Consider the following 45029-nt stretch of genomic DNA (forward strand, 5'->3'; position numbering starts at 1 on the left):
GCTCAAGGGCGGCGTCTTCCCGCCCGACGAGGAGATCGCCGCGATGAGGGCGCTCGCCGAGGCCTTTCCCGGCCGGCCCCTGCGCCTGGACCCCAACACGGCCTGGACGGTGGAGACATCGCTGTACGTGGCACGCGAACTGGAGGGGGTGCTGGAGTACCTGGAGGACCCCACGCCCACCATCCCCGGTATGGCCGAGGTCGCCAAGACCTCACCCATGCCGTTGGCCACCAACATGTGCGTGGTCGCGTGGGAGCATCTGCGGCCGGCCGTCGAGCAGAACGCGATCCAGGTCCTGCTCACTGACCACCATTACTGGGGCGGACTGCGCCGCACCCGAGAACTCGCCGCCGTCTGCGAGGCGTTCGGAATCGGCCTGTCCATGCACTCCAACTCGCACCTCGGCATCAGCCTGGCCGCCATGACCCAGGTGGCCGCCGCGATCCCCAACCTCGACACCTCCTGCGACACCCACTACCCGTGGAACCTCGCGGACGACGTGATCGTGCCCGGCGCCCTGGAACTGCGGGACGGCGCGGTCAGGGTCCCCACCGGCCCCGGTCTCGGCGTCGAACTCGACCACGACGCCCTGGAGCGCCTCCACCGGCTCTACCTCGACTCGGGCATGAAGGGCCGGGACGACACCGGTTACATGCGGCGCGTCCAGCCCGAGTACGAGCGCAGGCTCCCTCGCTGGTGAGGTGGGCCCGCGGGGAGTGTCTGTGGGTTGCGCGGGGCGTGTCTGTTGGGTCGGGCGGGGAGTGTCTGTGGGGTCGTGCGGGGCGTGCCTGCGAGGTCGCGCGGGGTGTGTCTGTGAGGTAGGGCTGACGCAGGCGTCCGCAAGCTATCGAAAGGGAAAGCGCTGTCATGCGTCTCGACAACCGTTTGTCGCCGCTCCATTCTTCAAGCAGGTTGTGGCATGAGCGTGACAGGAGACCTCATGATCAAGCGCAGATCGCTGCTGACGGCGGCCGGCGGCACGCTGCTGGGCAGCGCGCTGGCCACGGGAACCGCCCGGGCCGACGCGAGCATCGCGGTCAACCCAGCCGCCACTTACGGGCGTTGGGAGGGCTGGGGCACCTCCCTCGCGTGGTGGGCCAACGTGTTCGGCGCGCGCGACGACTTCGCCGACATCTTCTTCACCACCAAGTCCGTGGCGTACGGCGGCAGGACGCTGCCCGGACTCGGTATGAACACTGCCCGCTACAACCTGGGCGCGTGCAGCCCGAACAGCGTGGGCGGCCAGAGTATGGCCGCCTCGCCCAACATCCCGGCGTTCAAGCAGATCGAGGGCTACTGGCAGGACTGGAACAACGAGAGCCCCACGTCCTCCGCGTGGGACTGGACGGCCGACGCCAACCAGCGCGCCGCCCTGGTCAAGGCGGTTCAACGAGGTGCTGTCACCGAGCTGTTCGCCAACTCGCCCATGTGGTGGATGTGCCTCAACCACAACCCGTCCGGCGCGTCCGGCGGCGGCAACAACCTCCAGTCCTGGAACTACCGCCAGCACGCCTCCCACCTGGCCGCCGTCGCCCTGTACGCGAAGAACAACTGGGGCGTGAACTTCGCAACCGTCGACCCGTTCAACGAGCCCTCGTCCAGCTGGTGGACCGCCACGGGTACGCAGGAGGGCTGCCACATGGACGCTGCCGTCCAGGCGGCCGTCCTTCCGTACCTGCGCAGCGAGCTGGACACCCGCGGTCTGTCCGGCATCAGGCTCTCGGCGTCCGACGAGACGAGCTACGACCTGGCCCGTACGACCTGGAACTCCTTCGGGGCGTCGACGAAGGCCCTGGTCAGCCAGGTCAACGTGCACGGCTACCAGGGCTCCGGCGGTCGCCGCGACCTCCTCTACACGGACGTCGTGACGACGGCGGGCAAGAAGCTCTGGAACTCGGAGACCGGTGACAGCGACGGCACCGGCCTCACCCTGGCGAACAACCTGTGCACGGACTTCCGCTGGCTGCACCCGACCGCCTGGGTCTACTGGCAGGTGATGGATCCCTCCACCGGCTGGGCGATGATCGCGTACGACCAGAACACGCTGCAGCCGACCACCGTGCAGACCAAGTACTACGTGATGGCCCAGTTCAGCCGCCACATCCGGCCCGGGATGACCATCCTCGACACGGGCGTCGGATACGCGGTCGCCGCCCATGACGCGACGACGAAGCGCCTGGTCGTCGTGGCGGTCAACTCCGGTGCCGCGCAGACGCTCACCTTCGACCTGTCCCGCTTCGGCCAGGTCACCGGCGGCACGGGCGGCCTCGTACGACGCTGGAACACGCTGACCGCCGGCGGCGGAGACCTCTACACCGCCCGCTCGGACACGTACCTGAACGGCAAGAGCCTGAGCGTGCCGTTCGCCGCCGGCTCGGTGCAGACCTTCGAGATCGACGGGGTCACCGTGTGAGCGCCGGTCCGCCCGTGGGGTGACCGTCGGGCCGCTCACGGTGTGACCGTCGGGCCGCGATGACCAGGGCGGTGGTGCCGTCGCCCCGGAGGCGGGTGTCTCGTTTTGAGACACCCGCCTTCGCATGTCCTGGTTCAAGATCGTCATGAGCTCCGTGCCGTTTCGCCGGTTGCTCTGACGCAGGTGAAGAAAGGTGAACACCATGGCCCTCGCACTGCTTCGGCGACGGCGGCCCAAGCGAGCCTCCGGTGCCGGCGCGACGGGCGTCTCGCTCCCCCTCCCGCCGGGCGCGGGCGCTGTCAGCCGCGAGGTCGTCGACCCCATGAACCAGCCGATGGGCGGGGCCGAAGTGACGGTCACCGCGCTGGACTCGCACCGTGTCGCGGCCCGCGGCACCACCGACCCGTACGGCTACTTCCTCGCGGCGCTGCCGCCCGGTCGGTACAGCCTGATGGTCGCCGCAGAGGGCCTGCATCCCCACCGTGAGACGGTCGACGTGGTGGCCGGGCCCGCCGCTCCCGGGGCGCAGATCCGGCTGCAGCCCGCCCGCAGGCTGGAACTGCCGTCGCCGGGCACATGGCTCTTCGACCCGCCCCACACGGCGATCCGGTTCATCGCCAAGCACGTCGGCATGGCTCATGTGCACGGCCGCTTCGAGCGCTTCGAGGGCGGCATCCAGATCGCCCAGGACATGGCCGAATCCCGCGTCCACGTGCGTATCGACGCGTCGAGCATCACCACGGGCAACCGGACGCGCGACGACCACCTGCGGTCCGGGGACTTCCTGGACGTCGAGCGCTTCCCGTACATCGACTTCCACAGCAGGCGGTTCGCCTACCGCGGCGGCAGCAAGTGGACCCTGCAGGGTGGACTGACGATGCACGGGGTGAGCCGCTCGGTGGCCCTGGACACCACCTACCTCGGCATGGTGAACGGCGGCTACGGCGAGGAGCTGCGCTGCGCGGCCCTGGCGAAGGCGGAACTGCACCGGGAGGACTACACCCTGAACTGGCGTTCCATGCTGGCGCGTGGCATCGCGGTGGTCGGCCCGACGGTCCAGCTGGAGCTGGACGTACAGGCGATGTACCGCACGCACGACACACCCACCCCGCCGAAGTAACGCGGGAGCCGTCCGGCCGTCCTCCCTGGCGCGGTCAGTCCTTGCCGGTCAGCCTTCGCCGGTGAGCAGGCGCCGCGGATTGGCGATGCGGAAGGCGTACGCCGTGGCGCCGCCCAGCCCGAAGCCGGGGCTCTGCGGAGGTTCTGCGTAGGGGCGGTCCGAACCCTGGACGACCAGGCCGGTGCCGAGGACGCGGACGACCGCCTCGACCGCGCGCGGACCGTACGAGGAGGTCTCGACGAACGCGTTCGGATCGATCTCCTTGCGGCCCTCGGCCCCGCCACGGGCAGCGAAGCGTTCGCCGTGCAGCGGCGCAAGGCCGGCCAGCAGCGCGAAGCACACCCGCAGCCGCGGATGGCGTGGCCGCCCGAACGCCCGGAACGCGAACCAGGCCGCGTGCATCTGCTGCACGTACGGCACCATCGCGGGCCACCAGCCGGGCCGCGGGGCCGCGTCGGCGGCGGGACCCGGGTGGACGAACAGCGGAAGGCCGCGTGCTTCGAGCAGGTCGAGCAGCGGGGCGCACCGCACGTAGCCGGCCGCGTCGGCCAGGGCGTTCGCCGGGAGCTGGAGGCCGGCGAAACCCCGGTCGAGATACCCGGCCGTCACGTCGGCGTCGATGTCCCGGACACAGGCGGCGGCCCAGGCTCCGAAAGGCCGCGGCAGTGCGGCGGCGTCCTCGTGGTACGCGTCGAGCAGCGGCCGTGCCTCCCCGGCCGGCAGCCATTCCACGCCGAGCGGGGCGGACAGCGAGACCAGCGCCCGCCCGAGGCCGTCGGCGGCCGCCAGTTCGGCCCGCCGGGCGATGTCGTGATCGGCGCGAGCGACCTCGTAGGGCGGCTCACCGGCGGTGTGCAGGGTCCAGCTGTCCAGGAACGGCGGCTCGGCGCGCGCTCGCAGGGCCGCGACGAACGAGCCGGTCCACAGATGCTGGTGTACGTCGACGTTGGTCACGGACTTCCTTCGGTCAGGTCGCGTTCCGTCAGATCGCGTTCCGTCAGGTCGCGTCCATCAGGGCACGCAGGGCACTTCGTACCTCGTCGGACCCCAGGACATCCTCGCTCACCCGGTCCACGTCCACACCGCAGGGCCGGTCGTCGTCCAGGCGCGGGACGAGCTCGCGGACCGCCCGGTGAAGGAGGGCCGGTCCACGCCCGAGGGCGGCGGGCGCGGCCAGGTCGACCGCCTGTGCGGCCGCCACGGCCTCCACGGCGAGCAACTGCCGCAGCCGGACGAGCATCGTCGACAGCCGTCGCGCCCCGAGCGCCGCGTTGGTCGAGTCGTCCTCCACACCGTCCGCGCCGTGCCGGGGGTCGGTGCACACCGGTGCGGACAGCAGACTGATCTCGGCGACCAGTGCCTGTGCCGTCTTGGACAGGGGTGCGAAGCCCGAGTGCTCCGGGCCGTGCGGGGAGAGGTTGGCGGGCAGCCCGCTCAGAGCGGGGTTCAGCAGCCGCCGCATGCGCTCCGCGGACAGCGCCGCGGTCTGCGTCAGGGCCAGCGCGAGCGTGTCGAAGGCCAGAGCGAGAGCCGGGGTGTGGAAGTTGCCGGACGACAAAATCTCGCCGGAGACGCCGGAGATCCCGGATGCCTCACCGGCGATCTCACTGGTGGCTCCGATGGTGAGATCGCCGGTGATCCCGTCGGTGACTCCGTCGCTGATCCCGTTTATGGTCCCGTCGGTGGTCCCGTCGGTGGTCCCTTCGGTGTCGGCCAGGACCACCGGGTTGTCGCCGCTTCCGTTGAGCTCGGGATCCAGCGCCGCGCCGGCGAAGTCGAGCGCGGAGTGCAGCGCACCGTGCACCTGGGCCGCGCAGCGCAGGCTGATCGGGTCCTGGACCCGCCGGGCGTGCCGCGGGTCCGTGAGGTCGCCGCCGTCCAGGAGCGCGAGCAGTTCCGCCGCCGCCCGGGACTGTCCGGGCGCCGGACGCAGACCCAGCACCCGGGCGTCCAGCGGGCTGGTGTTGGCCCGGAAACCCTCGAAGGTGAGCGTCGTGACCGCCTGGGCCAGGGTCAGGACGGTGGCCGCCTCATGGAGGACGAGACCGCCGTGGCCGGCGGCCAGCGGACTGGCGCTGCACAGCACATGCCCGTCCTTCGGGCCCAGTTCGGCGGGGGCCAGCCCGGCCCGCCGCAGGGCCGCCGCGCCGTCGAGTACCTCGCCGAGGAGTTCGGCGCGGCCCTCGCCGATGACGACGAGGCCGACATGGGCCATCTGACACAGGTCCGAGGCGCCGATCGACCCCACCTCGGGGACCAGCGGATGGACACGTGAGTTGAGCATGTCGACGAGCAGCGGCAGGATTTCCGGGCTGACTCCGCTGCCGCCGCCCGCCAGGCCGTTGACGCGGGCGATCAGGGCGGCGCGTACGACGGGGACCGGCAGCGGGTCCCCGACCGCGTTGGCCCGGCCGCGCACCGTACGCACGCTGAACCGCGCGAGTTCCTCGCGGGGCAGCGCGTAGGACGACCGGCTGCCGAGTCCCGTCGTCAGGCCGTACGTCGGCACGTGGCGGTCGACCACGTCGTCGACCACCGCGCGGTCGCGCGTCAGCCGGGGGAGCACCTCGTCGGCGAGGACGACCCGGGCACCGTGCAGTGCGACGGCGGCGACGTCCTCGCAGGACAGGGAGCGCCCGTCGACCAGGACTGCTCCGGGGCCGGCGACTGCTCCGGGGCCGGCGGGGAAGGCGCCCGTCATGAGAACCGCAGCTTCTGCCCGAGTCCGCGTTCCCCGGCCTTGGTGAGCATGGCCGCGCCCAGAGCGATGTCCGACAGGGAGAGGCCGCGGTGCCAGAAGAGGGTCGTCTCGTCGTCCCGTTCCCGGCCGGGCTTGTCGCCGACGACGATCTCGCACAGTTCACCGTGCAGGGTCGACTCGCTGAGCCGGCCCGACTCGACGTGCGCGCGCAGCGCACCGAACGGCCCGGACCGGCACTGGCCCCAGTCGTCGACGACGATCTTGTCCATGATGTCGGTGAGGGTGAGTTCGACCGCGCTCATCGTTCCGTACGGTACGACGAGGGCGCCCGGCGCGATCCACTCCGTTTTGAGCAGCGGCTCGGGCCGTTCCAGCCGGGACGCCTCCACGACGATGTCCGCGCCCTCGACGCACGTCTTCCAGTCGTCGGTGACGATCACGGGCTTGCCGAGGTCGTGCTCCAGCCGCTCCGCGAAGGCCTCGCGGCTCTCCGGACGGCGCGAGTGGACGCGGATCTCGTCGAGGTCGAAGATGTGGTCGAGCAGGCGGACGTTCCAGTACGAGGTGGCGCGGGCACCGATGTGACCGAGCACCTTGGCACCGGGCCGGGCCAGATGCCGTGCCCCCAGCGCGGTGAGCGCGCCGGTGCGCATCTCGGTGATCGCGGTCGCGTCCAGGACGGCCAGCGGCATCCCTGTACGCGGGTCGAAGAGGTTCAGCAGGGCCATCTCGGAGGGCAGACCTGCCTTGTAATTGTCGACGTAGTCGCCCACGATCTTCACTCCGGCCATGCCGAGCGGGGCGACGTAACCGCGCAGGACGTTGAAGTGGCCGTTGAAGGCGGGGTCGGGCGTGAGATGCACCCGTGGTTCGATAACCGTCTCGCCGCGGCCCTGGGCGAGCAGTCCCTGTTCGACGGCGTCGAGCACCTCGGTGTCGTTCAGTTCCAGCTGTTCGATGTCCGAACCGTTCAGGAACGTGAACCAAACAGGGTCAAGAGCGGTCATTCCGGGCGTCCTCTCGCTTTCTTCGGACGAACGTAACGCCCCGTTTACAAAAGGGGATTGACTGTAATTCAGTCACGAACAACTCTGCATGACGATATGCAGTCAGGTAAGGGGCAGCTTTGATCAGATTCGACGCGGTGAGCAAAAACTATCCCAACGGCACCACAGCCGTGGACGGCCTGTCCTTGGAGCTGGCCGAGGGCGGCATCACGGTCCTGGTCGGTCCCTCAGGCTGCGGCAAGACCACGACCCTGCGCATGGTCAACCGCATGGTGGAGCCGACGGCCGGCACGGTCAGCCTGCGCGGCCAGGACATCCGGGAGGTGGCCGCTCCCGAACTGCGCAGGGGGATCGGCTACGTGATCCAGCACGCCGGACTCTTCCCGCACCGGACGGTGCTGGACAACGTCGCGACCGTGCCGCTGCTGCTCGGCTGGGGCAAGAAGAAGGCCCGGACGCGGGCGGCCGAGCTGCTCGAACTGGTGGGGTTGCCGGCCACGATGGCCAAGCGCTACCCGTACCAGCTCTCCGGCGGACAGCAGCAGCGCGTCGGAGTGGCCAGGGCGCTGGGCGCGGACCCGCCCGTGCTGCTCATGGACGAGCCGTTCAGCGCGGTCGACCCCATCGTCCGGGGGGAACTGCAGGCGGAGTTCCTCCGGCTGCAGAAGGAGCTGCACAAAACGATCGTGTTCGTCACCCATGACATCGACGAGGCGATCAAGCTGGGCGACAACATCGCGGTGTTCCGGACGGGCGGCAAGCTCGCGCAGTTCGACACCCCGGAGCGGTTGCTCGCGCACCCCGCCGACGACTTCGTGGCCGACTTCGTCGGGCAGGACCGAGGCATCCGCCGGCTCTCCTTCGTCCAGGCCTCCGGTCTGCCGTTGCGCGGGGGCCCGGTACTGCCGGTGACCGCTGCCGCCGCAGCGGCCCGCGCCCTGGACGAGCCCTGGGTGCTCGTCGTCGACGCCGCCCGGCGGCCGCTCGGCTGGGCCGCCGTCGCCGGGCTTCCGGACGGCGGGACGCTGGCGGACGCCACGCTCGCGCCGCTCGGCCACACGTTCAGCCTGGTCGGCGACTCGGCGCGGGCCGCCCTGGACGCGGCACTCCTGTCGCCCTCCCGGCTCGCGGTCGGAGTGGACGCCGAGGGCGCGGTCGCGGGAGTCGCGGACGCGTACGAGTTGTCCGCCGCGATGGCGTCGGGTGCCTCGGCGTCCGCCGACGTGACCGGCGCGACCGCCGACGTGACGGGCGAGGCGACCGAGGTGGTCGAAGCGGCCGAGGCGCCCGCAGAGGGCAAGGTGGCCAAGACGTCCGGGGCTCAGCTTGCGAAAGGTGACCCGGACGCGGGCGGCGCAAACGCTGACCCGGACGCGGGCGGCGCCCGCAGCGCCGACACCACGGGCGGTGAGGACCGATGAGGGACGGGGAGCCGCTCATACGGTGGGTGTGGATCGGCGACCATGTCGGTGAGCTGGCCCACTACACAGGGGTCCACCTGAGGCTGGGCCTCCTGCCGGTGCTGTTCGGACTGATCATCTCGGTGCCTCTGGGCATGCTCTGCCACCGTTGGCGATGGGTCTACCCGCCGACCCTGACCGCGGCCAACGTCCTGTACTCCATCCCGTCGCTGGCCCTGTTCATGATCTTCGTCCGCTATACGGGCCTGACCGAACGCACGGTCATGATCCCGCTGACCCTCTACACGCTGTCGGTCCTCATTCCCAACGTCGTGGACGGACTGGCCTCGGTACCTGATCCGGTACGGCAGGCGGCCACCGCGATGGGATTCAGTACGGTCCGACGGGTCATCCAGGTCGAACTGCCGATCGCCGTGCCCGTCGTCGTCGCCGGTGTACGGGTCGCCGCGGTCTCCTCCATCAGCCTCGTCGCGGTGGGACAGCTGATCGGACAGGGCGGCCTCGGCTACTACATCACCCGGGGCCTCCAGCTCGACTTCCCGACCCCGATCATCACCGCGACCGTACTGATCATGCTGCTGGCCCTGGTCACCGACGCGTTGCTCGTCCTGGCACAGCGGCTGCTCACACCATGGGCGCGCGGCAAGGGGGCGAAGGCGTGAACGATCTCCTGAACCAGATCCGGCTCGTGGGCGACTGGCTGACGTCGTCCCAGCAGTGGCACGGCGATGACGGCATCCCGCACCGGCTCCTGGAGCACGTGACCTACAGCGGCCTGTCCCTGCTGTTCGCGACGCTGATCGGGCTGGCGTTCGGACTGCTGGTCGGACACACCGGCCGCGGTGCGTTCGCCGTCGCCACCGTCGCGAACCTCGCGCGCGCGATCCCCACCTTCGGCCTGGTCGTACTGGTCGTGACCCTCGCCGGGCTCAGTACCACGCCCGTGCTGGTCGCCCTGGTGGCGCTCGCCGTCCCGCCGATCCTCATCAACACCTTCGAGGGAGTCCGAGGTGTCGATCCCGACGCCCGGGACGCTGCGAAGGGCATGGGCATGACCGGATGGGAGGTCCTGCTGAAGGTCGAGGTGCCGATGGCACTCCCGCTGATCCTGCTCGGCCTGCGGGTCGCCGCCATCCAGGTGGTGGCCACGGCGACCGTCGCCGCGTATCCCGGCCTCGGCGGTCTGGGCCGCTTCATCGTCGACGGGCTCTCCCGCAACGACTACGAACTGGTCATCGGCGGCTCCGCCGTCGTCGTGGCGCTGGCGCTCATCGTCCAGGCCGTCTTCACCGTGCTGCGGCGTGCCGTCGTCTCGCCGGGGCTGCGGCCCGCGGCGACCAAGTCATGAACCACCGGCGGCCCGCGCACCCGACACACACGACACACGCGACACACGCGCGAGTCGCACCTGAGCCCCACCCGAGACCTGAGTACTTGAGTACCTGAGAAAGGAAACACCCATGAACAAGGCCACGTACCGCGCCGCTGCCCTCAGCCTCGTCGCCGCACTCTCCCTGACCGCCACCGCCTGCGGAGCCAGCGACGACAGCGACGACAACCCGCTGACAGGCAGCAGCGGCGACAAGGGAAGCGGCAAGACCATCGTCGTCGGCTCGGCCAACTTCCCCGAGAACCAGCTGCTCGCCGAGATCTACGCCCAGGCCCTGGAGGACAAGGGCCTGAAGGTGACCCGCAAGTTCGACATCGGGGCCCGCGAGGTCTACTACGACCAGGTCGTCAAGGGTGGCATCAGCGTCTTCCCCGAGTACAACGGCGCCCTGCTGTCCGTGGCCGTCGACAAGAAGAGCACCGCCACCAGCACGGAAGAGATCAACACCGAGCTGAAGGCCAAACTCCCGAAGTCGGTGGAGATACTCGACTCCGCGGCGGCCGAGGACAAGGACTCCGTCACGGTCACCTCCGAGATCGCCAAGAAGTACAAGCTCAAGACCCTGGCCGACCTGAAGCCGGTCGCGAAGGACCTGGCCATCGGCGCCGGCTCCGAGTTCAAGACCCGCACCCAGGGCGGAGTCGGCCTGAAGTCCGTCTACGGCGTCGAGTTCGGGAAGTTCCAGCCGCTGGACGCGGGCGCCCAGAGCACCCTGCTGAAGCTGCTGAAGGACAACAAGGTTCAGGCCGCCAACCTCTACACGACCGACCCCGCCATCGTCGAGGACAAGCTGGTGGTCCTGGAGGACCCGAAGAACCTCTTCTCCTCGCAGAACATCACGCCCCTCGTCTACAAGTCCGCGGTCAACGACAAGGCCAAGGCGGCGCTCAACGCCATCTCGGCCAAGCTCACCACCGAGGATCTGCTGGAGATGATGAAGAAGATCAGCAACGACAAGGAGGACTCCTCCGACGTCGCCGAGGAGTGGCTGACGTCGGCCGGTCTCGCGAGCTGACCGGCACGGCTGTCCGGACACACGGACCGTACGTGGCAGGGGTGGGCGATTCCGTACGACGGACTTACGAGTGACGGACTTACGGCGGACTGGGGGGCCAAGGTGAGCGACACGGAAGGAGCCGGCGACGCTGTCGGCGACGGCGACGGCGCGCCACACGGGACCCCCGCGGCTCTCGGAGCCTCCGGGACCTCCGGGACCTCCGGGACCGTCCCTCCCACCCCGCTGCACCAGCTGTTCGAGGGGCGCCGGCTGACGCCCACCCAGCGCCGTATCGCGCACTGTCTGGTCCGGCAGACGGCGGCCGCGCCGTTCCTGTCGAGCGTGGAACTGGCCGAGCTGGCCGGGGTGAGCCAGCCGTCGGTGACCCGTTTCGCGGTCGCCCTCGGTTTCGACGGATATCCGGCGCTGCGCAGGCATCTGCGCGATGTCGTACCCGCCGGGCCGGCCGTGGACGCGCGGCCGGCCAACCCCTACCAGCAGGCGGTACGGGCCGAGATCAACAACCTGCTGCAGCTGGCGTCCCTGCTGGCCGACCCCGGGCCGGTGGAGAACGCGGGCCGGCTGCTCGCCGCCTCCCGGCCGCTGCCCGTGCTCGGGCTGCGTGTCTCGGCCGCCCAGGCGCGCGGTTTCGCCTACTTCGCCGCGAAGGTGCATCCCGACGTACGCCTGCTGGACGAGGGCGGCACGTTGCTCGCCGACCGGATCGACGGGGCCCGTCGCGCGGGAGCGAGCGCGCTCCTGTGCTTCGCGCTGCCGCGTCATCCGGCCGAGCTGCTCGCCGCGCTCGGCCACGCCCGGGACGCGGGGCTGACCGTGGTGACGATCGCCGACGGCTCGTTCGCCCCGGTGGCCGCCTACAGTGACCTGCTGCTCCCGGCCGCCGTGGGCACCGGCCTGGTCTTCGACACGGTGAGCGCCCCGATGCTCCTGGGCCAGGTCCTCCTGGAGGCGATGTGCGACAGCATGCCCGACGCCCAGTCGCACCTGGAGGAGTTCGACGCGAGGGCCGCGGCGCGGGGCCTGTTCGTCGACTGAACGGACCGGACGCCGAGTCGTCCCGGGCACCGAGCGTCACGGGCGCCGTCCCTCCGGTCGACGTGCGGTAGGGTTCACCTGCGTCTTCACACGGTTCACCGTGGCGAGGCGGATCGGGACGTGGCGCAGCTTGGTAGCGCACTTGACTGGGGGTCAAGGGGTCGCAGGTTCAAATCCTGTCGTCCCGACTGGAGACAGTCGCAGGTCAGGGCCGGTTTCGGAGATATCCGAAACCGGCCTTTGGCGTTCTTGGGGACCAGTTGGGGAGTGGTGTCCTTGACCGGCGGTAGCAGGTCATGAGGCGCTGTCACGTTGGCCGGCAGGGTGGGCTGGGCTGCTCCTGGGAGACCGTCGGCCGCTGGTGTTGCCGGATCGAGTCAGGTGGTCCGGATCGAGTCAGGTGGTGAAGAACGCGCGGCTGGCGGCTGCGTGACCTACTGGGCTGAGAGGCCGGGCCTCCGGTCCGCCGGGGAGAAGCGGACCGTCACGGTCATCCCCCCTGCGGGGTTGGCGGAAGCGTCGACCTGAGCGTGATGAGCGCGGCCGATGGCGGCGACGATGGACAGACCGAGGCCCGCTCCTTCCTTCGGGGTGTGCGTGCGTTGACCCAGGCGGCGGAAGGGTTCGAACAGTTGGGGCGCGATCGCGTCGGGTATGGGCGGACCGGTGTTGACGACGGTCAGAGTGCGGTCGGCGACGGTGACGTCGACGGTGCCGTTGTCGTGGTTGTAGCGCAGCGCGTTGTCGAGCAGGTTGCGGACCAGCAGGGCGAGGAGGAGCCCGTCACCGTCCACGGTGACGGGCTCACCGACCGTGGTGAGGGTGATACCGCGCAGCTCGGTCTCCTGCAGTCTGTCGGCGGCGGCCAGCGCCACTGTCTCGTCAAGTCGCACCGGCTCGACCCCCGTTGGCGTCAGCTCCTGGTCCGCGACGGCGAGGAGAAGCAGGGACTCGATGAGGTGCTCGCTCTTGTCGGCGACGTGCAGCAGCTCCTCGCGTATCCACGCGACGTGCTCGGGATCGGGGTCGGCGAGGCCGATCTCAGCCGCTGATCGCCAGATGGCCATGGGGGTGCGCAGTTCGTGTGCGGCGTTCGCGGCGAACTGCTGCTGGGCCAGGACCAGCCGCTCAACGCGGTCGAGCATGGCGTCGAAGGTGTCTGCGAGGTTTTTCAGTTCGCCAGGCGGGCCGGCGAGAGCGATGCGCTGGTGAAGGGTGTTCCCGGAGAGCCTGCGGGCGGTGGCGGCCATGATGCCGACCGGGCGCAGGACTCGGCCGGCCAGCCACCATGCCATGACCAGTGAGACGACGACGAAGATGCCGAACGCGATGGCGGAAACGGTCAGCAGACGGCGCAGGGTCGTGGAGGTGATGAGTTCCACCGTCTGCAAGGAGGGGTAATCGCCCAGTTGATCGCCTTGTTCGGCCGGAACCCGATTGCCGGGGCTTATCACGGCACCGGGCAGTTTCTCTGCGGGACGGGCGTCGGTGAAGGCACCGTCGATGAGGGCGTCGAGGCCGTTCTGTGTCATGAGGTAGATGACGGTGACCAGGAGCAGGCCCGCGGCCAGCAGAAGTCCCCCGTACAGAGCGGTCAGACGGGCCCGTTCGGAGGTGGGGAGGGGGAGTCCGATCACCGTGCTTGCCGCCAGGTCCGGTCTGCTTGGCCTGCCCCGTCCGCCCCGTCCGCTATCGCGGTATCGGGGGAGGAGACCTCGGTGGAGATGCGGTACCCGATGCCCGGCACGGTCTCGATCACCGGTGGACCGCCGAGTTTGGTGCGTAAGCGGCTGAGTGCGACACGAACGGGGTTCTGGTCGTAACCGGCGTTCTCGTCCCACACCTTCTCGATGAGGTCCTCCCCGCTGACGACACCGCCTCCGGCGCGCATGAGCGTTTCGAGGACCGCGAACTCCTTGCGCGTCAGGGCCAGTCGCTGTCCGGCACGTAAGGCCTGGCGTCCCGCGGTGTCGATCCTGATGCCGGCGTGTTCGAGCACGGGAGGGAGTGCCGGCTGGGTGCGCCGGCCGAGCGCCAGGACACGGGCCAGGAGTTCGTCGTGGGAGAACGGCTTGGTGAGGTAGTCGTCGGCGCCCATGCCCAGGCCGGCGACACGGTCGGGGACCGTGGTGGAAGCGGTCAGCATCAGGATCCTGGTCAGCAGTCCCGCGGCGACGGCTCGACGGCAGAGGTCGTCGCCGTGCAGGCCCGGCAGATCGCGGTCCAGGACGAGGATGTCGTAGTCGCCGAGTTGGAGCTTGCGCCAGCCGGCCGCCCCGTCGAGTGCCACATCGACCGTGATCGCCGCACGTCGCAGTCCTTCGGCGATCATCGCCGCGAGGAACGCTTCGTCTTCCACCACCAGTGCGCGCATGCGTCGGTTGTACAGGAGCACCGCCTTTCGCCGCTGTTACGGAGATCTCCCCTCGTGGTGGTGAGAGCGAGGCCGAGCGGAGCTGTAAGAGCGACGAAACAGGGCTGTCTGTGACTCTCTGCTCGTCCGTCGGCTGTGACGGGCGTAAATGAGGTTCACATCCCTTGGAGTGTCTCGTGACAACGAACAGGCTCACCCTGCTTCTGGCGGCCGGACTGACAGGCCTTGCCCTGCTCACCACCGGCTGCAGCTCCGCCGACGACACGAAGGAATCCAACAGTTCCGCCGACAGCGGCAGTGGTGGTGCCGGCGGTGGCTCGGAAGCGGAGGCCGCCGACAGCCTGCAGAAGCTGCGGACCTGTCTGCGGGAGGAGAAGGACATGGACGTACCCGACCTGAAGCCGGGCGCCGACCCGGCTTCGCAGACCTTGAGCCAGCCCGACGGGGTGACATCGGAGGCCTGGCAGAAGGCGATGAAGGAGTGCGGTGCCGGGGTACCGGGCGGCGAGGGCGGGTCCGACTCCGCCTCGCAGCAGAACCAGGACCAGCAGGTGAGGATCGCCGAGTGCATGCGCGGCAAGGGCTTCGAGATGCCCGATCCCAAGGGGGCCGCGGGCCCCGGTGTACCCGCGTTCAAGATCCCCGACGGAGCGGACCCGGACAAGTTCGGCAAGGCCCTGGACCAGTGCGCCGCATGAAGCCTCGTACCATCGCCATCTCTCTGACCGCACTGACCCTGGTGGCCGGCGGAGCGGTCGTCGCCACCGAATACACCGGGTCCGATTCCGCAGAGGCGAGTGACGGGCAGGACATTCAGCCGTCGGCCACAGCCGCCGTTGAGCAAGGTGACCTGGTCAGCAGCATCAGTGTGGACGGGACTCTCGGCTACACGAAGAAGAAGAAGATCAACGCCGGTACCGCAGGCACCCTCACCTGGGTGGCCGGAAACGGCGCGAAGATCAAGCAGGGCGGGAGGCTGTACGCGGTCGACGGCAAGGACGTGCGTCTCATGTACGGCACGGAGCCGATGTACCGGAAACTGAAGAAGGGGAACAAGGGCACCGATGTCCGGCAGCTCAAGGCCAACTTGATCGCGGCGGGTCTGGGAGGCGGCATCGTGGAGGACAAGGAGTTCACCGACGGCACGGTCTACGCGGTCAAACGCTGGCAGAAGAAGTACGGCCTGAGGCAGACCGGCGAGATGGGACCTGAGCACATCGCCTTCGCAACCGGCCCTGTGCGGGTGCAGGAGACCGTGGCCGCCGCGGGTGACCGGGCAACGCCCGGCGGGGCGGTCCTGACCGTCACCAGTTCCGAACGCGTCGTCCAGCTGCAGGTCAAAGTGTCCCAGGCCGCGCTGGTCAAGCAGGGTCGCAAGGTTCGGATCGACACCCCGGAGGGCTCGTCCACCAGCGGGACAGTGGCCTCGATCGCTGCCTCCGCGCAGACCGGGGACGACCCCAACGACAAGACCCCGCGGATCGGCGTCACCGTCGCCTTCGACGACCCGTCCAAGATCTCCGGTCTCGACAAGTCTTCCGCCACGGTCAGACTGACCGGCGAGACCCGCAAGAACGTCCTGAGCGTGCCTGTCTCGGCGCTGCTCGCCATGACGGACGGCTCGTTCGGTGTGCAGGTAGTCGAGAACGGCCGGACGCGGCAGACACCGGTCACTCTCGGTATGTTCGCGCAAGGCCGGGTGGAGATCTCGGGCAAGGGTCTGCGCGACGGCATGAAGGTCGGGGTGCCCAAGTCATGAGCGCTCCCCACTCGCCGGCATCCGTACCGGCACCCGCATCCGTACCGGCACCCGCACCCGTACCGGCACCCGCACCCGCACCCGCACCGGCACCGGTGGTGCGGCTGGCGAACATCACCAAGCACTATCCGGGCGGTGTCGCGGCCCTCCGACAGATCGACCTGACCATCGACTCGGGCGAACTCGTCGGGATCGTCGGCCCTTCGGGATCGGGAAAGTCGACCCTTCTGCACATCATCGGCACGCTCGACCCACCCACCTCGGGGAGTGTGTCGATCGCGGGCTGGGACACCGCCTCCCTGTCGGACCGGAATCTGTCCGCGCTGCGCGCCAGGCACATCGGGTTCGTCTTCCAGGCGTTCCACCTCGTGCCTGGCATCAGTGCCAAGGACAATGTCGCCGAGGGTCTGCTCTACTCCGGTCTCCCGCACGCGCAGCGCCGGCGGCGGGCCGCCGCGGCCCTGGAGCGCGTCGGACTCGGCGACCGCATGGGCCACAAGCCGCACGAGTTGTCCGGCGGGCAGAAACAGCGGGTCGCCATCGCGCGTGCCGTCGTCGGCGAGCCCGATCTGCTCCTCGCCGATGAGCCGACCGGCGCCCTCGACACGGCGTCCGGTGAGGCGGTAATGCAACTCATCCATGAGCTGAACAGGGAGGGCGCGACCATCGCGGTCATCACCCACGACAACGAGATAGCCGACGCCCTGCCGCGGCAGGTCAAGATCCGAGACGGTGTCGTCGTCACCGACACCCGCCCCGTCGACGGCGTGCGGTCCGCTCCCCTGAGGGAGCTGCGATGAGACAGCGCCGCCCTCCCAGCCTGAAGCCGGCGAGGCTCACACCGGGGGACATCCTGCGCGCCGGCTCTGCCGGAATGCGGAGCCGCCCCACGCGCGTCATCCTCTCCGCGCTGGGGATCGCCCTGGGGATCGCCACCATGGTCGCCGTCGTCGGGATCTCCGCCTCCAGCAAACAGCAACTCCTCAACGAACTCGACAAGTTGGGCACCAATATGCTCGTCGTGTCCCCCGGTACGGACCTGGCCACCGGGAAGAGCACCCCGCTCGCCACCGACGCCCACGGCCGTGTCGCGCGGATCGACGGAGTGGAGCACGTCGGTGCCACCGGCGTCCTCGCGCACTCGGTGCGGCGTTCGGAGAAGATCCCCGACATCGTCACCGGCGGCATCGCCGTACAGGCCGCCTCCGAAGACCTGCTCACCGCCCTGCGCGGCTCCCTGCGTGCCGGCACCTGGCTCAACGCGGCGACCGGCAAGTACCCCTCGGTCGTCCTCGGTGACGTCGCCGCCCAGCGGCTGGGCGTCACCACCGCCGGCCAGCAGGTCTACATCGACGGTCAGTACGCCACCGTCATCGGCATCCTGGACGAACTGCCCCTCGCGCCCGAGATAGCCCGCTCGGCCCTCCTTGGCTGGGAGGCCGCCGAGCGAATACTCGACTTCGACGGCCGCCCCACCAAAATCTACGAACGCTCCACCGACGCGAAGGTCGACCGGGTCCATGCGCTGATCCCCCGCGCGGTCGACCCCGAGACCCCGCACAACGTCAGCGTCAGTGACCCCTCGGCCGGGCTGCAGGCCAAAGCCGCCACCGAAGGCGCCTTCAACGGACTGCTTCTCGGGCTCGGTGCGGTCGCTCTCCTCGTCGGGGGAGTCGGCGTCGCCAACACCATGATCATCTCGGTGCTCGAACGTCGTTACGAGATCGGTCTGCGCCGTGCCATCGGCGCCACCCGGGGACAGATCCGGGGCCAGTTCGTCACCGAGTCCCTTCTGCTGTCCGGACTCGGAGGCATCGTCGGGGCTCTGCTCGGCGCGGCGGTCACCTGGGTGTACGCCCTCAGCAGTCACATTCCCTGGGTCGTTCCCCTGTGGGCGGTCGGCGGAGGCTTCGCCGCCACCCTCGTCATCGGCAGCATCGCGGGTCTGTACCCGGCCGTTCGTGCCTCCCGTCTCTCGCCCACCCTCGCGCTCCACGCGGCCTGAGGCGCGGCGAAGGTGCCGCTACTGATCGCGTTGTGGACGTTCCCGGTGTCCATCGAATCGGTCAGCTCACACCACCGCCGCAAATCTGCCTGAAAGCCGGCCCGGATACCTCCGGCGCCTCGGCGGGCGGGGAGGCGGCAGCGAGGTCACGTGTTCCCACAGGTCATCAGACACAAGATCATCAGAAACTCGCAGAACCCTGCCGCCCCAACAACCCAACTGCCAAGCCCCACGAGTCAACTCGTTCTGAATGATCAGTTGGGCGACGTGAGGACTTCGGCTCCGGACTCGGTGATTGCGATCGTGTGCTCACTGTGTGCCGTCCGGCAGCCTGTCGCGCTGCGGAGCGTCCACCCGTCGGCATCCGTGACGAGTTGAGCGGTGTCCGCCATCACCCACGGCTCCAGGGCGAGCAGAAGTCCGGGGCGCAGCTTGTACCCACGGCCGGGCCGTCCGGTGTTCGAAACATGCGGGTCCTGGTGCATCGTCGATCCGATGCCATGCCCTCCGAACTCCGTGTTGATCAAGTAGCCCGCCTCGCTGAGGACGGTGCCGATGGCGTGGGAGAGGTCGCCGATGCGAGCCCCGGGCCCGGCGACGGCGATCCCCGCGGCCAGCGCACGTTCGGTCGTTTCGATCATCGCGACGCTCTCTGGGGGCTTGGTGTCGCCGACGATGAAGCTGATAGCGGCGTCCGCGGCGACGCCGTCCTTGGAGACGGCGAGGTCGAGTGTCAGCAGGTCTCCGTCGGCGAGCGTGTAGTCGTGGGGCAGCCCGTGGAGCACGGCGTCGTTGACGGCCGTGCAGATGTAGTGTCCGAACGGGCCGCGTCCGAAAGAGGGCGCGTAGTCGACGTAGCAGGACTGCGCTCCTGCCTCGGCAATCATTTTCTCGGCCCACCGGTCGATGTCGAGCAGGTTCGTGCCGACCGTGGTGCGGCTCTTCAGCGTGTGCAGGATGTCCGCGACCAGGGCGCCTGAGTCCTTCGCTCGGGCCAGTCGGGCGTGGTTCAGGATCTCGATCATGCGTCGCTCTCTTTTCATGCAGCCAATAACTATCCCGGTCAAACTATACCGGTCTAGAATCGGGGTCATGGTCAGGTTGCCGCTCACTCCCGCAGAAGTCGCACGTGGTCAGCGCCTCGGCGCTCTCCTGCGTCAGGCCCGGGGGAAACGTTCGATGCTCGAGATCGCGCTCGACGCCCGCGTCTCACCAGAGACACTCAGGAAGATCGAGTCGGGCCGCGTGGCCACCCCCGCCTTCCCGACCATCGCGGCGATCGCCGATACCCTCGGTCTCTCCCTCGATGCGGTGTGGGCGGAGATCAGCCAGCCCGATTACGGCGTCGGACCGGCGACTGGTCACGGTGCACGTGAACAGCTGACTGCCTAGCGGATCGGCTGAGGTGTCCGGTCGTCCCGACTTGAGAGAGTCACAGGTCAGGGCCGGTTCCGGAGGAATCCGAAACCGGCCCTTGACCGTTCATGGGGACCAGTTGGGGACCGGCGTCCTTGACTGGCGTCAGCGGGTGACGACGATCAGGCTTGGCGGGAGAGCGCGGGGGAGCGCAGCGCGCTCAGGTGTGCGGGGAGTGCTGCCCCGGCGGCCGTGATCTTGTGTACGTCCGGGTGGAGGCGTAGCTGGGTGGTGGTCAGCGATCCGTGGCCGACGATCCGTCGCAGGACGTGGACGTGGACCTGGACGTGGACCTGGACCTGGACTCCTGCGTCGGCGAACCAGGTCAGGCTGGGCCGAGCCCGGTTGGGATCAGTCGCCAGGCGTGAGGCCCAGGGTGCTGAGCACCCCGTACACCCCCAGGAAGAGGATCGCCGCGCTGCTGACGACGAGGGCGGCGGTCAGCCAGCGGTTGGCGCGGAAGCGGGGCGGGACGCCGGTGTAGCGCAGGCGCCAGACCGCGATCACGACGGCGAGGAGGAAGATTCCGCCGGCGATGCCGCCGATCTGCACCATCAGGACCGGGGACTGGACCCACAGGAAGAGGCTCATCCAGACCGGGGGCAGGCACCAGGTGAGGATACGGATGGTGCGGGTGCGCGCCTTCATGTCGTGCCAGTCGACCACGCCGAGCAGGCCGAGCGTGTTGGTCCACAGGCGCGGCACGCTGGCCGACGAGGCGACGGTGACCGAGAAGAGCACGGTGATCGCGCCGCCCAGGAACAGGTACTCGGCCCAGGGGCCGAGTGTGTCGGTGTAGATGTGCGACAGCGTGGTGATCATTTCGTTGCCCTCGGGGACCAGGCCCTGCGGATGCAGCACGGAGGCACCGATGACGTAGAAGGAGAGCGTGCAGATGGTGCAGACGAGCCACGAGACGCCCACGTCGAGCCGCATCACCTTGAGCCAGCCCTCGGCACGCCGGGCGCGCTGCTCGGTCCCGTCGTCGGGCCCTGTCCAGCGGGCGTAGCCCTTCTCCAGGCACCAGTAGGTGTACGTCGTCATCTCGTCGGCGCCGACGCCGGTGATGCCGAACATGGCGAGGGCGATACCGACGGTGCCCGCGGGGATCTGGAAGCTCAGACCGTCGGCGAGCTGCTCGCTGCCGTAGCCGAAGGCGGTGAACGGCAGCGCGAGGGCCAGACCGAAGATGATCACTGTCTTGAGTGTGATGCCGACGATCTCGACCCGCTCCACGACGTGGTACTTGCCCGTCTGGAGGATGAGGATGGCGGCGGCCGTGACGATCACGGCCCAGATCGTCAGTGACGAGGTGCTGAGGGACGCCCCATGGATCGGGAAGAGGATGGAGCAGGCGGCCGCGGTGCCGCCGATGATGCCGCCGCGCTGGAACATCTTGGCGAAGTCCATGCCGATCCAGAGCCAGTTGATCCAGCCCAGACGGCCGACGCGGGGGGCGACGTCACGGAAGCCGTCCAGCGCGGGGCGGCCGTTGAGGATGGTCCAGCGGGCCAGCTCCATCTGCACCCACACCTTGACCGCGGTGGAGATGATCACGAGCCAGAGCAGCGCGAAACCGGCCTTCGCGCCGAGCGAGGTGGTCGTGATCAGTTCACCGGAGCCGACGACGGCGGCGGACAGGATGAGCCCGGGGCCGAGGTGGCGCAGGCGGCCGCGGAAGTTCTCGGGGGCGGGACGGGCGTCTTCGGCGCGCAGCGCGTACGGGTCGGCCTGCGCGGGTGTCGGCGCCGCTGTGGCGCCGTCGGTCGTGGAGGTGGCCATGTCGGGTCCTTGGGGATCTTCCGGCGTCGTCGCCGGTGTCCGGAATGGGGAGGCGATGAGGAACGGACAGGAGGGGCGGGGGCGTTCGGGCCCCTGGGTGTGACGGTCAGTCAGTTGACGGCGTGCTGCGGCGTCCTGCCCGTCAGTACGCGGACGACGTCCTCGGCGACCATCGAGCCCATGGCCTGGTTGGCCTCGGGTGTGCAGGCGGCCATATGCGAGGTGAGGAGGGTGCGGGGAGCCTCGCGCAGGGGGTGGTCCGCGGGCAGCGGCTCCGTACTGAAGGCGTCGAGAGCCGCGGCGCCGAGGTGCCCGGAGGAGAGCAGGTCGGCGAGCGCGAGTTCATCGACGAGGCCGCCGCGTGCGGCGTTGACCAGGATCGCGCCCGGTTTCATCGCCGCGAGACGGGCCCGGTCGAGCAGCGGCGCACCGGACGGGTCCGGCGGGGTGTGCAGGCTGACGGCGTCAGCGCACGCCAGCAGGGTGTCGAGCGCGGCCGGTTCGGCGCCCTGCGCGCGCATGTCGGCGTCGGCGACGTACGGGTCGTGGGCGAGCAGCTCCATCCCGAAGGCGCGGGCGTATCCGGCGAGGAGGCGGCCGATGCGGCCGAACCCGACGACGCCCAGCGTCCTGCCGTGCAGTTCGGGGCCGAACAGCTTCGGCCAGCCGCCCGCCGCCACGGCGGTGTGCGAGGCGGTGAGCGAGCGGGCCGCCGACAGGAGCAGGCCGAAGGTGTACTCGGCCACGGCTCGCGAGTTGCTGCCCGGCGCGCACACGACCAGTATCCCGCGCGCGTGGGCGGCGGCTACGTCGATGGTGTCCACGCCGACGCCGTGCTTGGCGATCACCTTGAGGCGGGGCGCGGCGTCCATCACCTCGGCGGTGATCTGGTCCATGCCGACGATCAGGGCATCCGCTTCGGCGGCGTACTTCACCAGCTCGTCGGTCGGCAGGGCCGCGTCGGCGTACGGGCGCAGAGGGCCCGCCCCCGCCTCCTCCAGGATCTGCCAGGGGCGTGTCGAATGCCGGGCGAACGTGGGCGTCGTGATGAGAGTCGTCAGGGCGGCTGGCATCAGAGGGCTCCGCCGCGGGCCGCTTCGAGGTGGGACGTGGCGATCTGCTGAAGGTGGACGACATCGGCCGCGACCGAGGCGAACGTGAACCCCTCGGCGAGACGGCGCGCGGCGCTCGCCCCGTCGGCGTTGTGGATGCCGGCCGCGATGCCCGCCGCCTCGGCCGCCTTGCTGATGCGGGCGAGCGCGAGCTCGAACGCGTCCTGTACGGACGGGTCGCTGGAGGTCGCGCCGCCGATGGCGAGGCGGAGGTCGGACGGCCCCACGTAGATGCCGTCGAGGCCGGGCGTCGCGCAGATCTTCTCCACGTTGGCCAGGCCGTCGGCCGTCTCGATCATCGCGAGGACGGCCGTCGAGTCGTGGGTGTCGGCCGGGGCGGGGCCGATACGGAGCTGGGCGCGCATCGGGCCGTACGAGCGCCGGCCGAGCGGCGGATAGCGGACGGCTGCGACGGCATCGGCGGCGTCCTGCGCGTTGTCGATCAGGGGGACGATGACGGCGGTCGCGCCCGCGTCGAGGGCCTTGCCGATGTACGTGAGGTCGTTGGCCTCCACGCGCACCACGCCGACGGCGGTGCTCTGCTTGGTGTCGGTGGCGAGGAGATTGTTCAGCATGCCCTGGTAGCCGAAGAGGCCGTGCTGGGCGTCGAAGGCGAGGTAGTCGTAGCCGACGCGGGCGAGCCGCTCGGCGGCGATCGGCGAGTCGAGCAGGGACCAGTAGCCGACGAGCTGCTCGCGGGCGCGCAGGGCGGCGGTGAACTCGGCGGGGGTGCGGCCGGTTGCCATGGTGGTTCTCCGTTGCGTACGAGGTGGGGCCGGGAGAAGTCGGAGGAGGGGGACGGCGGAGAAGGGACGGTGGAGGGAGAAAGCCGGAGGGACGACGTCAGCGGTTGTAGGCGGGCATCGGGCCGCGCAGGCGGGCGCCGACCTCGTCGCAGGCGGCCAGGAGGTCGGCGGGCAGTTCGCCCGCGGCCGCGGCCGCGATGTTGGCCTTGAGGTGGTCGACCTTCGAACCGCCGAGCAGCAGTGCGTCGGTGGACGGGCGGGACAGCAGCCAGCGCAGCGCGAGTTCGGTCAGCGGCAGGCCCGCGTCGGAGGCGATGCGGTCGAGATCGCCGACGGCGCGGAACAGGTCCTCGTTCCAGTACCGCTCGCGGTACATGGCGGCCAGCTTGGAGTCGCCGAAACGGCCGGCGCCGGGTCCCAGCTCGAAGGCGTGGCGGCCGGTGAGCAGGCCGCCGCCGAGCGGGTTGTAGACCATCGTGTGCAGCCCGGTGACGGCGGCGTACTCGACGTACTCCTCCTCGATCCGGCGCGCGAGCAGGTTGTGCAGCTGCTGGGCGACGACCGGGCGGGGGGCGCCGACCTCGTCGGCCACGCGGCGGAGTTCGGCGATCTGCCAGGCGGCGAAGTTGGAGACGCCGAGGGCGAGGACCTTGCCCGACCGCACGAACTCGGCGACGGCTCCGAGGGTTTCGGCGAGCGGCGTCGCACGGTCGGGCTGGTGCAGGTAGAAGAGGTCCACGTGGTCGGTGTCGAGACGCTTGAGGCTGCCGTCGAGCGCGGCGCGCAGCCCTTCAGGAGAAAGGGGCGCATGGCCGCCCTGGTCGGGGTGCGGGATACCGGCCTTGGTGGCGAGGACGATCCGGTCGCGGCGGCCGGGCAGCAGCTCGCCGAGCATGCGCTCGCTCTCGCCGCCCGCGTAGCCGTTGGCGGTGTCCACGCCGGTGATGCCCGCGTCGAGCGCGGCGTCCAGCATCGACGCGGCCGTCGTGCCGTCCACGGTGTCACCGAAGGTCATCGTACCGAGGACGAGACGCGACAACGGGACGGGTACGTGCGGGAGTTCCATGCCGACGGTCACGGCGGGTTCCTTCCGTGGTGGGTGGTACGGGCGGTGCGATGAGGTGCGCGCTGTGCGCATCTCACGGTGTGTCGGACGGGAGGCGGCTGTGGCCGTTCGACGGGGTGCGGGCGTTCTGCGGCGCGGCGGCCGGTGTGTGGGTGCTGCGCAGCTGGTATGCAGTTGGCGCTCGATCACACGGGTGGCGTCGCAGTCCGCGGGTGACAGGCGTCGACGTCAGGGGAACGCTCGCATGGCTGCGTGGATCACGCAAGAGGTCTCGCGCATATCGCGCAGCATGTGTCATGATCCGAGCCGGGACGCCCAGCGCTCGGGTGCTCCCAAGGAGGTTCCATCCCGTGACTACGCCACTTCCGCCGCCTTCCGCTGACTCTTGCGCACCTTTGTCCGGAATGCCTGAAGCATCTGGACTATCTGGAATACCTGAGCTGTCTGGATCGTTCGGACTGTCTGGGTTTTCCGGACGCCCCGCTGTGCTCGCGCTCGCCGACGACCTCTCGGGCGCGGCCGAGACCGCCTGCGCGCTCGGCGGGGCGGTCCGTCTCTCACTCGCCGCCCTGGCGGTGGCCGACGCCGCGGCCGCGTACGACCTGGTCGTGGACCTGGACACCCGCCACCTGCCGCCCTCCGCCGCGGCAGACGCCGTACGCGGGGCCTTGCGTACGGTGAAGGCGGCCGGCGCGTCGCCCCTGCTGTACAAGAAGGTCGACTCCCAGCTGCGCGGCAACCTCGCCGCGGAGGCCGCCGCGTACGCCGACGGCGCGCAGGCCCTGGTCATCGCCCCGGCGCTGCCCGCGGCCCGGCGCACCGTGGCCGACGGCGTCGTGCATGTGGACGGCGTTCCGCTGCATCGCACGGACGGCTGGCGCGCCGAGCGGGCCACCGCGCCGCGCTCGATCCCCGAGGCCCTCCCGGGGCTCGCGGTGCGGACGGTCCCCCTCGATGTCGTACGGTCCGCGCCCGGCGCCCTGGACGCCGAGTTCCGCCGCATCGCCGAGGCCGGAGCGCACCCGGCGCCGGACGCCCGGACCGACGCCGACCTGGATGCCGTCGCCGCGGCGGTGCTGCGGCTCGGCCCCCGCTACCGGCTCCTGGGCAGCGGCGGTCTGGCGGCGGCACTCGGGCGCGCGCTGGCCAGGCCGACTGCCCCCGCATCGCCCCGGAACTCCCGGGCGGGTGTCCCGCTGCTCTTCGTCGTGGGGACCGCCGAGACGGGCGCGGCCCGGCAGATCGCGCACCTCACGGCGCTCGGCGCGCGCCATGTGCCCCTGGATCCGACCGAGTTGTTGGCAGGAAGGGCCCGCCTGCCGGATTCTGCCGGGCCCATGCCGACCGTGCTCTCCATCGACGGTTCGGCGGGTCTACGGCTCGGCGTGGGCCGCGCCCTGAGCGCCGCTCTCGCCGCCCTCGCCGTCACCCACCCCGGCCGGCCCGACCTCGTCCTGACCGGCGGGGAGACGGCGCGTGCGACCCTGGAAGCCCTGGGCGTAAGGGAGTTGGCGCCCCTGGGCGAGATCCACCACGGCGCCGTCCACTCCCGGACCCCCGACGGCCGCCATGTCGTCACCCGCCCCGGCAGCTACGGCACCGAGGACTCCCTGCGCCGCATCGCCACCGCACTGCGCCCCGAACTGGTCGCCCCGACGCGCGCCGTCCGGCGTGCGCACCCCTTGGAGGAACCCGAAATGCCCACCCCGCTCCCGCTCATCGCCGTCACCATGGGCGACGGCGCCGGTATCGGTCCCGAGGTCGTCGTCGGGGCCCTGCTCGACGACGCCGTTCTGACCCGTTGCCGCCCTGTCGTCATCGGCGACGCGCAGCGTCTGCGCGAAGCCGCCCGGATTCTCGGTGCGGCCTCCTGTGAGATCGCCGTCGTCGAGCACCCGCGCGACGCCGAGTTCACACCGGGCCGGGTCAACGTCGTCGACCTCGGTCTGCTCCCCGCCGACCTGCCCTGGGGCAAGCTCTCCCCGGTCGCCGGCAACGCCGCGTACGAGTACATCAAGCGCGCCGCCGAACTCGCCGTCACCGGCGAGGTGCACGGCATCTGCACCGCGCCCCTCAACAAGGAGGCCCTGCACGCCGCGGGCCACCTCTACCCCGGCCACACCGAACTCCTCGCCCACCTCACCGGCACCGGCGAGGTCTCGATGATGCTGTCGACCGAGAAGGTCAAGGTCATCCACGTCACCACCCACATCGGCCTGATCGACGCCGTCAACCGCATCGAACCGGGACTCGTCGAGCGCACCGTCCGCCGCGGCCACGAGGCGATGATCCGCTCGGGCACCCCGCGCCCCGTCATCGGCGTCTGCGGCATCAACCCGCACGCGGGAGAGAACGGTCTGTTCGGTTACGGCGAGGAGGAGGAGAAGATCGTCCCCGCGCTGGAGAAGCTGCGCGCCGAGGGCGTCGACGCACGCGGTCCCCTCCCCGCCGACACCGCCTTCTTCCTCGCCTCGCGCGGCGACTACGACCTCATCGTGGCGATGTACCACGACCAGGGCCACGGCCCGGTCAAGGTCCTCGGCATCGAGGCGGGAGTCAACCTCACCGTCGGACTGCCCGTGATCCGCACTTCCGTCGACCACGGCACCGCCTTCGACATCGCGGGCAGCGGCACGGCCGAGGCCGGTAGCATGGTCGAGGCGCTGCGCCAGGCAGCCGAGATGGCCACCGCGCCGACCGCGACGGCCCCTTCGGCGGGCTGAACCGCCGTCCCCTGCACCGTCGTTACCGCCGCACCGTAGAGGACCGAGCAGATGCCGCCGACCACGTCCCCAGCACGTACCTCCCAGGCGCGACGCGACCGCATCGTCCACCTGGCCACGACCACCGGCCTGGCCAGCGTCGAGGAGCTCTCCGAGATCCTCGAGGTCACGCCCTCCACCATCCGCCGCGACCTGGCCCGCCTCACCACGGAGGGCCGCCTGGCCCGCACGTACGGTGGCGCGATGGCCTTGTCCGCGCACCCGGAGGCGTCGCTGCGCCAGCGCACGGGAGAGGCGTACGAGGAGAAGCGGGCCATCGCGCGGTGGGCGGCGCGGCAGATCGAGCCGAGCGAGACGCTGCTGCTCGACGCCGGCACGACGGTCGGCGCCCTGGCCCATGAGCTGCGCACCGCCAAGGAGTTGACGATCGCGACGACCGGGATGACGGCACTGCACGCCCTGTCGGACGCGGAGGGCGTGCACGTCGAGTGCCTGGGCGGCACACTCCGCCCGCTCAGCGAGGGCTTCGTCGGCCCGCTGACCGAGGCCGCCCTTGAGCGCATGTCGTTCGACCGGGTCTTCCTCGGCGCCGACGGTGTCACGGTCGACCGCGGCATCTGCGAGGCGGATCTGCGCCAGACCCGCCTCAAGGAGCTGATGTCGCGCCGCGCCGACCACGTCTATGTGCTGGCACACGGTGCGAAGCTGGGACGTGCCCCGTTCCACGCCTGGGCAAGGCTCGCGGGGGAGTGGACGCTGGTGACGGACGAGACGGCACCCGCCGAACAGATCCGGGCCTTCGAGGCGCACGGCGTACGGGTCGAGGTCGCGGCGCACGCGGACAGGTGACCCTCGGGGTGGCGACCCCGGCCGATCGAGCCTTAGAGCTGCCTTGGAGCCTGTGACACCGGCTCTCAGCTGGAACCGCCAGGCCAGCACACGTGCCGCTGTCCGGCCCGGATCGGGTCGCAGTGGGTTTCGTACGCCCATCACGGGTACCGGGAGGGGGCAAACCCGTACGAGACAGGAGACATATCCATGACTTCCGAGGCCACCCCCCGCTACACCGTCCCGGGCCTCACGGTGCAGGACGCCGGCTCGGTCATCGAGCTGTTGCAGCAGCGCCTGCACTCCCTCAACGATCTCCACCTCACGCTCAAGCACGTCCACTGGAATGTGGTGGGCCCGCACTTCATCGCCGTGCACGAAATGCTCGACCCGCAGGTCGACCGTGTCCGCGACATGGCCGACGACGTGGCCGAGCGCCTCGCGGCCCTGGGCGGCGTCGCCCACGGCACGCCGGGCGCGCTGGTCAAGGAGCGCACCTGGGAGGACTACAGCGTGGGCCGTGCCGACGCCATCGCACACCTCGGCGCGCTCGACCTCGTGTACACCGGTGTACTCCAGGACCTGCGTGCCGCGGTCAAGACCGTGGGGGAGGTCGACGCGGCCACCGAGGACCTGCTGATCGAGCAGCTGCGCGACCTGGAGAAGTTCCAGTGGTTCGTGCGGGCGCACCTGGAGACCGCGGGCGGCACCCTCACCACAGCCGGCGCCACCACCGAGACGCAGGCTGCCGAGCAGTCCGACGACCAGTGACCTCGACAGTGAGTGTTCTGGAGTGAGCGTCACGGCGCGGAAGTACTGAGGCACGCGACGCGACCCACGATACGAGAGAAAGGTGAATCGTCATGTCCGACAAGCCTCTCAACGGTCACCGGGTACTGGTACTCGTCACCAACTACGGAGTCGAGCAGGACGAGTTGCTGGTACCGGTCCATCGGCTGCGGGAGGACGGAGCGGACGTCACCATCGCAGCAGTGACCCGCGACGCCGTCCACACGCTGGTGGGCGACCGGGACCCCGGCGAGACGGTGGAGCCCACCACCACGCTCGAAACGCTGGATCCCGGTGCGCACCAGCTGCTTCTGATCCCGGGCGGCACCATCAACGCCGACCAGCTCCGCCTGCAGCCCAAGGCCCTTGAGACGATCAGGGCGTTCGCGGAATCGGGTCGTCCGATCGCCGCGATCTGCCACGGGCCCTGGGCCCTGGTGGAAGCCGATGTCCTGCAGGACAAGACCCTGACCTCGTACATCTCTGTACGCACCGACGTCCGCAACGCAGGCGCCAAGAGCTGGGTGGACGAAGCTGTCGTGAGCGACGACGCACACGGCTACACCCTGATCACGTCCCGGACGCCCAAGGATCTCGACGAGTTCGTCGGCGCCGTCCACAAGGCCCTGGTCGGCTCCTGACGCTCTCGGTGGTGAACAACTAACTCATCACCGCCGCCGGGGCGCTCGACTACGGCCCGACCCTGGCCCTGCTCGCGCCTGCCTCCGTGACCGGGACGGTGCCGGAGGCGATCTCCGCGCGGGCGGCACTCGCCGGCGTACCTGACGCGAAGCGACTCACCTCCCTCGTCGAGGTGGCCTGTTTTCGCGGGTTGCCAACCTGGAGGTGTGGGCCGATCCGGACCGGGGCGAGCGCGCTCGGCCGGATCGGGGCGAGCGGCGGGACGGCCGTCGCCGAGCTGCGGCACCCGGCCTACCGGAGCGGACTGGTGACGCCGGGCGCGTCCCCGCCGCCGCCCCCGCCGCCCTGATCCGGTCGTCGCTCGGCAGGGCCGGGGCGTCCGGGGAGGGCGCGTACCGCTGGCTGGATCTGGTCATCCTCAACGTCCGGTATGTCGTTCGTAGTTCGAAGTTTCGCTGCGAAGTTGCGGTGCTGAAAATAGAGCCGTACCCGAAGTCCGTCAACACCTTTGTCGTACCTGTGTCGCGAACCCCTCTCACGCGCCGTCGCTTCGCAACCGCGCGCATCCGGTGCGTTACTCAAACGTGACGTCCTCCTGTTGCCGACCCCCTTGACCGGCATGAATTGTTAGCGCTCACAATGACCTCCGCAGTCGTGAGCCGACGTCCGGGTCCGGCGCAGGGTCGGCACAGGTCCGGCACAGGCTGTTCTCGGTACACGACCGCCAAGGGGGTGCGGCATGGCACAGTCCCAGCTTCGGCCGCCCACCATGGCCGATGTCGCGCGACTGGCGGGCGTGTCCCACCAGACTGTTTCCCGTGTGCTGGGGGATCACCCCAACGTGCGGGACGAGACGCGGGCCAGGGTGCTGCAGGCGATCGAGGAGATGGGCTACCGCCGCAACTTCTCCGCACGGGCCCTGGTCACCCGGCGCACCCGGACCCTGGGTGTGGTCGCCTCGGACACCACCCTCTACGGTCCGGCCAGTACGCTCTTCGCACTTGAGGAGGCGGCACGCGCCGAGGGCTACCTCGTCTCGACGGTCAGTCTGCGCAAACTGACCGTCGAGAAACTGTCCGAGGCGCTGGACCACCTCAGCGAGGGCGGGGTGGAGGGAGTCGTCGCCATCGCCCCGCAGCGGTCGGCGGTCGCGGCCCTCGCCGAACTCCGCCACCCGTTCCCGGTGGTGACCGTGGGCAGCGGGCCCGGGGCGGGGTTCCCCTGTGTCAACGTGGATCAGCACCTGGGCGCGCGCCTGGCCACCGGTCATCTGCTGGCCGCCGGGCACCGCACGGTCTGGCACCTCGCCGGACCCCAGGACTGGCAGGAGGCCGACGAGCGGGCCGAGGGCTGGCGGGCCACCCTCGAAATGGCGGGCGTCGAGCCGCCGTTGATCCTGCGCGGGGACTGGAGTCCGTTGTCGGGCTACCGGGCGGGCCAGGAACTGGCCGGCTGGGTGGGCAGGGGGCTGACCGCGGTCTTCGTCGCCAACGACCAGATGGCGCTGGGGGTGTTGCGGGCTCTGCGCGAAGCGGGCGTCCGGACTCCCCAGGACGTCGCGGTGGCCGGTTTCGACGACATCCCGGAGTCGGAGTTCTTCGCTCCTCCGCTCACCACCGTCCGGCAGGACTTCGCGGAGGTCGGCAAGCGGAGCATCGCCCTGCTCCTGGATCTGATCGAGGGCAGGGAGCCGCCCGGGGCGCTCCGGATCGCCATCGAGCCCCAACTCGTCGTCCGCGCCAGCACCTACCCGTACACCTCCGACCAGGGCGCCCCGCCCACCTGAACCGGCACCCCGAAGACCATGTCCCACACGCCCCCGTTTGACCGGTATCTCGAACAATGATCGACAGGCTGGACATCGCGAGAGCCTGTCCCGGCGAGCACCAAGCGCGTACCAGCAGGCCCCTCCGGGCCCGCTCTTCAAAGGAGAAGAACATGCTCAACAGAAGGAACTTCCTCACCGCGGCGGTCGGCGTGGCGGCGGCGGGCGGCCTGGCTGCCTGTGCCAAGGAGGACGCGGGTTCCTCCGACTCCGACTCCGGCAGCGGCGGCGGCAAGAAGATCACTCTGGGCTTCGCGCAGGTCGGCTCGGAGAGCGGCTGGCGCACCGCCAACACCAAGTCGGTCAAGGCGGCGGCCAAGGACGCCGATTACAACCTCAAGTTCTCCGACGCGCAGCAGAAGCAGGAGAACCAGATCTCGGCGATCCGCAGCTACATCGCGCAGAAGGTGAACGTCATAGCCTTCTCGCCGGTGGTCGTCACGGGCTGGGACGCGGTGCTCAAGGAGGCCAAGACCGCGAAGATCCCGGTCATCCTCACCGACCGCTCCATCGAGACCGCCGACGACTCCCTGTACGTCTCCTTCATCGGCTCCGACTTCACCGACGAGGGCCGGCGCGCGGCCAAGATGCTGGAGAAGGTTCTCGCGAAGGCCGGCCACAAGGGTGCGGTGAAGATCGCACAGCTGGAGGGCACCACCGGTGCCGCTCCCGCGCTGGAGCGCGCCAAGGGCTTCAAGGAGGTCATGGAGGCCGACCACAAGGACGACTGGAAGATCGTCGTCAGCCAGACCGGTGACTTCACCAGGGCCGGCGGCAAGCAGGTCATGGCGGCCTTCCTGACGTCCAACCCGGACATCAACGTGCTCTACGCGCACAACGACGACATGGCCCTCGGCGCCATCCAGTCCATCGAGGCAGCCGGCAAGAAGGCCGGCAAGGACATCCTGATCGTCTCGGTCGACGGCGTGAAGGACGGCTTCGTCGCGATGTCCGAGGGCAAGATCAACGGCATCGTCGAGTGCAACCCGCTGCTCGGCCCGCAGCTGATGGACCTCGTGAAGAAGGTCAACGACGGCGAGACGGTCGAGCGCCGGATCAAGACCAAGGAGGGCGACTTCCTGCAGGAGCAGGCCAAGGACGCCCTCCCGACCCGCAAGTACTGACCCGCAAGTACTGACCGGCAGGTACTGACCGGCAAGTGCTGACCGGAACCTCCGGTGAGTACTGACCGGCGTCTACTGACCGACTGCACCCACCGCCAGGGAGCCTCCGTCCGGCCGAGCACACCTCGGCTCAGGGGGCTCCCTGCGGGCCTGAACGAATATCCGGGCCTGAACGATTTCCGGGCTCGAACGAATATCCATGAGGAGCGCTGCCATGGCAGAGCCGCTGCCCGTCCTGGAGATGACGGGCATAGTCAAAGAGTTTCCGGGGGTACGGGCTCTGTCGGGTGTCGACTTCCGGCTCTTCCCCGGCGAGATCCACGCCCTGCTCGGCGAGAACGGCGCCGGCAAGTCCACCCTCATCAAGGTGCTGACCGGGGTCTACTCCCTGGACGGCGGCACCGTCACCCTCAACGGCACGTCCGTACGGTTCCACAGCCCCTCGCAGGCCCAGCAGGCCGGTATCAGCACGGTCTACCAGGAGGTCAACCTCTGCCCCAACCTGTCGGTGGCGGAGAACATCTTCATCGGACGCGAACCCACCCGCTTCGGCCGTATCCAGTGGAAGCGGCTGCGCCGCGAGGCCGCCGAGCTCGTCGACCGGCTCGGGCTCGACATCGACGTCACGGCGCCGCTGTCCTCGTATCCGCTGGCCGTGCAGCAACTGGTCGCGATCGTACGGTCGGTGGGGACGGGAGACAGCGACGGTTCGGGATCCGGCACCAAGGTGCTGATCCTCGACGAACCGACCTCCAGCCTCGACCGCGACGAGGTGCTCGAACTCTTCGCCCTGATGCGGCGGTTGAAGGGCGAAGGCGTCGCGATCCTGTTCGTCTCGCACTTCCTCGACCAGATCTACGAGGTCTGCGACCGGATGACCGTCCTGCGCAACGGCACCCTCGTCGGCGAGCACATGGTCCGCGACCTCGACCAGGTCGGCCTCGTCCAGCTGATGATCGGCAAGGCCCTGGACCAGCTGGAGGAGCTGCACGACCACCAACTCCACGCCGACGTGGGGGAGCTGCTGCTCAAGGCCGACGGCGTGGGCCGGGCCGGCGGCATCGCCCCCTTCGACCTGGAGATCAAGAAGGGCGAGGTCATCGGACTCGCCGGACTGCTCGGATCGGGCCGCACCGAACTCGCCCGGCTGCTCTTCGGCGCCGACCAGCCGGACAGCGGCAAGGTGACCATCGGCGGCAAGCAGGTCTCGATGAGCGCACCGAACGACGCGATCGCCGCGGGCGTCGCGTTCTGTTCGGAGAACCGCAAGGCCGAGGGCCTCGTACCGGACCTGACGGTGCGGGAGAACATCATCCTCGCCCTGCAGGCCACGCGCGGCTGGACCCGGCCCATCCCGGTCGCCCAGCGCGACGAACTCGTCGCCAAATACATCAAGGCCCTGGACATCCGGCCGGCCAACCCCGAGGCCAGGGTCGGCCAGCTCAGCGGCGGCAACCAGCAGAAGGTCCTGCTCGCCCGCTGGCTGATCACCCAGCCGAAGCTGCTGATCCTGGACGAGCCTACGCGCGGCATCGACATCGGCGCGAAGGCCGAGATCCAGAAACTGGTGGTCTCGCTCTCCGAGGAAGGCATGGCCGTGCTCTACATCGCGGCCGAGCTGGAGGAGATCCTGCGGCTGAGCCACACCATCGGCGTGCTGCGTGACCGCAAGCTCGTGGCCCAGCTGGCCAACGGGCCCGAGATCACCCCCACCCGGATCCTGGAGACCATCGCGAGCGGAGAGCACCAGTGACCACCACGCCCCGATGGCGAGCGCTGACACGCCATCACCTGTTCTGGCCGGTCGCCGTACTGGTCCTGCTGCTGCTCGTCAACGTCCCCTTCACGCCCGACTTCTTCTCGATCAAGATGACGGACGGCCACCTCTACGGCAGCCTCGTCTCGATCGTGCTGTTCGGCTCGCCCCTCATCCTGGTCGCCGTCGGCATGACCCTGGTCATCGCCACCGGCGGCATAGACCTGTCCGTCGGCGCCGTCGTCGCGATCACCGGGGCGCTGGCCTGCTCGTACCTCAGTGACCAGAACGACCAGGCGGCCCTCTCCGGGGTGCTCCTCGCGATGGGGCTCGGCCTGGTGGCCGCGGTCGTCTGCGGCCTCTGGAACGGCTTCCTGGTCGCCAGGATGGGCATCCAGCCGATCATCGCCACGCTGATCATCATGGTCGCCGGGCGCGGTGTCGCCCAGCTGATCACCGACGGACAGATCATCACCGTCAACAGCGAGCCGTACAAGCTGATCGGGGGCGGCTACTGGCTGACGCTGCCCTTCTCCATCTTCGTGGTGGCCGTCGTGGTCGCCGTCACCGTGGCACTGACCCGCCGTACGGCCCTCGGCCTGCTCGTCGAGTCGGTCGGCGGCAACGCCGAGGCCAGCCGCCTGGTCGGCATCCGGTCCCGGCGCATCAAGATCATGGTGTACGTCTTCTGCGCGCTGTGCGCCGGTATCGCGGGCCTGATGATCAGCTCCAACACCTCGGCCGCGGACGGCAACAACGCGGGTCTGTGGATCGAGCTCGACGCCATCCTGGCCGTGGTCATCGGCGGTACGTCGCTGCTCGGCGGCCGGTTCTCCATCGGCGGCACGGTCGTCGGCGCCCTCGTCATCCAGACCCTCACCACCACGATCTACACCATCGGCGTGCCCACCCAGACCAACCTGGTCTTCAAGGCCGTCGTCGTCATCATCGTCTGCCTGATGCAGTCCCCGAAGTTCCGCGCCAAGGTCTTCGGCGCCGGGGGCTTCGGCGGGAAGCGGGGCGCCAAGCAGGCCGCGGCCCCGGCGGACACCGCTCCGACGCCCGAGGCCGTTCGCAAGATGGAGGTGTCGTGATGACCACGACCACCCAGAAGCCCGCAGCGCCGGACAGCCGTACACCGAGCCGGGCCGCGCGCGTCCTCGGCGACCGCCGCCTGCCCGTCCTGGTGACGGCCGGGCTCTTCCTCGTGATGTACGTCATCGGCCTCAGCCGGTACCAGAACTACGGGTTCGCCGAGACGCAGGTCTTCCTCAACCTGTTCATCGACAACAGCTATCTGCTGGTCGCCGCCGTGGGTGCCACCTTCGTCATCCTCTCCGGCGGTATCGACCTCTCCGTCGGCTCCGTCATCGGCTTCACCACCATGTTCACGGCATGGCTGGTGGAGCGTCAGGGCCTGCCGATCATGGTCGTCATCCCCCTGGCACTCGCCGTGGGCGCTTTCGGCGGCTTCCTGATGGGCTATGTGATCCAGAACTTCGAGATCCAGCCCTTCATCGTGACTCTCGCCGGCCTGTTCCTCTTCCGGGGCCTGTGCCTGGTCATCAGCAAGGAGTCGATCTCCATCGGTGACTCCTCCGTGAGCAGCATGGCCCAGACCCAGGTGTCACTGGGAGGCGCCTTCCTCTCCATCGGGGCCATCATCGCGCTGGTGGTGCTGGCCGCGGCGTTCTACGTCCTGCACTACACGCGCTTCGGCCGCCGGGTGTACGCCATCGGCGGCAACGAGCAGTCGGCCCTGCTGATGGGCCTGCCGCAGGGTGGCACGAAGATCGCCGTGTACACGATGAGCGGATTCTGCTCCGCGCTCGCGGGTCTTCTCTTCACCCTCTACATCCAGTCCGGCGACCCGTTGCACGCGACCGGTCTGGAGCTCGACGCGATCGCCGCGGTCGTCATCGGCGGCACGTTGCTGACGGGCGGGTCCGGCTATGTGGTGGGCACGCTGTTCGGTGTCCTCGTGCTCGGGCTGATCAAGAGCCTCATCCAGTTCGAGGGCACGCTCAGTTCGTGGTGGACGAAGATCGCGACGGGGGTGCTGCTGTGTGCGTTCATCCTGATCCAGCGCACGATGACGTCCCGCCGCAAGACGTAACGGGTTTTCACCCCCGCCACCCACTGCCCCGCGACCCTGGAAAGGGGCGCGGGGCACTGCTCAGGGGCGCGGGGAACTGCGCGACCAGCCACAGCACACCCGCACCCGGCAGCGCACCCAACGGGGCCTGGCGCGGCCCACCACGTGATCGACGTGATCGAGAGGAAGACAGTGAGACGCACACTCGCAAGGGTGATCACAGCGCTGCTCGTCACCCTGGCCGCGCTGACCTCCGGCATCGCCGAAGCCGCCGCCCCCGCCTCGCCCGCCGTCACCTACACCAACCCCGTCGCCGAACAGCGCGCCGACCCGCACGTCTTCAGGCACACCGACGGCTACTACTACTTCACCGCCACCGTGCCCGCGTACGACAGGATCGTGATGCGCCGGGCCACCACCCTCCAGGGCCTGTCCACGGCCGCCGAGACCACCATCTGGACCAAGCACGCCAGCGGTGACATGGGCGCGCACATCTGGGCGCCGGAGATCCACTTCATCGACGGCAAGTGGTACGTCTACTTCGCCGCCGGCGCCTCGAACGACATCTGGAAGATCCGGCCGTACGTCCTGGAGACCAGCGCCGCCAACCCGCTGACCGGGACCTGGACCGAGAAGGGCCGCATCGCCCTTCCTCTGGACACCTTCTCGCTCGACGCGACGACCTTCACCGTCGGCGGCACCCGCTATCTGAGCTGGGCGCAGAACGACCCGGCGGTCGGCGACGGCACCAACATCTATCTGGCCAAGCTGTCCAACCCCTGGACGATTCAAGGCAGTCCGGTCATGGTCTCCCGGCCCACCAACGCCTGGGAGAAGGTCGGCCACACCGTCAACGAGGGCCCGGCGGTCATCCAGCGCGGCGGCAAGGTCTTCATGACCTTCTCGGCCGCCGCCACCGACAGCAACTACTGCCTCGGCCTGCTGACCGCGTCCGCCTCCGCCGACCTGATGAACGCGGCCTCCTGGACGAAGACACCCACCCCCGTCTTCACCAGCAACGCCGCCACCGGCCAGTACGGTCCAGGACACAACACCTTCACCACGTCCGAGGACGGAAAGTCCGACATCCTCGTCTACCACGACCGCAACTACAAGGACATCAGCGGCGACCCGCTGAACGACCCCAACCGGCGTACCCGTTACCAGAAGCTGTACTGGAACGCCGACGGCACGCCGAACTTCGGCATCCCGGTGGCCGACGGAGTCACCCCGGTCCGCTTCTCCTCGTACAACTTCCCCGACCGGTACATCCGGCACTGGGAGTACCGGGCGAAGATCGAGCCGAACGTCGCCAACCTCGCCGACTCCCAGTTCCGTGTCGTGACCGGCCTCGCCGGCACCGGGACCGTCTCCCTCGAATCGGCGAACTTCCCCGGCCACTACCTGCGCCACCGGAGCAACGGCGAGGTCTGGGTGGACAAGAGCGACGGGAGTACGAGCTTCAAGGGCGACGCAAGCTTCTACCGGCGGGCGGGTCTGGCCGACACGTCCGCGGGCGTCTCCTTCGAGGCGTACAACGTCGCGGGCAGCTACCTCCGGCACTACGACTACCTGCTCGTGACGCAGCCGGCCGACACGACGACGGCCAAGGCGGACGCGACGTTCCACGCCGAGTAGGCGGCGCCCGCCCGGTTCACCGACGGGACGTGAGGATGCTGAGTGCGTTGGCGCCGACGACGGCGCCGACGGCGGCCCATTCCGCCGGCCCCAGGTGCTGGCCGAGGACGATCCAGCCGATCAGGCCGGCCAGCACCGGGTTGACGCTCATGAAGAGGCCGAAGGCCGGGGCGGGTACGCGGCGCAGGGTGAACATGTCCGCCAGATACGGCACCGCGGAGGCGAGAACACCGGCCACGACGGCGTACGCGAGAGCCGCGGGGGTCGGCGGGTTCCGCAGTACGAGGACGACGCCGACGGGCAGGAACATCAGGGCGGAGACGGCCGCCGCGGCGGCGGAACCCTCCGCTCCCGGGACGCGCCGGCCCACGGTGCGGTTGAGCAGGATGTAGGCGGCCCAGCAGGCGGCGGCGAGCAGGCCGAGGCCCATGCCGGGATAGTCGGCCGACGGCTGGGGGCGCATCAGGGTGACGACGCCCGCCGCGGCGACCAGCGCGCAGCAGGCGTCCACCCGGCGGCGCGCGGCGGACAGCGCGATGGCGAGCGGACCGAGGAACTCCAGGGTCACCGCAAGCCCGAGGCCGACGCGGTCGATGGCGGTGTAGAGGGACAGGTTCATCGTCCCGAACACCAGGGCGAGCAGCAGGACCGGCCACCACTGGTGCCTGGTGAACGAGCGAGGACTGGGCCTGGCGACCGCCAACAGGACGACCGCGGCCACGTACTGGCGGACCGCGACGACACCGAGCGGGCCGAGGACGGGGAAGGCCAGTGAACCGATCGCGGCCCCGGTCTGGTTGGACAGACCGCTGCCGGCCAAGGTGACCAGGCCGGCCAGTCGCCGGTCCTCGGAATGCGGCGTCAAGGACTCCGGGGGAGCGTGCTGCGCGGACGCCGTGGAGAGTGCGGGAGCTGCGGGCATGCCCCGATGCTGCGCCGACGACACACATACGCAAAATGCATCGCCCGATCCATCTATACGATGGGGTTATGTATGTGGAACTGCGGCAGTTGCGCTGTCTCGTCGCGATCGTCGACGAGGGCGGTTTCACCGACGCGGCCGTCGCTCTCGGTGTCTCCCAGGCGGCGGTGTCCCGCACCCTGGCGTCACTCGAACGCACCCTCGCTGTACGGCTGTTGAGGCGGACCTCCCGAGAGGTGACCCCGACGGCGACCGGGCTGCGCGTGGTGGCGCACGCCCGGCGGGTGCTCGGCGAGGTGGAGGGCCTGGTACGGGAGGCCGCCTCGGGGCAGGCGTCCCTGCGGATCGGTTATGCCTGGTCGGCGCTCGGCCGCCACACCCTGGCCTTCCAGCGCGGCTGGGCCAAGTCGCATCCCGAGACGGAACTGCAGCTCGTCCGCGCCAACTCCGCCACCGCGGGCCTGGCGGAGGGCAGCTGCGAACTGGGTGTCGTACGCAGGGCGTTGGACGAGCGCCGCTTCGACTCCGCCATCGTGGGCCTGGAACGGCGGCTGTGCGCCATGGCCGCCGACGACCCCCTGGCCCGGCGCCGCTCCGTCCGTCTCGCCGACCTCGCCGGACGCACGCTCCTCGTCGACCGGCGGACCGGCACCACCACCACGGAGCTGTGGCCGCCGGATGCCCGTCCGGCGACCAGGGAGTCCCACGATGTCGACGACTGGCTCACCGCCATCTCCGCGGGGACTTGTGTGGGGATGACCGCCGAGTCGACCGCGCATCAGTATCCGCGGCCGGGGGTCGTGTACCGGCCGGTGCGGGACGCCGAGCCGATCGCGGTTCGGCTCGCCTGGTGGCGGGATGACCCGCACCCCGCCGCGCCGGCCGCGATCGAGCTTCTCACGGGGCTCTATCGCGAGGGGTGAGCGCCGCTCCGCTCGGAGGCCGGTGCCTTTGTCCGCGGGATGGTCATCGTGAACGTCGTCGACCCCGGGTGGCTCTCCAGGTCGATGGTGCCGCCGTGGGCCCGGACCAGGGAGCGGGCTACCGCCAGGCCCAGGCCGCTGCCGCCGCGGTCCCGGCTGCGGGCCTTGTCGACGCGGAAGAAGCGGTCGAAGACGTGCTCCTGGTCGGCGGCCGGAATGCCGGGGCCGGAGTCGGTGACCTTGACGACGGCCGCGCCGGACGCGACGGACACCTCCACGGCCACCTCGGTACCGGCCGGGGTGTGCACGGCGGCGTTGGTGAGGAGGTTGTCGAGGACCTGCCGGATGCGCAGTACATCGAGTGGCAGCCGCAGCCCCACCGAGCCGGGGCCGGCCGCCGCGGACAGCGGATGCTCCGGGTGGCTCGCCCGGAACGCGTCCGCAGCCTGCCGCACCAGCTCCGGCAGGTCGGCGTCCTCCAGCCGCAGCGGTGCCTCCACCTCGGCGGCGTCCAGGCGGGCGAGCAGCAGCAGGTCGTCGAGCAGCACACCCATCCGGGCGGCCTCGGCACGCAGCCGGGCCAGGTGCTTCTCCCGCTCCTCGGGCTCGTTGGCCGCCGCGTACTGGAAGAGGTCCGCGTAACCGCGTACCGACATCAGGGGCGTACGCAGCTCGTGCGAGGCGTCCGCGACGAACCGGCGCAGCCGCTGCTCGGCCTCCGTGCGGACGGCCAGCGAGTCGTCGATGTGCTCCAGCATGGTGTTGAACGCGGTGCGCAGTTCCTCGACCTCCGGGCCGCCGTTCCCACGGTCGGCGCGTACCGGCAGTCCGGCCGAGTCCGTGAAGTCGTGCGAGGTGATGCCGCGGGCCGTGTGCGCCATGTCGCTGAGCGGCTTCAGGCCCCGCCGCAGCACCGCCCGCCCGAACACCACGAGGCCGAGGAGCGCGAGGGCGAACGCGACGACCTGGACCGTGACCAGCTGGTCCATGGTCTCCTCGATGTCCTCCAGGGGCGCCGCGGTGACCAGGACGACGCCGGAGCCGATCTTGCAGGCGCGCAGCCGGTACGCGCCCTCGTCCTCGATGCGCGTGGTGTGGGACATCTCCGTCGCCCCCGCCCGGGCCAGCGACTCGGCGACGGCGGTGAGCTGCACGGTGTCCTTCGGCACGTCACTGGGCTTGCGCAGGACGGCCGAGCCGCCCGACACGTCGTACACGGCGGTGTACCAGCCGTAGTACGGCCTGCGTTCCACCGTGCCGTGGGCCTGGGCGTCCTTGGCCTGGGTGATCTGGACGAGCTTCATCTGGTCGTTGAGCTGGCGCTCCAGGTAGTCCCGCATGTACGTCGACAGCGCTGTGCCGACCGCGGCGAAGACGACCAGTGTGAGCACGCCCATGCCCAGCGCGAGCCGGGTGCCGAGGCGAAGTCTGCGGTACGTGTCGTGGAGGCGTCCGATCACTTGGTGACCTGCCGCACCACGTATCCGACGCCCCGCACGGTGTGGATCAGCTGCGGCCCGTGTTGTGGTCCGTCATTGTTGTCGCGGTCCTCATCGACGCCGCCATTGCCATGGCCGTCGCCGTCGCCGTCGAGCTTGCGGCGCAGCCGGCTGACGACCAGCTCCACCACGTTCGAGCGGCCGCCGAAGCCGTACTCCCAGACGTGGTCGAGGATCTGCGCCTTGGTCAGCACGGTCGGCGACTTGCGCATCAGATAGCGGAGCACCTCGTACTCGGTGGGGGTGAGCGTCAGCAGGCGCTCGCCGCGGCGCACCTCGCGGGTGTCCTCGTCCATCGTCAGGTCCGCGACCGCGAGCACGGACCGCTGGAAGGCGGGTCCCGCGCTGCGGCGCAGCACGGTCCGCAGGCGGGCCATCAGCTCCTCCACCGCGAACGGTTTGACGAGGTAGTCGTCACCGCCCCTGGTGAGGCCCGCGACCCGGTCCGCCACACCGTCCCGCGCGGTCAGGAACACCACGGGCACCATCGTCCCGGACAGCCGCAGCCGGTCGAGCACGGCGAAGCCGTCGAGCCCCGGCAGCATCAGGTCGAGCACCACGATGTCCGGGTGGAACTCGGCGGCCCGCTGCAGTGCCTCCTCGCCGGAGTTGGCGGTGACCGCCTCCCAGCCCTCGTAGCGGGCGACCGTCGCGACCAGGTCGGCGATGGGCGGATCGTCGTCCACGACGAGAAGTCGTACTTTTTCCACGTGCCCATAGTGCTTCACGTGGCCACCCGTGCCATAGCCGAGGGCGCGCCGGACCCAGATCGATAAACACTTGAAAGTTGAGCGACAGGAAAACGACAGCTACCGCCAGGCAGGCTCGAAGTCCCAGGACCTGAATCAGGGATCCGAGGACCCCACCGTGAGGACCGTCAAACCTCCGCGATGGCTGTGAGACCCGCCGCGGGATTCTCCTCGAAGGAGCCGTCCGCCATCACGTCACGGCGTCGGCAAGCATGAAGGCGCCCGCGACCAGCTGGACCACAGCGAAAATGCGCTGAGGCGGGGGCCGGCGACCTTCGCGGCCATGCGCTTGCCGTCCCGGGCGCCCAGGATCGCGGTTCCGATGAACGGGCCGATCACCGCCCAGTCGAGCGAGGCGGCGCCGCCGGAACGAGTGGCCTGCAAGGTTCTTCATGGTCTGCGGCGGGTCGGGACTGCGCCTGCGATCATGTGTCCGTTCCGGCGCCCGTCAGCGCCTGGACGCCGACGACGTCCAGCAGCCGCAGCCGCTCGGCGGTCTCGCTGCCCTCCGCCGCGCTGAAGACCATGATCCGCAGGTCGGTGCCGAGCGCCGCGAGGATGTCGCAGTCGAGGGTGAGCTCACCGACGCTCGCGTGCCGGACCGTCTTGGTCAGGGACTCGTGCACACCCACCACGCCGGAATCCCGCAGCGCCGCGAAGTCACTGCTCCGGGTACGGAGCTCATCGATCAGTGCGGCCAGTCCGGCATCCTTCGGATAGCGGGCCGACGCCGCTCGCAGGTCGGACACGAAGGCCGCGCGGTGACCCGTCTTCCGGCTCACCGCCTGGGGGTATCCGGCGGGCGGTGCGACGAAGGACCACCACACCGCATTCCTCCCGAAGCCGCGTGACGGTGGCGGGTCACCGAACAGCGCCGCCCACAACGGGTTCCACGTGATGAGGTTCCAGGCGGCGTCGTACACACTCAGCGGTGTGCCGGTCAGTCGATCCAGCAGGCGCTGGACGCCTGCCGGCACATGATCGGAAACCTGCCCGGCGCTCGGCACCGCCTGACCGGCGAGCACGAAAAGGTGCTCACGCTCCGCCGTAGCCAGCCGCAACGCCCGAGACAACGCGGACAGTACTTGCGGGGACGGATTCGTCGACCTGCCCTGTTCGAGCCGCACGATGTAGTCGACGGACAAGCCGGCGAGCAGGGCGAGCTCCTCACGCCGCAGGCCTGGCGCGCGCCGGCCTCCGTCGTCCGGCAGGCCGACCTCGGCCGGTTTCGTGCGATCCCGCCAGGCGTGCAACGCCCTGCCGAGATCCGTGGTTCCGGTCATCTCCCGAGTATCGCCGGTCGGCCGCGCCCCGTCGTGGTACTGCGGGTCCACCGGCTGCGGCGGGTACTGGTCGATGCCCGCGGATCCGTGGACGGTGGATGTACCGGCCGACGGCCGGTGGCCGGCGGGGACCCACCCGCCGCTCTGCGCCGAAGGAGCACGTTCATGGAGTACCGCAACCTCGGGCGGACCGGGATCAAGGTCAGCCCCTACGGACTCGGCACGCTGATGTTCGCCAGCCAGATGGGCAACGACCCGGACGAGTCGGTCCGGATCATCCACAAGGCGATCGACGCCGGGATCAACCTCATCGACACCGCCGACCGCTACGCCGACTCGGAGGACATCGTCGGAAGAGCCCTGAAGGGTCGCCGCGACGAGGTGGTCCTCGCCACCAAGGCCGGCCTGCCCATGGGCGAGGGCCCCAACCAGAAGGGCGCCTCCCGCCGCTGGATCACCACCGCCGTCGAGAACTCCCTGCACCGGCTTGGCACCGACCACATCGACGTCTACCAGCTCCAACGGCCTGACCCGGACACCGACCTGGAGGAGACCCTTTCCGTCCTGACCGACCTCGTCAGGGCCGGCAAGGTGCGCGCCATCGGCTCGTCGACCACGCCCGCCTCGATGATCGTCCAGGCCCAGTGGGTCGCCGAACGCGCCGGGCTGCAGCGGTTCCGCACCGAGCAGCCGCCGTACTCGATCCTGAACCGTGGCATCGAACGGGAGGTCCTCCCGCTCGCGCAGGAGTACGGCATGGGCGTCATGGTGTGGGGCCCGTTCGGCCAGGGCCTGCTGACCGGCCGGGTGCGCAAGGGCGGTGACAACGACCTCAAGCGCGTCCAGTTCTCCCGTCACCTGTCCGACGAGCGCCGCATCGACGTCGTCGAACAGCTCGTCCTGCTTGCGAAGGAGGCCGGCCTGCCCATGACTCACCTGGCCATGGCCTTCACCATTGCCCACCCGGGCGTCAGCGCCGCGCTCCTCGGCCCGCGCACCATGGAACACCTCGACGACCTTCTGGCCGGGGCCGACGTCGAGCTGTCCGACGACCTCCTCGACCGGATCGACGAGATCGTCCCGCCGGGCACCGACGTCACCGCGCTCGACCAGGAATACCGGCCCCCGGCCTTGCTCGAGACCGCTCTCCGGCGTCGTCCCGCCGGGCTCCGGTCGGCGGCCTGAGCCCCAGGGTCCCGGCGGCAGTGTGCCCGGGGACGTGGTCCGGTCCCTGGCACACCGCGGGCAGGTGCACGCACGCCTACACCGACAAAACCGGCCCCGAGTTCAGGAAGGACGCCGTCGCGCTCTACCGCGCCGCGGCCGGGAAGCGGACGTGTGCGGCGGTTGCCGCGGGTCTCGGTATCACCGCGGAGTCGTTTCGGACCTGGGTGCGCAAGGACGAGGCCCAGGCCGCGCCCGAGGACCGCGATGGCAGCGTGAGCGCGGCGGAAGGCTGGCCCGGCTGCGGGCGGAGAATGCCCGGCTGCTGAAGGCCGAGCAGGAGTGGCAGCTGGAGCGCGAGATCCTGCGCCGGGCAGCGGCCTACTTCGCCCGAGAGGTGAAGTGAGCCCCTGCCGCTGGGACTTCGTCTCCGAGAACCGCGCTGACTTCGGCGTGCAGCGGATCTGCTGGGTGTTCGGGGTGTCCCGCGCCGGCTACCGAATACTTGCCCAGTGCTTCACCCTTCGGGGTGGAGGTGAAGGGCATCCTGCTCATGGCGGCCCGGAGGGTCGCAGCGGTATGTCTAGGATCGCCTGGCCGGACAACGGAGTTGTCCGGCCTACCGCCGGACGGGCGGGAAGTCAGGCCTGCGGAGGCCCTGTAAGACCGCTCCTCACCGGTCGGCAGAGGCCCGTGAAACAGGA

General features: G+C 69.9%; 40 protein-coding genes, 1 tRNA gene and 2 pseudogenes (1 of these 43 only partly in view). 28 read left to right on the forward strand and 15 right to left on the reverse strand.

Translation table 11 applies throughout. The features are described from left to right. The 3 genes from AB0D14_RS14745 to AB0D14_RS14755 all read left to right on the forward strand — a co-directional run. A protein-coding gene (locus AB0D14_RS14745) for a glucarate dehydratase family protein (protein ID WP_362778488.1) crosses the window boundary here: on the forward strand, positions 1–700 show its 3' portion. It extends 557 nt beyond the left edge of the window; only the last 700 of its 1257 coding nucleotides appear in the window; the start codon falls outside the window, past its left edge; its stop codon occupies positions 698–700. Between the two features lie 240 nt (positions 701–940). Then, positions 941–2413, forward strand: a complete 1473-nt coding sequence (locus AB0D14_RS14750; protein WP_362778490.1) for a glycoside hydrolase — start codon at positions 941–943, stop codon at positions 2411–2413. Between the two features lie 202 nt (positions 2414–2615). Beyond that, positions 2616–3533, forward strand: a complete 918-nt coding sequence (locus tag AB0D14_RS14755) for a YceI family protein (RefSeq protein ID WP_362778491.1) — start codon at positions 2616–2618, stop codon at positions 3531–3533. 48 nt (positions 3534–3581) lie between these two features. On the opposite strand, the gene AB0D14_RS14760 is transcribed toward AB0D14_RS14755, so the two are convergent. Genes AB0D14_RS14760 through AB0D14_RS14770 form a run of 3 tightly spaced genes read right to left on the reverse strand, consistent with a single transcriptional unit; the run spans position 3582 to position 7241 of the window. Further along, complete coding sequence (locus tag AB0D14_RS14760) at positions 3582–4487, reverse strand: amidohydrolase (protein ID WP_362778492.1); 906 nt, start codon at positions 4485–4487, stop codon at positions 3582–3584. Between the two features lie 43 nt (positions 4488–4530). Next, on the reverse strand, positions 4531–6234 hold the full coding sequence (locus AB0D14_RS14765) for an aromatic amino acid ammonia-lyase (protein WP_362778495.1): 1704 nt from the start codon (positions 6232–6234) through the stop codon (positions 4531–4533). Next, positions 6231–7241 (reverse strand): ornithine cyclodeaminase family protein, encoded by a 1011-nt coding sequence (locus AB0D14_RS14770; protein ID WP_362778497.1) that lies wholly within the window; start codon positions 7239–7241, stop codon positions 6231–6233. Before AB0D14_RS14770 ends, AB0D14_RS14765 begins: the two co-directional genes overlap by 4 nt. A gap of 119 nt (positions 7242–7360) precedes the next feature. On the opposite strand from AB0D14_RS14770, the gene AB0D14_RS14775 reads away from it, so the two are divergent. The 6 genes from AB0D14_RS14775 to AB0D14_RS14800 all read left to right on the forward strand — a co-directional run bounded on the left by AB0D14_RS14775 (position 7361) and on the right by AB0D14_RS14800 (position 12293). Next, positions 7361–8662, forward strand: a complete 1302-nt coding sequence (locus AB0D14_RS14775; RefSeq protein ID WP_362778499.1) for an ATP-binding cassette domain-containing protein — start codon at positions 7361–7363, stop codon at positions 8660–8662. Beyond that, positions 8659–9324, forward strand: coding sequence for an ABC transporter permease subunit (locus AB0D14_RS14780; RefSeq protein WP_362778500.1), 666 nt, complete (start codon positions 8659–8661; stop codon positions 9322–9324). The genes AB0D14_RS14775 and AB0D14_RS14780 overlap by 4 nt, the downstream gene beginning before the upstream one ends. Then, complete coding sequence (locus AB0D14_RS14785) at positions 9321–10010, forward strand: ABC transporter permease (protein WP_362778502.1); 690 nt, start codon at positions 9321–9323, stop codon at positions 10008–10010. Before AB0D14_RS14780 ends, AB0D14_RS14785 begins: the two co-directional genes overlap by 4 nt. 112 nt (positions 10011–10122) lie before the next feature. After that, positions 10123–11067, forward strand: coding sequence for an ABC transporter substrate-binding protein (locus AB0D14_RS14790; RefSeq protein WP_362778504.1), 945 nt, complete (start codon positions 10123–10125; stop codon positions 11065–11067). A 225-nt stretch (positions 11068–11292) separates the two neighbouring features. Continuing rightward, the gene (locus tag AB0D14_RS14795; RefSeq protein ID WP_362778586.1) at positions 11293–12105 is read left to right on the forward strand and encodes a MurR/RpiR family transcriptional regulator; all 813 of its coding nucleotides are present in this window, start codon (positions 11293–11295) and stop codon (positions 12103–12105) included. 114 nt (positions 12106–12219) lie between these two features. Then, positions 12220–12293: transfer RNA gene (locus tag AB0D14_RS14800), tRNA-Pro, on the forward strand. A gap of 246 nt (positions 12294–12539) precedes the next feature. On the opposite strand, the gene AB0D14_RS14805 is transcribed toward AB0D14_RS14800, so the two are convergent. Together AB0D14_RS14805 and AB0D14_RS14810 are read right to left on the reverse strand one after the other, a co-directional pair. Continuing rightward, positions 12540–13742: an ATP-binding protein gene (locus tag AB0D14_RS14805; RefSeq protein WP_362778505.1), complete on the reverse strand. Its 1203-nt coding sequence runs from the start codon at positions 13740–13742 to the stop codon at positions 12540–12542. Further along, the gene (locus AB0D14_RS14810) at positions 13739–14479 is read right to left on the reverse strand and encodes a response regulator transcription factor (protein ID WP_362778507.1); all 741 of its coding nucleotides are present in this window, start codon (positions 14477–14479) and stop codon (positions 13739–13741) included. The genes AB0D14_RS14805 and AB0D14_RS14810 overlap by 4 nt, the downstream gene beginning before the upstream one ends. 176 nt (positions 14480–14655) lie before the next feature. Between AB0D14_RS14810 and AB0D14_RS14815 the strand changes: the two genes are divergently transcribed. From AB0D14_RS14815 to AB0D14_RS14830, 4 genes are read left to right on the forward strand one after another with little or no spacing between them, the layout of a single operon-like run. After that, complete coding sequence (locus AB0D14_RS14815; protein ID WP_362778509.1) at positions 14656–15177, forward strand: hypothetical protein; 522 nt, start codon at positions 14656–14658, stop codon at positions 15175–15177. Next, entirely contained in the window at positions 15174–16238 is a 1065-nt protein-coding gene (locus tag AB0D14_RS14820) for a peptidoglycan-binding protein (protein ID WP_362778511.1), read from the forward strand. The genes AB0D14_RS14815 and AB0D14_RS14820 overlap by 4 nt, the downstream gene beginning before the upstream one ends. After that, the gene (locus tag AB0D14_RS14825; protein ID WP_362778513.1) at positions 16235–17038 is read left to right on the forward strand and encodes an ABC transporter ATP-binding protein; all 804 of its coding nucleotides are present in this window, start codon (positions 16235–16237) and stop codon (positions 17036–17038) included. The genes AB0D14_RS14820 and AB0D14_RS14825 overlap by 4 nt, the downstream gene beginning before the upstream one ends. Continuing rightward, the gene (locus tag AB0D14_RS14830; protein WP_362778515.1) at positions 17035–18243 is read left to right on the forward strand and encodes an ABC transporter permease; all 1209 of its coding nucleotides are present in this window, start codon (positions 17035–17037) and stop codon (positions 18241–18243) included. Before AB0D14_RS14825 ends, AB0D14_RS14830 begins: the two co-directional genes overlap by 4 nt. 254 nt (positions 18244–18497) lie before the next feature. Here the strand turns inward: AB0D14_RS14830 and map are convergent, their stop codons facing one another. Continuing rightward, complete coding sequence (gene map, locus AB0D14_RS14835; protein ID WP_362778516.1) at positions 18498–19268, reverse strand: type I methionyl aminopeptidase; 771 nt, start codon at positions 19266–19268, stop codon at positions 18498–18500. A 67-nt stretch (positions 19269–19335) separates the two neighbouring features. On the opposite strand from map, the gene AB0D14_RS14840 reads away from it, so the two are divergent. After that, a complete protein-coding gene (locus tag AB0D14_RS14840; protein WP_362778517.1) occupies positions 19336–19635 on the forward strand; it encodes a helix-turn-helix transcriptional regulator in 300 nt (99 codons plus the stop codon). 375 nt (positions 19636–20010) lie between these two features. Here the strand turns inward: AB0D14_RS14840 and AB0D14_RS14845 are convergent, their stop codons facing one another. From AB0D14_RS14845 to AB0D14_RS14860, 4 genes are all read right to left on the reverse strand, one after another. Next, complete coding sequence (locus AB0D14_RS14845) at positions 20011–21441, reverse strand: Nramp family divalent metal transporter (protein WP_362778520.1); 1431 nt, start codon at positions 21439–21441, stop codon at positions 20011–20013. A gap of 110 nt (positions 21442–21551) precedes the next feature. After that, on the reverse strand, positions 21552–22514 hold the full coding sequence (locus AB0D14_RS14850; protein WP_362778522.1) for a phosphoglycerate dehydrogenase: 963 nt from the start codon (positions 22512–22514) through the stop codon (positions 21552–21554). After that, positions 22514–23299, reverse strand: coding sequence for an aldolase/citrate lyase family protein (locus AB0D14_RS14855; protein WP_362778523.1), 786 nt, complete (start codon positions 23297–23299; stop codon positions 22514–22516). The genes AB0D14_RS14850 and AB0D14_RS14855 overlap by 1 nt, the downstream gene beginning before the upstream one ends. Positions 23300–23396: 97 nt before the next feature. Continuing rightward, positions 23397–24377 (reverse strand): aldo/keto reductase, encoded by a 981-nt coding sequence (locus AB0D14_RS14860; protein ID WP_362778525.1) that lies wholly within the window; start codon positions 24375–24377, stop codon positions 23397–23399. A 473-nt stretch (positions 24378–24850) separates the two neighbouring features. On the opposite strand from AB0D14_RS14860, the gene pdxA reads away from it, so the two are divergent. From pdxA to AB0D14_RS14915, 11 genes are all read left to right on the forward strand, one after another. After that, positions 24851–27088, forward strand: a complete 2238-nt coding sequence (gene pdxA / locus AB0D14_RS14865) for a 4-hydroxythreonine-4-phosphate dehydrogenase PdxA (protein WP_362778528.1) — start codon at positions 24851–24853, stop codon at positions 27086–27088. Positions 27089–27139: 51 nt separating this feature from the next. Further along, the gene (locus AB0D14_RS14870) at positions 27140–27937 is read left to right on the forward strand and encodes a DeoR/GlpR family DNA-binding transcription regulator (protein WP_362778530.1); all 798 of its coding nucleotides are present in this window, start codon (positions 27140–27142) and stop codon (positions 27935–27937) included. A gap of 189 nt (positions 27938–28126) precedes the next feature. Continuing rightward, positions 28127–28687 carry a DNA starvation/stationary phase protection protein Dps gene (gene dps / locus AB0D14_RS14875; protein WP_362778532.1) on the forward strand — a complete coding sequence of 187 codons (561 nt, stop codon included), beginning with the start codon at positions 28127–28129 and terminating at the stop codon, positions 28685–28687. Between the two features lie 92 nt (positions 28688–28779). Continuing rightward, positions 28780–29346, forward strand: coding sequence for a type 1 glutamine amidotransferase domain-containing protein (locus tag AB0D14_RS14880; RefSeq protein WP_362778535.1), 567 nt, complete (start codon positions 28780–28782; stop codon positions 29344–29346). Between the two features lie 86 nt (positions 29347–29432). Continuing rightward, entirely contained in the window at positions 29433–29696 is a 264-nt protein-coding gene (locus AB0D14_RS14885) for a hypothetical protein (protein WP_362778537.1), read from the forward strand. A 390-nt stretch (positions 29697–30086) separates the two neighbouring features. Further along, positions 30087–31133 carry a LacI family DNA-binding transcriptional regulator gene (locus AB0D14_RS14890; protein ID WP_362778539.1) on the forward strand — a complete coding sequence of 349 codons (1047 nt, stop codon included), beginning with the start codon at positions 30087–30089 and terminating at the stop codon, positions 31131–31133. Positions 31134–31285: 152 nt separating this feature from the next. Continuing rightward, positions 31286–32296, forward strand: coding sequence for an ABC transporter substrate-binding protein (locus AB0D14_RS14895; protein ID WP_362778542.1), 1011 nt, complete (start codon positions 31286–31288; stop codon positions 32294–32296). Between the two features lie 214 nt (positions 32297–32510). After that, positions 32511–34049 (forward strand): sugar ABC transporter ATP-binding protein, encoded by a 1539-nt coding sequence (locus AB0D14_RS14900; RefSeq protein ID WP_362778545.1) that lies wholly within the window; start codon positions 32511–32513, stop codon positions 34047–34049. Continuing rightward, complete coding sequence (locus AB0D14_RS14905) at positions 34046–35146, forward strand: ABC transporter permease (protein WP_362778547.1); 1101 nt, start codon at positions 34046–34048, stop codon at positions 35144–35146. The genes AB0D14_RS14900 and AB0D14_RS14905 overlap by 4 nt, the downstream gene beginning before the upstream one ends. Further along, positions 35146–36168 carry a galactofuranose ABC transporter, permease protein YjfF gene (yjfF, locus tag AB0D14_RS14910; RefSeq protein ID WP_362778550.1) on the forward strand — a complete coding sequence of 341 codons (1023 nt, stop codon included), beginning with the start codon at positions 35146–35148 and terminating at the stop codon, positions 36166–36168. The genes AB0D14_RS14905 and yjfF overlap by 1 nt, the downstream gene beginning before the upstream one ends. Positions 36169–36360: 192 nt before the next feature. Beyond that, positions 36361–37785: a family 43 glycosylhydrolase gene (locus AB0D14_RS14915; protein WP_362778552.1), complete on the forward strand. Its 1425-nt coding sequence runs from the start codon at positions 36361–36363 to the stop codon at positions 37783–37785. Between the two features lie 16 nt (positions 37786–37801). Here AB0D14_RS14915 and AB0D14_RS14920 read toward each other — a convergent pair whose 3' ends face one another. Next, positions 37802–38707, reverse strand: a complete 906-nt coding sequence (locus AB0D14_RS14920; RefSeq protein ID WP_362778554.1) for an EamA family transporter — start codon at positions 38705–38707, stop codon at positions 37802–37804. 68 nt (positions 38708–38775) lie between these two features. On the opposite strand from AB0D14_RS14920, the gene AB0D14_RS14925 reads away from it, so the two are divergent. After that, the gene (locus AB0D14_RS14925; protein WP_362778556.1) at positions 38776–39630 is read left to right on the forward strand and encodes a LysR family transcriptional regulator; all 855 of its coding nucleotides are present in this window, start codon (positions 38776–38778) and stop codon (positions 39628–39630) included. Here AB0D14_RS14925 and AB0D14_RS14930 read toward each other — a convergent pair. From AB0D14_RS14930 to AB0D14_RS14945, 4 genes and pseudogenes are all read right to left on the reverse strand, one after another. Next, positions 39615–41090 carry a HAMP domain-containing sensor histidine kinase gene (locus tag AB0D14_RS14930; protein WP_362778559.1) on the reverse strand — a complete coding sequence of 492 codons (1476 nt, stop codon included), beginning with the start codon at positions 41088–41090 and terminating at the stop codon, positions 39615–39617. The genes AB0D14_RS14925 and AB0D14_RS14930 overlap by 16 nt on opposite strands. Further along, positions 41087–41839: a response regulator transcription factor gene (locus tag AB0D14_RS14935; RefSeq protein ID WP_362778562.1), complete on the reverse strand. Its 753-nt coding sequence runs from the start codon at positions 41837–41839 to the stop codon at positions 41087–41089. The genes AB0D14_RS14930 and AB0D14_RS14935 overlap by 4 nt, the downstream gene beginning before the upstream one ends. Before the next feature lie 229 nt (positions 41840–42068). Next, positions 42069–42253 (reverse strand): annotated as a pseudogene (locus AB0D14_RS14940) (sulfite exporter TauE/SafE family protein); the annotation flags it as partial. Positions 42254–42303: 50 nt separating this feature from the next. Then, positions 42304–43161 (reverse strand): helix-turn-helix transcriptional regulator, encoded by an 858-nt coding sequence (locus AB0D14_RS14945; protein WP_362778564.1) that lies wholly within the window; start codon positions 43159–43161, stop codon positions 42304–42306. Positions 43162–43326: 165 nt separating this feature from the next. On the opposite strand from AB0D14_RS14945, the gene AB0D14_RS14950 reads away from it, so the two are divergent. Both AB0D14_RS14950 and AB0D14_RS14955 read left to right on the forward strand, forming a co-directional pair. Next, the gene (locus AB0D14_RS14950) at positions 43327–44346 is read left to right on the forward strand and encodes an aldo/keto reductase (RefSeq protein WP_362778566.1); all 1020 of its coding nucleotides are present in this window, start codon (positions 43327–43329) and stop codon (positions 44344–44346) included. 98 nt (positions 44347–44444) lie between these two features. Next, positions 44445–44823, forward strand: a pseudogene (locus tag AB0D14_RS14955) (transposase); the annotation flags it as partial. Between the last annotated feature and the right edge of the window lie 206 nt (positions 44824–45029).

It is taken from the genome of Streptomyces sp. NPDC048484, from assembly GCF_040651415.1.
Taxonomy (GTDB): Bacteria; Actinomycetota; Actinomycetes; order Streptomycetales; family Streptomycetaceae; genus Streptomyces.

Bases quoted from the DNA above. Each gene is read 5' to 3' on its own strand.
- AB0D14_RS14750 (WP_362778490.1), top strand. From the start codon at position 941: ATGATCAAGCGCAGATCGCTGCTGACGGCGGCCGGCGGCACGCTGCTG.
- AB0D14_RS14755 (WP_362778491.1), top strand. From the start codon at position 2,616: ATGGCCCTCGCACTGCTTCGGCGACGGCGGCCCAAGCGAGCCTCCGGT.
- AB0D14_RS14765 (WP_362778495.1), bottom strand. From the start codon at position 6,234: ATGACGGGCGCCTTCCCCGCCGGCCCCGGAGCAGTCGCCGGCCCCGGA.
- AB0D14_RS14770 (WP_362778497.1), bottom strand. From the start codon at position 7,241: ATGACCGCTCTTGACCCTGTTTGGTTCACGTTCCTGAACGGTTCGGAC.
- AB0D14_RS14780 (WP_362778500.1), top strand. From the start codon at position 8,659: ATGAGGGACGGGGAGCCGCTCATACGGTGGGTGTGGATCGGCGACCAT.
- AB0D14_RS14790 (WP_362778504.1), top strand. From the start codon at position 10,123: ATGAACAAGGCCACGTACCGCGCCGCTGCCCTCAGCCTCGTCGCCGCA.
- AB0D14_RS14810 (WP_362778507.1), bottom strand. From the start codon at position 14,479: ATGCGCGCACTGGTGGTGGAAGACGAAGCGTTCCTCGCGGCGATGATC.
- AB0D14_RS14820 (WP_362778511.1), top strand. From the start codon at position 15,174: ATGAAGCCTCGTACCATCGCCATCTCTCTGACCGCACTGACCCTGGTG.
- AB0D14_RS14825 (WP_362778513.1), top strand. From the start codon at position 16,235: ATGAGCGCTCCCCACTCGCCGGCATCCGTACCGGCACCCGCATCCGTA.
- AB0D14_RS14830 (WP_362778515.1), top strand. From the start codon at position 17,035: ATGAGACAGCGCCGCCCTCCCAGCCTGAAGCCGGCGAGGCTCACACCG.
- map (WP_362778516.1), bottom strand. From the start codon at position 19,268: ATGATCGAGATCCTGAACCACGCCCGACTGGCCCGAGCGAAGGACTCA.
- AB0D14_RS14840 (WP_362778517.1), top strand. From the start codon at position 19,336: ATGGTCAGGTTGCCGCTCACTCCCGCAGAAGTCGCACGTGGTCAGCGC.
- AB0D14_RS14845 (WP_362778520.1), bottom strand. From the start codon at position 21,441: ATGGCCACCTCCACGACCGACGGCGCCACAGCGGCGCCGACACCCGCG.
- AB0D14_RS14850 (WP_362778522.1), bottom strand. From the start codon at position 22,514: ATGCCAGCCGCCCTGACGACTCTCATCACGACGCCCACGTTCGCCCGG.
- AB0D14_RS14855 (WP_362778523.1), bottom strand. From the start codon at position 23,299: ATGGCAACCGGCCGCACCCCCGCCGAGTTCACCGCCGCCCTGCGCGCC.
- AB0D14_RS14870 (WP_362778530.1), top strand. From the start codon at position 27,140: ATGCCGCCGACCACGTCCCCAGCACGTACCTCCCAGGCGCGACGCGAC.
- dps (WP_362778532.1), top strand. From the start codon at position 28,127: ATGACTTCCGAGGCCACCCCCCGCTACACCGTCCCGGGCCTCACGGTG.
- AB0D14_RS14880 (WP_362778535.1), top strand. From the start codon at position 28,780: ATGTCCGACAAGCCTCTCAACGGTCACCGGGTACTGGTACTCGTCACC.
- AB0D14_RS14890 (WP_362778539.1), top strand. From the start codon at position 30,087: ATGGCACAGTCCCAGCTTCGGCCGCCCACCATGGCCGATGTCGCGCGA.
- AB0D14_RS14895 (WP_362778542.1), top strand. From the start codon at position 31,286: ATGCTCAACAGAAGGAACTTCCTCACCGCGGCGGTCGGCGTGGCGGCG.
- AB0D14_RS14900 (WP_362778545.1), top strand. From the start codon at position 32,511: ATGGCAGAGCCGCTGCCCGTCCTGGAGATGACGGGCATAGTCAAAGAG.
- yjfF (WP_362778550.1), top strand. From the start codon at position 35,146: ATGACCACGACCACCCAGAAGCCCGCAGCGCCGGACAGCCGTACACCG.
- AB0D14_RS14920 (WP_362778554.1), bottom strand. From the start codon at position 38,707: ATGCCCGCAGCTCCCGCACTCTCCACGGCGTCCGCGCAGCACGCTCCC.
- AB0D14_RS14925 (WP_362778556.1), top strand. From the start codon at position 38,776: ATGTATGTGGAACTGCGGCAGTTGCGCTGTCTCGTCGCGATCGTCGAC.
- AB0D14_RS14945 (WP_362778564.1), bottom strand. From the start codon at position 43,161: ATGACCGGAACCACGGATCTCGGCAGGGCGTTGCACGCCTGGCGGGAT.
- AB0D14_RS14950 (WP_362778566.1), top strand. From the start codon at position 43,327: ATGGAGTACCGCAACCTCGGGCGGACCGGGATCAAGGTCAGCCCCTAC.